At 43.4% G+C, this 57,671-nt stretch carries 57 protein-coding genes (1 of these 57 running past the window's edge); 54 read left to right on the top strand and 3 right to left on the bottom strand.

Going from position 1 to position 57,671, the window contains the following annotated elements:
• Positions 1-473: 473 nt before the first annotated feature.
• Complete coding sequence (locus OCV72_RS09235) at positions 474-2,261, bottom strand: aminopeptidase P family N-terminal domain-containing protein (RefSeq protein WP_055283387.1); 1,788 nt, start codon at positions 2,259-2,261, stop codon at positions 474-476.
• Between the two features lie 117 nt (positions 2,262-2,378).
• On the opposite strand from OCV72_RS09235, the gene OCV72_RS09240 reads away from it, so the two are divergent.
• The 9 genes from OCV72_RS09240 (at position 2,379) to OCV72_RS09280 (ending at position 10,933) form a co-directional block, all read left to right on the top strand.
• Positions 2,379-3,257 carry a metallophosphoesterase gene (locus tag OCV72_RS09240; protein ID WP_242859245.1) on the top strand — a complete coding sequence of 293 codons (879 nt, stop codon included), beginning with the start codon at positions 2,379-2,381 and terminating at the stop codon, positions 3,255-3,257.
• Between the two features lie 86 nt (positions 3,258-3,343).
• The gene (locus OCV72_RS09245; protein ID WP_055283391.1) at positions 3,344-4,096 is read left to right on the top strand and encodes a segregation and condensation protein A; all 753 of its coding nucleotides are present in this window, start codon (positions 3,344-3,346) and stop codon (positions 4,094-4,096) included.
• 10 nt (positions 4,097-4,106) lie between these two features.
• Positions 4,107-4,685: an SMC-Scp complex subunit ScpB gene (scpB, locus tag OCV72_RS09250; protein ID WP_028085817.1), complete on the top strand. Its 579-nt coding sequence runs from the start codon at positions 4,107-4,109 to the stop codon at positions 4,683-4,685.
• A gap of 118 nt (positions 4,686-4,803) precedes the next feature.
• Complete coding sequence (locus tag OCV72_RS09255) at positions 4,804-6,192, top strand: D-alanyl-D-alanine carboxypeptidase family protein (protein ID WP_242859246.1); 1,389 nt, start codon at positions 4,804-4,806, stop codon at positions 6,190-6,192.
• A 162-nt stretch (positions 6,193-6,354) separates the two neighbouring features.
• The gene (gene recA / locus OCV72_RS09260) at positions 6,355-7,413 is read left to right on the top strand and encodes a recombinase RecA (protein ID WP_055283393.1); all 1,059 of its coding nucleotides are present in this window, start codon (positions 6,355-6,357) and stop codon (positions 7,411-7,413) included.
• A gap of 6 nt (positions 7,414-7,419) precedes the next feature.
• Positions 7,420-8,025, top strand: a complete 606-nt coding sequence (locus OCV72_RS09265) for a regulatory protein RecX (RefSeq protein ID WP_055283519.1) — start codon at positions 7,420-7,422, stop codon at positions 8,023-8,025.
• Positions 8,026-8,123: 98 nt separating this feature from the next.
• Positions 8,124-9,671 (top strand): ribonuclease Y, encoded by a 1,548-nt coding sequence (gene rny, locus OCV72_RS09270; protein WP_055283522.1) that lies wholly within the window; start codon positions 8,124-8,126, stop codon positions 9,669-9,671.
• Between the two features lie 88 nt (positions 9,672-9,759).
• Positions 9,760-10,311: an NUDIX hydrolase gene (locus OCV72_RS09275; protein WP_055283395.1), complete on the top strand. Its 552-nt coding sequence runs from the start codon at positions 9,760-9,762 to the stop codon at positions 10,309-10,311.
• 82 nt (positions 10,312-10,393) lie between these two features.
• Entirely contained in the window at positions 10,394-10,933 is a 540-nt protein-coding gene (locus OCV72_RS09280) for a hypothetical protein (protein ID WP_055283397.1), read from the top strand.
• A gap of 87 nt (positions 10,934-11,020) precedes the next feature.
• On the opposite strand, the gene OCV72_RS09285 is transcribed toward OCV72_RS09280, so the two are convergent.
• Positions 11,021-12,355: a polysaccharide biosynthesis protein gene (locus OCV72_RS09285; RefSeq protein ID WP_055283399.1), complete on the bottom strand. Its 1,335-nt coding sequence runs from the start codon at positions 12,353-12,355 to the stop codon at positions 11,021-11,023.
• 136 nt (positions 12,356-12,491) lie between these two features.
• On the opposite strand from OCV72_RS09285, the gene OCV72_RS09290 reads away from it, so the two are divergent.
• The 17 genes from OCV72_RS09290 (at position 12,492) to ilvC (ending at position 29,632) form a co-directional block, all read left to right on the top strand.
• Complete coding sequence (locus tag OCV72_RS09290; RefSeq protein WP_044924177.1) at positions 12,492-12,956, top strand: RrF2 family transcriptional regulator; 465 nt, start codon at positions 12,492-12,494, stop codon at positions 12,954-12,956.
• Between the two features lie 56 nt (positions 12,957-13,012).
• Entirely contained in the window at positions 13,013-14,194 is a 1,182-nt protein-coding gene (gene nifS, locus OCV72_RS09295) for a cysteine desulfurase NifS (protein WP_028085809.1), read from the top strand.
• A gap of 52 nt (positions 14,195-14,246) precedes the next feature.
• Positions 14,247-14,690 carry a Fe-S cluster assembly scaffold protein NifU gene (gene nifU / locus OCV72_RS09300; RefSeq protein WP_055283401.1) on the top strand — a complete coding sequence of 148 codons (444 nt, stop codon included), beginning with the start codon at positions 14,247-14,249 and terminating at the stop codon, positions 14,688-14,690.
• A 15-nt stretch (positions 14,691-14,705) separates the two neighbouring features.
• Complete coding sequence (gene mnmA / locus OCV72_RS09305) at positions 14,706-15,791, top strand: tRNA 2-thiouridine(34) synthase MnmA (protein ID WP_055283403.1); 1,086 nt, start codon at positions 14,706-14,708, stop codon at positions 15,789-15,791.
• A 47-nt stretch (positions 15,792-15,838) separates the two neighbouring features.
• Positions 15,839-16,675 carry a histidinol-phosphatase HisJ family protein gene (locus OCV72_RS09310; RefSeq protein ID WP_055283406.1) on the top strand — a complete coding sequence of 279 codons (837 nt, stop codon included), beginning with the start codon at positions 15,839-15,841 and terminating at the stop codon, positions 16,673-16,675.
• A 150-nt stretch (positions 16,676-16,825) separates the two neighbouring features.
• Positions 16,826-17,839 (top strand): type I glyceraldehyde-3-phosphate dehydrogenase, encoded by a 1,014-nt coding sequence (gene gap / locus OCV72_RS09315; RefSeq protein WP_006427597.1) that lies wholly within the window; start codon positions 16,826-16,828, stop codon positions 17,837-17,839.
• Positions 17,840-17,931: 92 nt separating this feature from the next.
• The gene (locus OCV72_RS09320) at positions 17,932-19,125 is read left to right on the top strand and encodes a phosphoglycerate kinase (protein ID WP_055283408.1); all 1,194 of its coding nucleotides are present in this window, start codon (positions 17,932-17,934) and stop codon (positions 19,123-19,125) included.
• A gap of 19 nt (positions 19,126-19,144) precedes the next feature.
• The gene (gene tpiA, locus OCV72_RS09325; RefSeq protein ID WP_006427595.1) at positions 19,145-19,894 is read left to right on the top strand and encodes a triose-phosphate isomerase; all 750 of its coding nucleotides are present in this window, start codon (positions 19,145-19,147) and stop codon (positions 19,892-19,894) included.
• A 95-nt stretch (positions 19,895-19,989) separates the two neighbouring features.
• Positions 19,990-21,528: a 2,3-bisphosphoglycerate-independent phosphoglycerate mutase gene (gene gpmI, locus OCV72_RS09330; RefSeq protein WP_006427594.1), complete on the top strand. Its 1,539-nt coding sequence runs from the start codon at positions 19,990-19,992 to the stop codon at positions 21,526-21,528.
• Between the two features lie 128 nt (positions 21,529-21,656).
• A complete protein-coding gene (locus OCV72_RS09335) occupies positions 21,657-22,343 on the top strand; it encodes a response regulator transcription factor (RefSeq protein WP_055193756.1) in 687 nt (228 codons plus the stop codon).
• Positions 22,340-23,359: a sensor histidine kinase gene (locus OCV72_RS09340; protein ID WP_055283410.1), complete on the top strand. Its 1,020-nt coding sequence runs from the start codon at positions 22,340-22,342 to the stop codon at positions 23,357-23,359. The genes OCV72_RS09335 and OCV72_RS09340 overlap by 4 nt, the downstream gene beginning before the upstream one ends.
• Positions 23,360-23,455: 96 nt before the next feature.
• Positions 23,456-24,295: an ABC transporter ATP-binding protein gene (locus OCV72_RS09345; protein ID WP_022415546.1), complete on the top strand. Its 840-nt coding sequence runs from the start codon at positions 23,456-23,458 to the stop codon at positions 24,293-24,295.
• Positions 24,285-26,351: an ABC transporter permease gene (locus OCV72_RS09350; protein ID WP_055283412.1), complete on the top strand. Its 2,067-nt coding sequence runs from the start codon at positions 24,285-24,287 to the stop codon at positions 26,349-26,351. The genes OCV72_RS09345 and OCV72_RS09350 overlap by 11 nt, the downstream gene beginning before the upstream one ends.
• A 16-nt stretch (positions 26,352-26,367) precedes the next feature.
• On the top strand, positions 26,368-27,066 hold the full coding sequence (locus tag OCV72_RS09355; RefSeq protein WP_070099632.1) for a TraX family protein: 699 nt from the start codon (positions 26,368-26,370) through the stop codon (positions 27,064-27,066).
• Between the two features lie 93 nt (positions 27,067-27,159).
• Positions 27,160-27,831 (top strand): HAD family hydrolase, encoded by a 672-nt coding sequence (locus OCV72_RS09360; RefSeq protein ID WP_081021045.1) that lies wholly within the window; start codon positions 27,160-27,162, stop codon positions 27,829-27,831.
• Between the two features lie 131 nt (positions 27,832-27,962).
• Complete coding sequence (gene ilvN / locus OCV72_RS09365) at positions 27,963-28,484, top strand: acetolactate synthase small subunit (RefSeq protein WP_022415542.1); 522 nt, start codon at positions 27,963-27,965, stop codon at positions 28,482-28,484.
• A gap of 128 nt (positions 28,485-28,612) precedes the next feature.
• Positions 28,613-29,632, top strand: coding sequence for a ketol-acid reductoisomerase (gene ilvC / locus OCV72_RS09370; RefSeq protein WP_006427586.1), 1,020 nt, complete (start codon positions 28,613-28,615; stop codon positions 29,630-29,632).
• A gap of 155 nt (positions 29,633-29,787) precedes the next feature.
• Here the strand turns inward: ilvC and rpsT are convergent, their stop codons facing one another.
• Positions 29,788-30,051: a 30S ribosomal protein S20 gene (gene rpsT, locus OCV72_RS09375; RefSeq protein WP_028085796.1), complete on the bottom strand. Its 264-nt coding sequence runs from the start codon at positions 30,049-30,051 to the stop codon at positions 29,788-29,790.
• Positions 30,052-30,237: 186 nt separating this feature from the next.
• On the opposite strand from rpsT, the gene gpr reads away from it, so the two are divergent.
• The 28 genes from gpr to OCV72_RS09515 all read left to right on the top strand — a co-directional run.
• A complete protein-coding gene (gpr, locus tag OCV72_RS09380) occupies positions 30,238-31,257 on the top strand; it encodes a GPR endopeptidase (protein ID WP_028085795.1) in 1,020 nt (339 codons plus the stop codon).
• Positions 31,258-31,323: 66 nt separating this feature from the next.
• Entirely contained in the window at positions 31,324-32,544 is a 1,221-nt protein-coding gene (locus tag OCV72_RS09385) for a stage II sporulation protein P (protein ID WP_242859247.1), read from the top strand.
• A gap of 128 nt (positions 32,545-32,672) precedes the next feature.
• Positions 32,673-34,595: a DNA gyrase/topoisomerase IV subunit B gene (locus OCV72_RS09390; protein ID WP_028085793.1), complete on the top strand. Its 1,923-nt coding sequence runs from the start codon at positions 32,673-32,675 to the stop codon at positions 34,593-34,595.
• A 15-nt stretch (positions 34,596-34,610) separates the two neighbouring features.
• Positions 34,611-36,851, top strand: coding sequence for a DNA gyrase/topoisomerase IV subunit A (locus tag OCV72_RS09395; protein WP_028085792.1), 2,241 nt, complete (start codon positions 34,611-34,613; stop codon positions 36,849-36,851).
• 5 nt (positions 36,852-36,856) lie between these two features.
• On the top strand, positions 36,857-37,693 hold the full coding sequence (gene nudC / locus OCV72_RS09400; protein ID WP_055283417.1) for an NAD(+) diphosphatase: 837 nt from the start codon (positions 36,857-36,859) through the stop codon (positions 37,691-37,693).
• A 237-nt stretch (positions 37,694-37,930) separates the two neighbouring features.
• Positions 37,931-38,398 carry a ribosome maturation factor RimP gene (gene rimP / locus OCV72_RS09405; RefSeq protein WP_028085790.1) on the top strand — a complete coding sequence of 156 codons (468 nt, stop codon included), beginning with the start codon at positions 37,931-37,933 and terminating at the stop codon, positions 38,396-38,398.
• A gap of 29 nt (positions 38,399-38,427) precedes the next feature.
• Entirely contained in the window at positions 38,428-39,627 is a 1,200-nt protein-coding gene (gene nusA, locus OCV72_RS09410) for a transcription termination factor NusA (protein WP_055283420.1), read from the top strand.
• Between the two features lie 34 nt (positions 39,628-39,661).
• Positions 39,662-39,916, top strand: a complete 255-nt coding sequence (rnpM, locus tag OCV72_RS09415; RefSeq protein ID WP_055283529.1) for an RNase P modulator RnpM — start codon at positions 39,662-39,664, stop codon at positions 39,914-39,916.
• Positions 39,903-40,226, top strand: a complete 324-nt coding sequence (locus OCV72_RS09420) for a L7Ae/L30e/S12e/Gadd45 family ribosomal protein (RefSeq protein WP_055283422.1) — start codon at positions 39,903-39,905, stop codon at positions 40,224-40,226. Before rnpM ends, OCV72_RS09420 begins: the two co-directional genes overlap by 14 nt.
• 14 nt (positions 40,227-40,240) lie before the next feature.
• Positions 40,241-42,772 carry a translation initiation factor IF-2 gene (gene infB / locus OCV72_RS09425; protein WP_155515224.1) on the top strand — a complete coding sequence of 844 codons (2,532 nt, stop codon included), beginning with the start codon at positions 40,241-40,243 and terminating at the stop codon, positions 42,770-42,772.
• A gap of 14 nt (positions 42,773-42,786) precedes the next feature.
• Positions 42,787-43,173 carry a 30S ribosome-binding factor RbfA gene (gene rbfA / locus OCV72_RS09430; protein ID WP_028085786.1) on the top strand — a complete coding sequence of 129 codons (387 nt, stop codon included), beginning with the start codon at positions 42,787-42,789 and terminating at the stop codon, positions 43,171-43,173.
• Positions 43,163-44,134: a DHH family phosphoesterase gene (locus OCV72_RS09435; protein WP_055283424.1), complete on the top strand. Its 972-nt coding sequence runs from the start codon at positions 43,163-43,165 to the stop codon at positions 44,132-44,134. The genes rbfA and OCV72_RS09435 overlap by 11 nt, the downstream gene beginning before the upstream one ends.
• A 3-nt stretch (positions 44,135-44,137) precedes the next feature.
• Positions 44,138-45,043, top strand: a complete 906-nt coding sequence (gene truB, locus OCV72_RS09440; protein ID WP_055283427.1) for a tRNA pseudouridine(55) synthase TruB — start codon at positions 44,138-44,140, stop codon at positions 45,041-45,043.
• A 17-nt stretch (positions 45,044-45,060) separates the two neighbouring features.
• Entirely contained in the window at positions 45,061-45,984 is a 924-nt protein-coding gene (ribF, locus tag OCV72_RS09445; RefSeq protein WP_055283429.1) for a riboflavin biosynthesis protein RibF, read from the top strand.
• Between the two features lie 130 nt (positions 45,985-46,114).
• The gene (gene rpsO, locus OCV72_RS09450; protein ID WP_006427570.1) at positions 46,115-46,381 is read left to right on the top strand and encodes a 30S ribosomal protein S15; all 267 of its coding nucleotides are present in this window, start codon (positions 46,115-46,117) and stop codon (positions 46,379-46,381) included.
• A 267-nt stretch (positions 46,382-46,648) separates the two neighbouring features.
• A complete protein-coding gene (locus OCV72_RS09455) occupies positions 46,649-48,736 on the top strand; it encodes a polyribonucleotide nucleotidyltransferase (protein ID WP_055283431.1) in 2,088 nt (695 codons plus the stop codon).
• 203 nt (positions 48,737-48,939) lie between these two features.
• Positions 48,940-49,680, top strand: a complete 741-nt coding sequence (locus tag OCV72_RS09460; RefSeq protein ID WP_055283434.1) for a hypothetical protein — start codon at positions 48,940-48,942, stop codon at positions 49,678-49,680.
• Positions 49,681-49,913: 233 nt separating this feature from the next.
• A complete protein-coding gene (locus tag OCV72_RS09465) occupies positions 49,914-50,096 on the top strand; it encodes a hypothetical protein (protein ID WP_055283437.1) in 183 nt (60 codons plus the stop codon).
• A complete protein-coding gene (locus OCV72_RS09470) occupies positions 50,089-50,631 on the top strand; it encodes a hypothetical protein (RefSeq protein WP_055283439.1) in 543 nt (180 codons plus the stop codon). Before OCV72_RS09465 ends, OCV72_RS09470 begins: the two co-directional genes overlap by 8 nt.
• Positions 50,632-50,983: 352 nt before the next feature.
• A complete protein-coding gene (spoIIIAA, locus tag OCV72_RS09475; RefSeq protein WP_028085781.1) occupies positions 50,984-51,931 on the top strand; it encodes a stage III sporulation protein AA in 948 nt (315 codons plus the stop codon).
• Positions 51,928-52,446: a stage III sporulation protein AB gene (locus OCV72_RS09480; RefSeq protein ID WP_055283441.1), complete on the top strand. Its 519-nt coding sequence runs from the start codon at positions 51,928-51,930 to the stop codon at positions 52,444-52,446. The genes spoIIIAA and OCV72_RS09480 overlap by 4 nt, the downstream gene beginning before the upstream one ends.
• Positions 52,447-52,463: 17 nt before the next feature.
• Positions 52,464-52,658, top strand: coding sequence for a stage III sporulation protein AC (gene spoIIIAC / locus OCV72_RS09485; protein ID WP_028085779.1), 195 nt, complete (start codon positions 52,464-52,466; stop codon positions 52,656-52,658).
• A 51-nt stretch (positions 52,659-52,709) separates the two neighbouring features.
• Entirely contained in the window at positions 52,710-53,096 is a 387-nt protein-coding gene (locus OCV72_RS09490; protein WP_055283444.1) for a SpoIIIAC/SpoIIIAD family protein, read from the top strand.
• Positions 53,093-54,283, top strand: coding sequence for a stage III sporulation protein AE (locus OCV72_RS09495; protein WP_055283446.1), 1,191 nt, complete (start codon positions 53,093-53,095; stop codon positions 54,281-54,283). Before OCV72_RS09490 ends, OCV72_RS09495 begins: the two co-directional genes overlap by 4 nt.
• Positions 54,276-54,653, top strand: a complete 378-nt coding sequence (locus OCV72_RS09500; protein ID WP_044924172.1) for a stage III sporulation protein AF — start codon at positions 54,276-54,278, stop codon at positions 54,651-54,653. Before OCV72_RS09495 ends, OCV72_RS09500 begins: the two co-directional genes overlap by 8 nt.
• A complete protein-coding gene (locus OCV72_RS09505; protein ID WP_330376583.1) occupies positions 54,628-55,272 on the top strand; it encodes a hypothetical protein in 645 nt (214 codons plus the stop codon). The genes OCV72_RS09500 and OCV72_RS09505 overlap by 26 nt, the downstream gene beginning before the upstream one ends.
• Before the next feature lie 31 nt (positions 55,273-55,303).
• Entirely contained in the window at positions 55,304-55,969 is a 666-nt protein-coding gene (locus OCV72_RS09510; RefSeq protein WP_028085775.1) for a SpoIIIAH-like family protein, read from the top strand.
• A gap of 126 nt (positions 55,970-56,095) precedes the next feature.
• Positions 56,096-57,671: the 5' portion of a peptide chain release factor 3 gene (locus OCV72_RS09515; RefSeq protein ID WP_028085774.1), read on the top strand. The gene runs 29 nt beyond the window's last position; only the first 1,576 of its 1,605 coding nucleotides appear in the window; the start codon lies at positions 56,096-56,098; its stop codon lies beyond the right edge, outside the window.

Consider the following 57,671-nt stretch of genomic DNA (forward strand, 5'->3'; position numbering starts at 1 on the left):
CACATTCACCAGAACCACTTTATACTGTTTTCTTCAAGTCGTGACTGGCTGCGGATGTTAAGAAATGAAATACCCGGAACTATAACCTGGTGTAGTCCACTACGGTACACAATCTTGTCAAAAGCCTTGAAAATCCGCTAATGACAGCTGATTACTGTAACCTTCCGCTGTCACAACCGTTACGCAATTGCCATTTAATTGGTAAGGCATTCGACACCCACGGAATAAAAAGTAGAAAGCCGTTCCAGTGAATGTGAAGAAGGTGTTGGAAATAGTTAAGCGTCAAAATTATGCGTTGGGTTTTCGAAATTTGCCTGTTTGAGCCGAATGGCGAGTTGCAAATTCGGAAGCCCGTTTTTAGCATAATTTTGACGCTTTAGTATTTCCCACCGACGGAACCTGAACAGGAACGGCTTCCTACTTTTTATGCAGGTCCGGGTAGTCATGCCTTCTAAATTAAATCCCAACTAAATTTAAATAGCCCGGGTATACTCCTTCAACCACTCACGTTCCTCATCACTAAGATGCGGAGCAACAATCTCAAAAACTTTCTTATGATACTCATTTAACTGCTCGCGCTCCTGATCGGTTAACATTTCAGGAATGATTGCATCCAGATCGATCGGTACGTATGTGATAGGTTCAAAGTACAGGAACTGTCCATATTCATTCTTAGGACCTTTTCTTACCAGAAGTTCGTTCTCTGTACGGACTCCGTGGCTGCCTTCGATATAGATACCAGGTTCGTCTGTGATGACAAGTCCGTCCATCAGAGGAGCCTGCTCTTTTTCACGGATTGCGCAGCGGAATCCGCAGGAAGCTTCGTGGATGTTCATCAGATATCCGACATCATGTCCGGTACCGTGGTTAAAGTTGATGCCACGTCTCCATGCCGGCATTCTGGCCAGAACATCCAGGTTGTATCCGGTAGTTCCTTCAAGGAACACGGCATGTGCAAGATTGAAGTTACACTGTAATACAGTTGTGAAATCTTCTTTCATCTGCTGTGTGAGTTCACCAAATGCAAAAGTACGGCTGATATCGGTAGAACCTTCTAAGTATCCTCCGCCTGTATCGGTCAGGAATAATCCGTTCTGTGTCAGAGGAACATCTGTCTCCGGAGTCGGTTCATAGTGAACGATCGCAGCATGCTCGCCGGAAGCGCAGATTGGTTCAAAGCTCTGCCATAAGTAACCTTCCTGTTCTTTACGCAATGTTTCCAGTTTGGCAGCAGCACTGAGCTCTGTGATCTCGATCTTGCCGATATTTGTCTTCAGCCAGTACATCCATTTTGTCATGGCTACGGCATCTTTTTTATGAGCGTTGATGATGTTTCTGATCTCGACATCATTTTTCTTTGCCTTCATTGCAATCGTCGGGTTCACCTGCTGAACAACCTTTGTGCCGCCAGGAATGTTGTTGAACAATGCATAGTTCAGACGGTTCGGGTCTACCAGAACAGTAGATGCGGTGTCTAAGTTCTTGATGTCCTCATAGATTGCATTATACGGATGGATGGTGATGTTGTTCTTTGCAAGATCAGCTTTCATATCGTCATTTAATTTGCGTTCATCGATGTAAAGCTTCATTTCGTCCATTGTGATGACTGCATAAGAAAGTAATAATGGGAAGAAATCTACATCATCTCCACGTAAATTCGTGATCCAGCATACATCGTCAAGTGCAGCGATAACATGTACATCGGCACCTGCCTTTTTCATAGCCTCACGGACACGTGCAAGTTTGCTCTCTGTACTTTCACCTGTGTATTCTTCGCCGAGTGCGAAAGCCGGCTTTTCAGAAAGCGCAGGACGGTCTGTCCATACTTCTCCGACAAGATCTTCGGAATAGTTGATCTTGGCATCTTTAGAAGCAACGGCTTCTTCCAGTGCAGCTCCCTCTTCGATGGCAACGACACGTCCGTCGAATCCGAGTGTACCACCTTCCGGTAATGCAGAAGCAATAAATTCTTCTACTGTAGGAACGCCAGGCTCGCCCATCTTATAGAGCTTTACGCCTGTTCCAGCTAACTGCTGGTCAGCCTGAAGAAAATATCTTCCGTCAGTCCAGAGGCCTGCTTCATCCTTTGTGAAGACAGCAGTTCCGGCAGAACCTGTAAATCCTGTGATATATTCTCTTACTTTAAAATGATCGCCGACATATTCACTCTGATGAAAATCATCGGTTGGAACCATGTAGACGTCATATCCTCGTTCTTCCATTAATGCGCGAAGAGCGGAGATTCGTTCTGGTATATTCATAACAAAAACCTCCTTATAATGAATTGAATAACCTACAAGAATGAATTTTAGCACAATTAATTGAAAATGAACAGAAAGAATTATATAATAAATCAAGATGTAAAGGAGAAATTAAAATTGATAAAAATAATTCTGATAATTATGGCGGTTTTCATTTTATACTGTATGATAGAAACGGCAAGAGAACTGCGGGATTTCCGTCTGACGAAGTACCGGATTTGTTCGCCGAAGTTAAATGGAATCAGGGAGACAAAGAAGATTGTATTTCTGAGTGATCTGCACAACCGGATGTACGGAAAAGAAAATGAACGCTTACTGGAAAGCATCAAAAACCAACATCCGGATCTGATCCTGATCGGAGGGGATATGTTGGTCAGAAAGGATGGCAATTCATATGACAGGACGGTACGCTTCCTGGAAAAACTTCCGGCAATCTGCCCGGTCTACTGTGCGAATGGTAATCATGAACAGAAGCTGAAAGAACTGCCGGATAAGTATGAACAGTCTTATGAAGGATATAAGAAGGCACTGACAGCATGCGGAATCTATATGCTTGAAAATGCTTCGGAGACGGTAAGATTGGATGAAGCACCTGTAAGAATCTCAGGGCTGGAGATTCCGCTTGGGGCATATGCAAGATTGGGGAAGAAAGACCTTCCGTTAAAAGAAATCACAGACCGTATCGGAGAGCACGGCGAGGAATATCAGATCCTGCTTGCACATCATCCCGGATATATACAGGAATATCTGGAATACGGAGCAGACCTAATCCTGAGCGGACATTATCACGGGGGTGTGATGCAGCTTCCGGGGATTGGCGGGGTGATTTCACCGGATTTTACACTATTTCCAAAATATTCCGGAGGAATATACAGGGAAGGAACACAGACGGTGGTCGTAAGCCGCGGACTGGGAACACATTCTGTGCCGGTAAGATTGTGGAACTGGCCGGAACTGATCGTTCTTGAACTGTCCGGCACTTCGGAAGAAATGTAAATGAGAGAAGGTAAATAAAAGATAAAGACTTGAGTAATTTCCAGATGTCCTGTATAATAATTAAGTTATGACAATGGAGGATGTGTATGGGAATTCCGGTAAAATTACAGGTGTTTGAAGGTCCGTTAGACCTGCTGTTACATTTGATTGAAAAAAATAAAATAGATATCTACGATATTCCGATCGTTGAGATCACGAACCAGTATATGGAATACATCAAAGCCATGCAGAAAGAAGACCTGAATATCATGAGCGAATTTCTTGTGATGGCAGCGACGCTTCTGGATATCAAATGCAGGATGCTTCTTCCCAAAGAAGTGAACGAAGAGGGAGAAGAAGAGGATCCGAGACAGGAACTGGTAGAACAATTGCTGGAATACAAGATGTATAAATTCATGTCCTATGAGTTGAAAGACCGGGAGATGGACGGTGATCGGATCATGTATAAGACGGCGTCGATCCCGGATGAAGTGAAAGGATATGTTCCGCCGGTAGATCTGGATAAACTGCTGGGCGATCTGACGCTGGTGCAGCTCAACCGCATTTTCAAAGAGGTGATGAAACGGCAGGAAAGTAAGGTCGACCCGGTACGAAGTAAATTCGGCAAGATCGAGAAGGAAGAAGTAACACTTCCGGACAAGCTTGATTATGTGACGGAATATGCGAGATCTCACAGGAAATTCGGATTCCGTGCACTGTTAAAAAAGCAAAGTTCCAAGGTGCAGGTAGTCGTTACATTTCTTGCAATCCTGCAGTTGATGAAAGAAGGCGTGATTTTTATCGAACAGGATCAGCCGTTTGATGAGATTATGATCACATCGAAAGTGGAAGAAGTATAGGGAAGAGAACATGGCAAAGTTAAAAATAAAACAGATGGAAGGAATCATTGAAGCGATTCTTTTTACAATGGGGGATTCTGTAGAGGTCGGGAAGATTGCCCGGGCATTGGAACAGGATGAAGCAACGACCCGTAAGGTGATACATAAGCTGATGGATAAATATGCGGCCGAAGACAGAGGAATCCGCATTATAGAACTGGACGGTGCGTATCAGATGTGTACAAAGACAGAGATGTATGAATATCTGATCCGTGTGGCATCCCAGCCGAAAAAACACGTTCTTACCGATGTCCTTTTGGAGACATTGTCGATCATTGCATATAAGCAGCCGGTCACAAAGCTTGAGATCGAAAAGATCCGCGGGGTGAAATCAGACCATGCGGTGAATAAATTAGTGGAATATAATCTGGTGTGCGAAAGAGGACGTCTGGACGCTCCGGGAAAACCGATCCTTTTCGGAACAACGGAAGAATTCCTGCGCCGGTTCAGTATTCATTCGCTGGATGATCTGCCAAGTCCGAATCCGGAACAGGTAGAGTCGTTCAAGGAAGAAGCAGAAGAAGAAGTACAGTTAAAATTAGATATATAGAAGATGTGGCAGGAAATAACATGGAAAATCATTTCACGCGGCAGACAGCCGGTGGAGTGATTTTTTTGTTTTTTCGGGCATATATTTTCTTGACGGAATATACCCGGAGTGGAGAAATATGAAAAGACGGCCGCATAAAATCGTATCGGTGGTATTGCTGGTGGTATTGATTGCCGGCATGGGCATGGCATGCCGTATACAGAGTCTGGAATCAAGGAATAAAAGGTGGGCAGAGAATACGGAGACTGCCGGAAAGATTCTGACCGAATCGGGGAAAAAAGAGGCACAGAAGCAGACGGATGGAACGGAGAACGATGCTGCTGCACAGAATGCGAAGCGGGTGTTCGGGGATGAACCGGCAGAACTTTATGCCAGATCGGCGGTGCTGATGGATGCGGACAGCGGCCGGGTATTGTTCGGGAAGGATGCAGATGCGGTCCGTCCGATGGCAAGTACAACGAAGATCATGACGTGTATCCTTGCGTTGGAATACTTGCGGGAACATCCGGATCAGACGATAGAAGTATCGGATCAGGCTGCGTCCCAGCCGAAGGTACATCTTGGGATGCAGAAAGGGGAAGTGTTCTACATCAAAGACCTGTTGTATTCCCTGATGCTGGAATCGCATAATGACAGCGCTGTGGCTGTGGCAGAGGGCATTGCCGGAAGTGTAGAAGAATTTGCAAAAGAAATGAATGCAAAAGCTGCAGAGATCGGCTGCAAGAACACCCACTTCATTACGCCGAACGGACTGGATGCGGAAGATGAAGGCGGCGTACATTCTACAACGGCGGAAGACCTGGCGAAGATCATGCGGTACTGTATTATGACATCCGGGGAAAAGGAGACATTTCTTGAAGTGACCCGGACGAAGGAATATCAGTTTCAGGATGCTGACAGGAAGCGTACATTTTCGTGTCATAATCATAATGCATTTCTGGATATGATGGACGGGGCACTGAGCGGCAAGACGGGATTTACGGCAGAGGCGGGATATTGTTATGTGGGAAGCTTAAGACGGGATGAGCGTACCTTTATCGTGGCACTTCTGGCATGCGGATGGCCGGATAATAAAGGATATAAATGGAAAGATACCAGGAGGTTGATGGAGTATGGACTGGAACATTATCACTACCGGGAAGTGTACAGTAATACGGCACCGGATAAATTACTGGTAGTGGATGCATTTGATCCGGAAATTCCGTATCAGACCTCAGAAAAGATCTCGTTGAGAGTGAAGAACAGCGAGGAATCAAAAAAAATCCTGCTGCGGGAGGAAGAAGAGATCCGCATGGAAATAAAGACGGTAAAATGCAAAAAAGCACCGGTAAAAAAAGGAGAAAAAGCAGGAACCGTTTCATATTATCTTGCTGATGAAAAAATTGCAGAAAATGTGGTTGTAACGGAGCGTGCGGTTGAAAAAAGAACTTTGGAAAAATGCATGAAAATAGTAACAGCGAAATTCTTGACGCTGGAAAGCCTTGTGTGGTATGTTAAATATGTCTGAATCACAGATGGTTGTATTCTTTTACATTTCTGTAGAGTATTCCAGAATATACAAGAGAAAAATGGCGAGGGGAAAATTAAATATTGACATTCGGGATGAAGTATAATACTATATTAACCAGAAGACGAACACTCGTTCGATGAACGAAAAAGGAGAATTAACATGGCAAATGAAGATAAAAAGCGCGCATTGGATGCGGCGATCGCAAAATTAGAGAAAGATTTCGGTAAAGGAACAGTTATGCGTCTGGGAGATCCGTCAGCACAGGTAGCAGTAGAGACCATTCCTACCGGTTCATTAAGTCTGGATCTTGCACTGGGACTTGGCGGAGTACCGAAGGGACGTATTGTTGAGATCTATGGACCGGAGTCCAGCGGTAAGACGACGGTTGCATTACATATGATCGCAGAAGTACAGAAGAGAGGCGGTATTGCAGGATTTATCGATGCAGAGCATGCGCTGGATCCTGTTTATGCGAAGAATATCGGAGTAGATATTGATGAACTTTATATTTCACAGCCGGACAGTGGAGATCAGGCGTTGGAGATCACAGAGACAATGGTAAGATCAGGAGCAATGGATATTATCGTAGTCGATTCTGTTGCTGCACTTGTTCCGAAGCAGGAGATCGAAGGAGATATGGGAGACAGCCATGTCGGACTGCAGGCAAGACTGATGTCCCAGGCACTTCGTAAGCTGACACCGGTAATCAGCAAGTCTAACTGTGTAGTTATCTTTATCAATCAGCTGCGTGAGAAGGTGGGTGTAATGTTCGGTAATCCGGAGACTACAACCGGTGGACGTGCGCTGAAGTTCTATTCGTCTGTACGTATGGATGTCAGAAGAATTGAGACACTGAAGCAGAGCGGTGAGATGGTTGGTAACAGAACCCGTGTGAAGATCGTGAAGAATAAGATTGCACCTCCGTTTAAAGAGGCAGAATTCGATATTATGTTCGGTAAGGGAATTTCCAAAGAAGGAGATATCCTGGATCTTGCAGTGAAATGTGATCTGGTAAGCAAGAGCGGCGCATGGTTCGCATACAATGGTGACAAGATCGGTCAGGGAAGAGAGAATGCGAAGACATATCTTTCCGAACATCCGGAGATCATGGAAGAGCTGGAGCAGAACATCCGTGCACACTATCATATTGGAGCGGAAGGTGACATGGAAGAGACCGAAGAAGCTGCAGCAGAAGGAATCACAAAAGGGGAAGAATAATATATGATGACGGTTACGAAGATAGAACCGCTGTCAAAGACAAGATATAAAGTGTATTTAGACGGACAGTTTGCCTTTACTCTCTATAAGGGCGAACTGTCCCGTTATCATATAGCGGAAGAATCTGTGATCGAAGATGACATCTATGACAGCCTCCGTCTGATCGTTATCAAGAGGGCGAAGCTGCGGGCAATGCATCTGCTTTCTGATATGGGAAGAACAGAATCACAGCTTAGGACCAAGTTAAAACAGGGCGGCTATGCGGAAGATGCAGTGGAGGCGGCAATCCGGTATGTGAAGTCCTTCGGCTACATTAATGATATGGAATATGCAAGGAGCTTTATTGACAGCAGGAAAGATCGGAAAAGTAAAAAAGAACTTTATGCGGCACTTTTGCAAAAAGGGGTTCCGGCAGAAATTGTAGAACAGGTATTTGAAGAAGCGGACTACGGGGAGAAAGATTCCAGACAGGCGATCGAGGCACTGATGCGGAAGAGAAGTTATAATCCGGAAACAGCCGATGTGAAGGAAAAACAGAAAATGATGGGTTATCTGATGCGTAAAGGATTCAGTTATCAGGATGTCCGCAATGTGTTACAAGTTTGTGAGTGAAAGCTTGACATATTTGTGTAAAAAGTATAAAATTGTTTTGTTGTAATAATCGTACAATGAAAATTTAATAAGGAGGTGCTCCTGTGCCGATAGGAACAATGATTGTTGTAGCAATCGTACTTATCGTTGTGGCTGTTGCGGCCGCTGTGCTCAGTCATTTTTTGACAGTCTCCAACCTGAAGAACAATGCAGAATCCAAAATCGGAAATGCAGAGGCAAAGGCCAGAGAGATCATTGATGATGCAGTAAAGACGGCGGAGACCAAGAAGAAGGAGTCTCTTTTGGAGATCAAGGAAGAGTCTATCAGAAATAAGAACGAACTTGAAAAAGAGACGAAGGAACGCAGATCGGAATTGCAGCGTTACGAGAAGCGTGTACTTTCCAAAGAGGAAGCTCTTGATAAAAAATCAGAGGCCATTGAAAGACGAGAAGCAGGATTTACAGCGAAAGAAGAAGAACTGAAGCAGCGCGAAGCGAAAGTGGAAGAGCTGAGTCAGCAACGTGTACAGGAACTAGAAAGAATCTCAGGACTTACCTCCGAACAGGCAAAAGAATATTTGTTAAAAACTGTTGAAGAAGATGTAAAACATGACACTGCAAAGATGATCAAGGAATTAGAAGCGCAGGCAAAGGAAGAGGCAGACAAGAAGGCAAAAGAATATGTTGTTACTGCTATCCAGAGATGTGCGGCAGATCATGTTGCGGAAACTACAATTTCGGTTGTACAGCTTCCAAGTGATGAAATGAAAGGAAGAATTATCGGACGTGAAGGACGTAATATCCGTACTTTAGAAACGCTGACGGGTGTAGAACTCATTATTGATGATACGCCGGAAGCAGTGGTTCTTTCCGGATTTGATCCGATAAGAAGAGAAGTTGCAAGAATCGCGCTGGAGAAGCTGATTGTTGACGGACGTATTCATCCGGCAAGAATTGAGGAGATGGTTGAAAAAGCGCAGAAAGAAGTTGACACGATGATTCGTGAAGAGGGTGAATCAGCCGCACTGGAAGTTGGAGTGCATGGAATTCATCCGGAACTGCTCAAACTTCTCGGACGTATGAAGTTCAGAACAAGTTACGGACAGAATGCTTTAAAGCATTCCGTTGAAGTGGCTCAGTTGTCAGGACTTCTTGCAGGAGAGATCGGATTAGATGTCAGACTTGCAAAACGTGCAGGACTTCTTCATGACATCGGTAAATCGATCGATCATGACGTAGAAGGCTCTCATATTCAGATTGGTGTGGATCTTTGTAGAAAATACAAAGAATCTGCTACTGTGATCAATGCAGTAGAAGCACATCACGGAGATGTAGAACCGGAAACTCTGATTGCGTGTGTGGTACAGGCTGCAGACACGATTTCGGCAGCAAGGCCGGGCGCAAGAAGAGAAACATTAGAAACATACACAAACAGGTTAAAACAATTAGAAGATATCACCAACCAGTTCAAGGGTGTTGATAAATCTTTTGCAATTCAAGCAGGTAGAGAGATTCGTGTTATGGTAGTTCCAGAACAAGTATCTGATGCAGATATGGTATTGCTGGCTAGAGATATTGCGAAACAGATTGAATTTGAATTAGAATATCCAGGACAGATTAAAGTCAATGTAATCCGTGAGTCACGTGTTACAGACTATGCCAAGTAGAAGATAAATGAATGACAAAAACCGGTTGATCTATGTGTCAGCCGGTTTTTTGTTATCAAAACAAATAGCAGAATCGGGAGGAAAAGATATGAGTGAAGACGTAAAGCGTATGGAAAGAGAACTGGCATACCAGGGGACTGTTTTGAAAGTATATAAAGACCATATGAAGTTTTCCGATGGAAATACGGAAGACTGGGATTTTATCCATCATGACGGAGCTGCAGCAGTTATTCCGGTTATGGATGATGGTAAGATACTGATGGTAAAACAGTATCGGAATGCGTTGGAAAGAGATACATTGGAGATCCCGGCGGGCAAGCTGGATGATCCGGATGAAGAAGGGATTGTATGTGCATCTCGGGAACTGAAGGAAGAGACCGGGTACAGTTCCGATGATCTGGAATGGCTCCTTACAATCCGTACAACGGTTGCGTTCTGTGATGAAAGAATTGAAGTCTTTGTTGCAAGGAATCTGATTCCGGGGGAACAGCATCTGGATGAAGATGAATTTGTAGATGTGAAAGCTTACAAACTGGAAGAACTCAAGAAGATGATCTTTGAAGGAAAGATTCAGGATTCCAAGACGATGGCAGCAATCCTTGCATATGAGTCGAAGTATCTGCATGGACAGAATGCATAGAACAGATAAACTGCGATAAAAGCATATCCACGGGAATAGCACATATAATGAAGTATCCGGACGAAAAAAAGGAGAATGCTGTGTGAGGATACAAGGCGAACAAAAATATGTGCTTTTGGCAGGAATGACAGGTTTTCTGCTGGGGATATGCAGTGCAAATCTCTGGATGAAACAGTATGTGCTGGATATCGGAATACTGAACCAGTATTTTCTGGAACAATATAACCGGGCAGACATCGTATATGAAGCGTATTTGTGGTATCTGGTAAAAAGCAGAGGAACTCCGTTTGTGCTGCTTTTGGCTGCAGCAGGAACGCGCTACAGGAAAACGGCAGTTATGCTGACAGTGGTATGGCTTGGATTCTGTTTTGGTATGGTAATCTGTATGGCAATCATAAAATTAGGAAGCAAAGGGATCGTACTCATCGTTACCGCACTCGCACCACAGGGAATCTTTTATGCAATGGCAGGGATCGTGTTATTCCGCTATATGCTGGAATATCCAATGGTGAGATGGGATGCGGGAAGAAGTATCCGGCTTGGCCTGTTCCTGATGCTGGGGATCATTACAGAGTGTTATGTAAATCCGGTACTTACAGGCTTGTTTTTGAAGACACTGTAAATATACAAAAATGTAGAATAAAAGAACCGATACATGGAAAAATATGTTTTATATCATGTATCGGTTCTTTTTTATGCGGAAAATCAGTTAATATTTGCCGGCGTATACAGATAACCGGAGAATGCAGCAAAGAAACAGGAATATCTGGCTGATCAGCAGACCGTTCAGATATCCGCTGATTCCGGCGGCGGGGATGAAAAGAAAGACACCGGTGATCCGTATGCAGAGGCTGAAAAGGTTGAACAGAAAAGAACAGGTGGTCTTTCCCAGCCCGTTGATCATGCTGAGAAGTACAGTGTTCGTATACAGAAACGGACAGATCCATGCGAGTGTCAGAATAAAATTTCCGGCAAGCGGACTTTTGAACAGAAAAATTCCAATCCATTTCCCGAGTATCAGAAGAACACCACAACAAAAACATCCAAGCAAAATGCAGGAACAGGTGATTTTTAAAATTAAGGAACGAAGTTGCTGCCGGTCTTTCATTTCCTGAAGCCCGGCTACCGTCGGCAGAAGCATGGAAGAAACGGCATTGGTAACTGCGGATGGAAATAAAATACACGGAAGTGCCATCCCGGTAAGAACACCATAGGTCTGCAGGGATTGTGCAGCCGGCATTCCGTAATATTGGAGGCAGACAGGGATAGAGACAGCTTCCACACTTTGCAGGATATTTAAGAATACGCGGCTTGCGGTAAGTGGAAGAGCGTGTTCCAGAAGTCTCTGTAAATGCCGGCGGAATGCAGCAGGGGGAAGGAAAACACTTCTGCTTTTTTCTGAAATCGGCTTCCAGGACTGCCGGATGGAGTGCAGGCTGTAAAAAGAAGCGGCAATCTCTCCGAATGTGAGGCCGGCTACAGCGAATGCGATCGAGATGTTCTGCCCCTGTCTGGAACAGTACATACAGATGACAATGACGGACAAAATGCGGAATGCCTGCTCCAGAAGCTGGGATACAGCCGGAATCTTTGTCTGTTTCAGTCCCAGCGAGTATCCACAGATGCAGCTGTGAATGGATGCAAATGGAAATGTGTAAGATAATAAGAACAAAAGACTGCTGCATCTGGAATCGCGGAGAAAAGTCAGCGCAATGGTATCTGCATTCTGCCGGATGAAAAGAGAGATCATACAGGAAATGAAAAAAGTAAAGATCAGACTCGCTTTTAACAATTCCCGTGCTTTCTGCATTCTGCCGGCCGCTGCTTCCCTGGCAACGCATCGGGACAGGGCGAGTTCCATTCCTGCACAGGATAGAGAGATACCAAGTGCATAGACAGGAAAGACAAGCTGATACAGCCCTACATTTTCTTCCCCGAAGGTATGACTTAGAAACATGCGGTAGAAAAATCCCATAAACCGGGTGGACAGACTCGTGAATGTGAGAACTGCGGTTCCGCGTATAAGTGCTTGCTTTCTGGACATGAAAGACTCCTTTTTTATGACAGGATTGTATCTTTATAAGTTATTCCGGAATAGTGCTTGACAGAACCAAAAAGCAGTGATATTCTACAGAAGTAAAAATCCTAGTAAAATACTGGGGATTAAAAGAGGTGATAAGATGAAACTTTCCACGAAAGGGAAATATGGACTGCGTGCCATGATAGATCTTGCCAGATACAGTGAGAAAGAACCGGTGTCAATCGGCAGTGTGGCCGCAAGACAGGGAATTTCAGAACGATATCTGGAACAGCTTGTAGCACTTCTGAAAAAGGCGGGGCTGGTGAAAAGCATTCGTGGAGCCTCTGGCGGTTATGTATTGGAGAAAAAACCATCGGAAATCTCTGTCGGAGATATCTTAAGGGCACTGGAGGGAAGTCTGGAGCCGGTTAAGTGTGCGGCCTTTGATACCACAACAGGAGAAGGGTGCATGGCGTCAGACGGATGCGTGACAAAGTACGTATGGCAGAAGATTAATGACAGTATCAATGACACAGTGAACCAGATCATGCTGGATGAACTGATCAGAGAGAGCAAAAGCATCAATCCGGATGGCGAATGTGAGAATCCAAAATGCAGTCAGTAAGAAAGAAATCTGATAAAAGAAATATTACAGAATATACAAAAAATGGAGGAGATAAAATGAGTAAATTATTATATCTTGACAATGCGGCAACAACAAAGACAGCACCGGAAGTTGTAGAAGCGATGCTTCCGTATTTTACAGAAAAATTCGGAAATCCATCCAGTGTTTACAGTTTTGCGGCTGCAAATAAAGAAGTAATCAACCAGCAGAGAGATGCAATTGCTGAAATGATCGGTGCAAAGACGAATGAGATATATTTCACAGGCGGCGGATCCGAATCTGATAACTGGGCATTGAAATGTACAGCGGAAGCTTATGCCAACAAAGGAAATCACATTATCACAACAAAGATTGAGCACCACGCAATTCTTCATACAGCTGAATATCTTGAAAAAAGAGGATTCGAGATCACATATCTGGATGTAGATGAAGATGGTAAAGTAAAATTGGATGATTTAAAAGCGGCAATCCGTCCGACAACCATCCTGATCTCTGTTATGTTTGCAAATAATGAGATTGGTACGATTCAGCCGATCAAAGAGATCGGAGAAATCGCTCATGAGCATGGAATCCTGTTCCATACAGATGCGGTACAGGCTTTCGGACAGCTTCCAATTAATGTAGATGAATGTCATATTGATATGTTAAGTGCCAGCGGACACAAGTTTAACGGACCGAAGGGAATCGGAATCATGTACATCCGTACAGGAGTAAAAATCCGTTCATTTATTCATGGCGGAGCACAGGAGAGAAAACGCCGTGCAGGTACAGAGAATGTTCCGGGAATCGTAGGAATCGGAACTGCAGCAAAACGTGCAGCAGCGAATATGGAAGAAAGAACAGCGAAAGAAAGAGAAGTCAGAGATTATCTGATCGACAGAGTTCTGAATGAAATCCCATACTGCCGTCTGAACGGACACAGAACAGACCGCCTTCCGAACAATGCCAACTTCAGCTTCCAGTTTGTAGAAGGAGAATCGCTTCTGATCAAACTTGATATGAAAGGAATCTGTGCATCCAGCGGATCTGCATGTACATCCGGATCACTGGATCCGTCCCATGTATTGCTTGCGATTGGTCTGCCGCATGAAATTGCACACGGATCTCTGCGTCTGACGTTGAACGAAGAGATTGAGAAAGAAGACATTGATTATGTTGTAGACAATCTGAAAGAAATTGTTGCACATTTAAGAGAAATGTCTCCTCTGTATGAAGACTTTATCAAAAAACAGAAATAACAGAGACAGGAATAAAAATTCAGATAAAAGATATAAAAGGAGTAATTGAGATATGTATTCAGAAAAAGTAATGGATCATTTTGAACATCCAAGAAATGTAGGAGAAATTGAAAATGCCAGTGGCGTTGGAACCGTAGGAAATGCAAAATGTGGAGATATCATGAGAATTTACCTTGATATCGACGACAATCAGATCATCCGTGACGTAAAATTTAAAACGTTCGGATGTGGCGCAGCTGTTGCAACCAGCAGTATGGCAACAGAGATGGTAAAAGGAAAGACGATCCAGGAAGCAATGGAAGTTACAAATAAAGCAGTTATGGAAGCGCTTGACGGACTTCCGCCGGTAAAAGTACACTGCTCACTGCTTGCGGAGGAAGCAATCCACGCAGCTTTATGGGACTACGCAGAGAAGCATGATATTAAGATTGAAGGACTCGAGAAACCGAAGTCTGATATTCACGAAGGTGAAGAGGCAGAAGAGGAAGAATACTAAGCCGGAGAACTTTATATGGAAAAGAAAAAAGTTGTAGTCGGGATGTCCGGAGGGGTTGACTCCTCCGTGGCAGCCTGGCTTTTAAAAAATCAGGGATATGACGTAATAGGAGTTACGATGCAGATCTGGCAGGATGAAGAAGAAGCCGCGATGGAAGAACATGGCGGCTGTTGTGGTCTGAGCGCGGTGGATGATGCAAGAAGAGTGGCTGCAGCACTTGAAATCCCGTATTATGTCATGAATTTTAAGAAAGAATTTAAAGAAAATGTGATCGATTATTTTATCGATGACTATCTGCATGGCAGAACGCCGAACCCGTGTATCGCCTGTAACCGATATGTGAAATGGGAATCATTGTTAAAGCGAAGCCTTGATATTGGTGCGGAGTATATAGCAACGGGACATTATGCTAGGGTAGAGAAGCTGTCGAATGGAAGATATGCAATCCGTAATTCTGCGACTGCGGCAAAAGATCAGACATATGCACTTTATAACCTTACACAGGATCAGCTTTCGAAGACACTGATGCCGGTTGGAGAATATACAAAAGATCAGATCCGCGCAATGGCAGATGAAATAGGCCTTCTTGTTGCACATAAGCCGGACAGTCAGGATATATGCTTTGTGTCAGATGGAGATTATGCGTCTTATATCGAAGAAAATTCAGATGCAAAGATTACGCCGGGCAATTTCGTGCTTTCGGATGGAACGGTTGTCGGAAAACATAAAGGAATCATTCATTATACGGTGGGACAGAGAAAAGGTCTGGGACTGTCTCTCGGACATCCGGTGTTCGTATTGGAGATCCGCCCGGAAACCAATGAAGTTGTAGTGGGATCAAATGAGGAATCTATGTCCCGTTATGTGCGCGCAGATCAGGTGAATTTCATGACAGTAGAAGATCTGACAGAGCCGAAAAGAGTGTGGGCGAAGATTCGTTATAATCACAGAGGTGCATGGTGTACCGTTGAAAAGACGGGAGAAGATGAGATCCTCTGTACATTTGAAGAGCCGCAGAGAGCGATCACACCGGGACAGGCTGTTGTATTATATGACGGAGAATACGTACTTGGCGGCGGAACGATCATTGCGGATAAGTAGGAAACATAAAGAATATTGATAAAATACAAAATAAAGAGGAATAAGTTATGATACAGGCGGATATGCATATGCACACATGGTTTTCAACGGATTCCGAAGCCTGTCCATGCGATATGGCGGATGAGGCAGTCAGAAAAGGGTTGAAAACCATTTGCTTTACGGATCATTTTGACAAGGATGATCTGGAATGGGGAGAAGAAGGTATCTTTGATGTGGATGCTTATTTTGTGGAAATGCAGAAACTTCAGGAAGAATATGCAGGAAAACTGAATATCAGGATTGGAATAGAACTGGGACTTAGGACATATCTGAAAGATTATTATGAAGAACTGACGAAGAAATATCCGTTTGATTTCGTGATTGGATCGGTTCACAATGTTCCGTATAAGAAAGATGTGGAAGGGAACATATTATATACTGATCCTGCGGCAGAAAAGCTTTTTACAGACCGTACTGACAAAGAGGCGTACCGTCTGATGATGGAGACAACGCTGGAAAATGTGAGAACTTCGGATTGCTTTCAGACACTTGGTCATCTGGATTATGTTGTAAGATATGGAAAATCAAGGGAAAAAGAATATTCGTATACAGATTATGAGGATATTATAGACGAGATTTTGAAACTATTGATTGAGAAGGAAAAGGGTCTGGAAGTGAATTCGGCCGGATTGAAGTATGGCCTTCCGTTCGCACATCCACATCCGGATGTATTGAAGCGTTATCGTGAGCTTGGCGGTGAGATCATTACGATTGGAGCCGATGCACATAAACCGGAGCATATTGCGTATGATTTTGCAAAGGCAGAAGAAATTTTGAAGTCCTGCGGCTTTAAATATTATACAGAATTTTTTGAACAAAAGCCTGTTTTTAAGCAACTTATATAAAAATAGGAAAACCTCTTGAAATTTTGTATCAGATAAAGTACAATTATTAGCAGTTGAGAGGTCTTGATAGAGCTTCTAAAGGGCTTGAGAAAGATTTCACAATGTAGACTGCATAAGTAGTTAATAAACAAACTTTAGGAGGAATTAATCATGGCAGTAAAAGTAGCGATTAATGGATTTGGACGTATTGGACGTCTTGCATTCAGACAGATGTTCGGAGCAGAAGGATATGAAGTTGTAGCAATCAACGACTTAACATCTCCTAAGATGCTTGCACACCTGTTAAAATATGATTCTTCACAGGGAAAATACGCTTTAGCTGATACTGTAAAAGCAACAGATGATTCTATCATCGTTGATGGAAAAGAAATCAAAATCTATGCTAAAGCTAACGCTGAAGAACTTCCTTGGGGAGAGATCGGTGTAGACGTAGTTCTGGAGTGTACAGGATTCTATACATCTAAAGAAAAAGCATCTGCTCATATCAAAGCAGGAGCAAGAAAAGTTGTTATTTCCGCACCAGCTGGAAACGACCTGCCAACTATCGTATATAACGTAAACCACGAAACACTGAAACCAGAAGATACAGTAATTTCTGCAGCTTCTTGTACAACAAACTGCCTGGCTCCAATGGCAAAAGCTCTTAACGATCTTGCACCAATCGAGTCTGGTATCATGTGCACAATTCACGCTTACACAGGAGATCAGATGACTCTTGACGGACCACAGAGAAAAGGTGACCTCAGAAGATCTCGTGCAGCTGCAGTTAACATCGTACCTAACAGCACAGGTGCTGCAAAAGCAATCGGACTTGTTATCCCAGAACTGAACGGAAAGTTAATCGGATCTGCTCAGCGTGTACCAACACCTACAGGATCTACAACAATCCTTACAGCAGTTGTAAAAGGACATGTAACAGTTGATGAAATCAACGCAGCTATGAAAGCAGCTTCTACAGAGTCCTTCGGATACAACACAGATGAAATCGTATCTAGCGATATCGTTGGAATGAGATATGGTTCATTATTCGATGCTACTCAGACAATGGTACTTCCACTGGAAAACGGAACTACAGAAGTTCAGGTTGTTTCTTGGTATGACAATGAGAACTCATACACTAGCCAGATGGTAAGAACAATCAAATACTTCTCTGAATTAGCATAATTTAGAGCATGAATTAAGACTCACAAAGGGTCCGGTCTTATTGGGCCGGACCCTTTTTGCAGTTATAAAATATATAACCAGGAGGCAGTACTATGCTTAATAAAAAATCTGTAGATGACATTAACGTAAAAGGGAAAAAAGTACTTGTAAGATGTGACTTCAACGTTCCACTTATCGATGGAAAGATTACAGACGAGAATCGTCTTGTTGCAGCACTTCCTACAATCAAAAAATTAATCGCTGATGGCGGAAAGGTTATCCTTTGCTCTCATCTTGGAAAGCCAAAGGGACAGCCGGTTCCAGAATTATCTCTTGCTCCTGTAGCAGTTCGCCTTTCAGAACTCCTTGGACAGGAAGTAAAATTTGCAGCTGATCCGGAAGTTGTTGGACCAAATGCGAAAGCAGCAGTAGCTGAGATGAAAGATGGAGATGTTATCCTCCTTGAAAACACACGTTACAGAGCAGAAGAGACAAAGAATGAAGATGCATTCAGTAAAGATCTCGCTTCTCTTTGCGACGTATTTGTTAACGATGCATTCGGAACAGCACACCGTGCACACTGCTCTAACGTAGGAGTTACAAAATACGTAGATACAGCAGTTGTTGGATACCTTATGCAGAAAGAAATTGATTTCCTTGGAAATGCAGTCAACAATCCGGAAAGACCATTCGTAGCAATCCTTGGCGGAGCAAAAGTTTCAAGCAAGATTTCTGTAATTGAGAACCTTCTTGAAAAAGTAGATACTCTGATCATCGGTGGAGGAATGGCATATACATTCGCAAAAGCACAGGGCGGAACAGTCGGAAAATCCCTTCTGGAAGAAGATTACTGCCAGTATGCACTTGATATGATCGAAAAAGCAAAAGCCAAAGGTGTAAAACTTCTTCTTCCTGTAGATAACGTTATCGGAGATGATTTCTCTAATGATGCAAATACTCAGGTAGTAAAAGCTGGAGAGATCCCGGAAGGATGGGAGGGACTCGACATCGGACCAGAGACAGCTAAGATCTTCAGCGATGCAGTAAAAGATGCTAAGACAGTTGTATGGAACGGACCAATGGGATGTTTCGAGATGCCTAAATTTGCAAAAGGAACAGAAACAGTTGCAAAAGCACTTGCAGACACAGACGCTGTAACAATCATCGGCGGAGGAGATTCTGCAGCAGCAGTTAACCAGCTGGGATATGGAGATAAGATGACACACATTTCAACAGGTGGTGGAGCTTCTCTTGAATTCCTTGAAGGAAAAGAACTCCCGGGTGTAGCAGCAGCTAATGATAAATAGAATAAGGAGATTTGGAAAGATGGCAAGAAAGAAAATCGTAGCCGGAAACTGGAAAATGAACAAAACTCCAAGTGAAGCAGTAGCTTTAGTTGAAGAATTAAAACCATTAGTAGCGAATGAAGATGTAGACGTAGTATTCTGCGTACCTGCAATCGACATTATCCCTGTAGCAGAGGCTGTAAAGGGAACCAATATCCAGGTTGGTGCTGAGAATATGTATTTTGAAGAAAGCGGAGCATATACAGGAGAAATCTCTCCGGCTATGCTTACAGATGCAGGAGTAAAATACGTTGTTCTTGGACACTCTGAAAGAAGAGAATACTTTGCAGAGACAAACGAGACAGTAAATAAGAAAATGCTGAAAGCTTTCGAGCATGGTATTACACCAATCATGTGCTGCGGAGAGACTCTGGAGCAGAGAGAACAGGGTGTAACAATGGACTTCATCCGTCAGCAGGTGAAAGTTGGATTCCAGAATGTAACAGCTGATCAGGCTAAGACAGCAGTGATCGCTTACGAGCCAATCTGGGCTATCGGAACAGGTAAGACAGCTACTACAGAGCAGGCTGAAGAAGTTTGCGCTGGTATTCGTGCATGCATCGCTGAAGTATATGATGAAGCTACAGCAGAAGCTATCCGTATCCAGTACGGCGGATCTGTAAACGCTGGAAATGCAGCAGAGTTATTCGCTCAGGCTGATATCGACGGCGGACTTGTAGGTGGAGCATCTCTGAAAGCTGATTTCGGAAAGATCGTAAACTACAAATAAGATTTAGAAAATCAGCCGCAGGAGGCTTTCGTTTGACTGCTTCCTGCGGTTTTATGCTGTAAAAGTGATATTTAAGACGAAAGGTGATATTAAAAATGAGTAAGAAACCAACAGTACTTATGATCTTAGATGGTTATGGACTGAATGAAAAGACAGAAGGTAATGCAATTGCTATGGCAAAAACACCTGTTATGGATAAACTGATGTCAGAATATCCATGTGTAAAAGGAAATGCCAGCGGACTTGCAGTAGGACTTCCGGACGGACAGATGGGTAACTCAGAAGTTGGTCATATGAATATGGGTGCCGGACGTATCATTTATCAGGAACTGACAAAGATCACAAAGGCAATTGAAGATGGTGTATTCTTTGAGAATAAAGCACTTCTGGCTGCATGTGAGAATGCCAAGAAGAATGATTCTGCACTGCACCTGATGGGGCTGGTATCTGACGGTGGTGTTCACAGCCACATCGGACATATTTTCGGCCTTCTGGAACTGGCTAAGAGACAGGGACTTGAGAAAGTATACGTACACTGCTTCCTTGACGGTCGTGATACACCACCGGCTTCAGGAAAAGAGTATGTAGAGCAGTTAGAAGCTAAGATGAAAGAAATCGGCGTAGGAGAGGTTGCGAGCGTTTCCGGACGTTATTATGCAATGGATCGTGATAACCGCTGGGATCGTGTAGAAAAGGCTTACAAGGCACTTTCAGCAGGCGAAGGCGAGACAGCCGCTTCTGCAACAGAAGGAATCCAGGCTTCTTATGACGCAGATGTAACGGATGAGTTCGTAGTACCATTTGTAGTAACAAAGGACGGCGCACCGGTTGCAACGATCAAAGAAAATGATTCCGTAGTATTCTTCAACTTCCGCCCGGACAGAGCAAGAGAGCTCACAAGAACATTCTGTGACGACAGCTTTGACGGATTTGACAGAGGAGACAGAATCAAGACAACATTTGTATGCTTTACAGAATACGATGCTACAATCGAAAATAAACAGGTCGCATTTGTGAAAGAAGAAATCACTAATACATTTGGTGAGTTCCTTGCAAAGAACGGCAAGAAACAGGCACGTATCGCTGAGACAGAGAAGTATGCTCACGTAACATTCTTCTTCAATGGCGGTGTAGAGGAACCGAATGAAGGGGAAGACAGAATCCTTGTAAAATCTCCAAAGGTTGCTACTTATGATTTGAAGCCAGAGATGAGTGCATATGAAGTATGTGATAAGCTCGTTGCAGCAATCAAGTCTGATAAGTATGATGTTATCGTAATTAACTTTGCCAACCCTGACATGGTAGGTCATACTGGTGTGATCGAAGCTGCTGTAAAAGCCATTGAAGCAGTTGACGAGTGTGTAGGAAAGGCTTACGAAGCATTAAAAGAAGCTGACGGACAGATGTTCATCTGTGCAGATCACGGTAATGCGGAGTACATGATCGATGAAGAGACAAAAGAGCCATTTACAGCACATACAACCAATCCTGTACCATTCATCCTTGTAAACGCAGATCCTGCATACAAGTTGAAAGAAGACGGATGCCTGGCTGATATTGCTCCTACACTGATCGAACTGATGGGTATGGAACAGCCGGCTGAGATGACTGGAACATCACTGCTTGTGAAATAATACAAACATATTCAACGTATGTTATATGCTATAATGAACAGATTGTGGAAAATGCAAAAGCGTATTTTCTACAATCTGTTCTGTATTTATCAGTATAATTATAAAAGGAACATCATGAGGAGAACGACATGAAGATTGTTATTGTAGAAGATGATCCGGGTATCCGAAAGGAATTAAAACAGCTCCTGGAAAATGCTTTTTATGAAGCAGAGATAATCGAAGAATTTAAAGATACGGCAGAGCAGATATGCAGCATGATACCGGCACCGGATCTGGTACTCCTGGATTGGAATCTTCCGGGGGAAAGCGGCTTTGACATCTGTACGAAGCTGAAAGAACATTCAGATATTCCAATCATATTTCTGACCAGCCGGACAGATTCCATGGATGAACTGACCGGAATCTTGAAAGGGGCAGATGATTATATCACAAAACCGTTCAATCCACCGATTCTGCTGGCAAGAATAGGAGTAGTACTAAAAAGAACTACTGATAAAAATGCAGAGAAATCAAGGGGTAATGCCTTGAACATGGAATATAAAGGTGTAATCCTAAATGTTGTGGGAGGCTGCATAGAGCATGAAGGAAAAAAGACAGATCTTACGAAAAATGAGTTGAAGATCCTGCACCTTCTATATCAGAAAAAGGGTGAGATTGTTCCGAGACTGGATATGATCGAATATCTGTGGGACAATGAAGTCTTCATAGATGACAATACATTAAGTGTGAATGTTACAAGACTCAGAGGAAAACTGGCTGACATCGGAGTGACGGATTTCATTGAGACAAAACGGGGAATGGGGTACCGCATATGAGATTTTCGGAATATATAAAAGATAAGATTCTGATATGTCTGCTGCACCTCCTGTGTATGATATTACTGATGGGGTTCTTCTATATTACAGGGTATAACAGAAACGCAGCTGCACTGATTCTCATTTTCTGGTGGATCATCCTTGGGATATGGATTGTGACAGGATATTATCGCAGGAAGAAATATTTTGACAGGGCAGAACATATTCTGGAAAATGTAGATCAGAGATATCTGCTTGGAGAATTGCTGCCAGCTTCACCATATCTGGAAGATCGGATCTACCGGGAGTTGATCAGACGATCGAATAAATCTGTGATCGAACGGATCCGTATGCTTGAAGATGAACAGAATGATTATCGGGATTATATCGAAAGCTGGGTGCATGAGATCAAAGCACCGATTACCAGTATCCAGCTTGCGTGTGAGAATCATAAAGACGAAGTGACCAGACAGATCGGTCTTGAGAATCAACGGATTGAAAATGACGTAGATATGGTTCTGTATTATGCCAGAATGGAAAAGGTATACAAAGACTATATGATCGAAGAGACAGACCTTGGGAAGGCGGCTTCTGAAATTTTGATAAAAAATAAGTATTATCTAATTAGTAACGGAGTGCGCGGGGAAGTGGAGTGCCCTGATCTTGCGTATACCGATAAAAAGTGGATCCTTTTTATACTGAACCAACTCATGCTGAACAGTGTGAAATATAAAAGTGAGAATCCAAAGGTCCATCCGTATATTCATATTTACACGGAAAGGTACGGTCATGGTGTCCGGCTGATCGTAGAAGATAACGGAACCGGAATACGGGAAGAAGAGATGTCCAGAATTTTTGACAAAGGTTTTACCGGTTCCAATGGAAGAAATGGTAAGAAATCTACGGGGATGGGGCTTTATCTGTGCAGACGGCTGTGTGAAAAGCTTGGAATTGCCATCGAGGCGGAATCTGTCCGTGGTGAAGGCACGAAGATGATCCTTACATTTCCGGTCAGCAGTTATCTTTCAAAAATGTAAGATAACTGAAAGATACATCGATACATCTTTCTGGTCCGGACGGGTAAAGTAGAGATGAAAAAGAGTATTACAAAAAGACCGGAAAGGATGATATGGATGAGAAGAATAAGAAAGCATGGCAAGACAACAGAGAAAAAAACAGACAGAATCCTGGCAGGAGGCAGAATCCCGGATGGAGAGATCCGGGTATGTGATGTGGAAAAATATTACGGAAGTGATACGAACATCACCAAAGCGGTAGACAGGGTAAGCTTTTGCGTCCAAAAAGGAGAATTTGTGGGAATCATGGGAGCATCGGGTTCCGGAAAGACAACACTTTTGAATATGCTGTCTACGATTGACCGTGTGACTGCAGGGCATATATACTACGGAGAAACGGATATTACAGAGTTGAGTGATGAGGCACTGGCGGAATTTCGGAAAGACAATCTTGGATTCATATTTCAGGATTACAACTTGTTAGATACACTTACGATAGAAGAGAATATTGTGCTGGCAATGACGCTGCACAGCAAGAGTAAAAGAGAGATCCAAGAGAAATGTGATCACATATTGAAGCTGCTTGATATCGAAGAAATCCGGGATAAATTCCCCTATCAGGTATCCGGGGGCCAGAAGCAGCGTTGTGCCTGTGCCAGAGCGATGATTCATCGTCCGAAACTGATCCTCGCAGATGAGCCGACCGGTGCGCTGGATTCCAGAGCGGCACAGATGCTGCTCGAAACATTCCGCAAGATGAATCATGATATGCACTCTACGATCCTCATGGTTACACATGATGCGTTTTCAGCCAGCTACTGCAGCCGTATTCTTTTTCTGAAAGATGGAAAGATATTCCATGAACTGGTAAGAGGAGTGGAAGAAAGGCGGGAATTTCTGAATAAGATCCTGGATGTATTATCTCTGACAGGAGGTGAACTGTCAGATGTTCGGTAAGCTTGCACTACGCAATGTCAGGCGTTCCGCCAGAGATTATCTGGTGTATGTGCTGACGATGACATTTGTGGTATCATTGATGTTTGCATTTAACAGTATCATTTTTTCGAAGGATCTTCAGAAAATGTATGAAATGGCAGCGATAATGGCAGCGATGATCGGTATTGCCACATTCTTTATTGTACTGATCGTTGCATGGCTGATCAATTATATGGTACGGTTCATGCTGGAAAAAAGGAGCCGTGAATTCGGTATCTATCTGTTGATCGGAATGAATAAAAAGGAAGTGTCCGGGCTTTATATGAAAGAAAATCTGCTGCTCGGTGTGTGTTCCTTTGTGATAGGACTGGGCCTTGGAATGTTGCTTCAGCAGGTGCTGCTCGTTGTCCTTTATAGTGTCATACAGGTGGAACTAAGACCCCATCTGGAATTCAATGGATATTGTTTCCTTATGACTGTGTGCTGCTTTGCAGGATGTTATCTGCTGGCACTGTTCCGGTGCAGCCGGAAATTCCGCAAGATGAACATTCATGATCTGATGAGAGAAAATCAGAAGAATGAGGAATTAAAAGAAAAGAATGAAAAAATAAAGCGGTTATTACTGCCGTTTTCCATTCTGTTCATCTTTGCGTTCGGTGTCTGGATACTGAGCGGAAATATACAGTCGCCGGGAGGGGCAGCAGTATTTCTGACGGGTCTGTTTATTACAATGTATGTGTTTTATACAGGGCTTTCCGCATGGATCATCTGCTATGTGAAGAAAAAAGGAAATGCGGTCTACCGGGGGCAGAATCTGTTCCTGCTGCGTCAGTTTGCATCTAAATTGAAAACGATGCGGTTTACCATGGGAACACTTACGGTGCTTTTTATGGTCGCATTTCTGGGGTGCTCGGTTGCATTAATGTTTACGGACTGGCAGAATCAGGTTTTAGAGATGAAATTTCCATTTGATGTACAGGTGAACAGTCAGAATCCGGAATATGATTTTGCAAAGGAATTGGATATTGTCGGAGAAGAAGCTGGTGTAAAGGATTCGTGCGTGTACCGTATTTATGAAAATCATACGAACACAATGAATACATGGCTGTATACACATCTGCGGTATTTTGGAGATGAGTACCGCAGAGAAGACGGAACACCGGATGAGAAAAAGATACGTAAAGGTTCCGATGATGATGCATATTGCAGATATGATACATATATGGGGCTGAGTGATTACAATCATCTGAGAAAAATGCTGGGATATTCCACGGAAACGCTTGGAAAAAATGAATATATCCTTCAGATGAAGCAAAGAGTGTATAAGGAAACCGGAGATTTTACGGATGACGTGAAGCTTCAGGACCGAGGAGAGACACTGACCTGCAGGAAGATCTGCACCGAATCATTTTCGCAGGACGGACATAACGGCGGTGATTATATCATCGTTGTGCCGGATGAACGGATACAGCAGATGACACCATACTATTCGGAACTTGCGGTAAGTGTGAAGAAAAAAGTACCGGATAACCTGCAGAATAAGCTGGATGATCTGTCAGATAAACATGATTATGCCGGTCATACATACATGGAAGAAGACGATGATAATGTATGTTATGGTACGGATACCATTGTCACATATGCTGCGGTGAATCTTGTGCGGGAAAATGCATCGGCTGAGGTCAGATATATGATGAGTTGTATCACATTCCCATGTATGTATATAGGGCTGGTATTTTTGTGTATTGCATTGACGGTGTTGTCGGTACAGCAGCTGAGTGATTCGGCAAAATATAGATTCCGCTACCAGGTGCTTTCGAAAATCGGCCTTGGAAGACGCGAGATCCAACAGACCGTATTCCGTCAACTGTCCGGGTATTATCTGTGTCCGGCAATCCTTTCGGCAGTGATCAGCGGGATCATAGCGGTGTATATGGGTGCCGGATTTAACTTCTATACAGGAGTCAGTACACCGGTGTTACAGTATTTTGCAATTTCATTCGTCCTGTTCTTTGGCGTATATGTAGTTTATTTTGGAGCGACCTATGTCGGATTTATCAGAAATATCGAAGAATGAAAATGGAGAGGGAAGTATGAGTAGAAATGCAATAAAATATCTGGCAATGGCAGCTATGTTCTGTAATCATTTTGCCTATATATTTTTAAAAGAAGGCAGTACAGGGCAGGAAGTTATGGTTGATATCGGGTATTTTACAGCCATTACTATGTGCTATTTCCTTGTGGAAGGATATCATTACACAAGATCTGTAAAGAACTATGCACTGCGGCTGCTTGTATTCGGGATCCTTTCACAGATCCCCTTCATGCTGGCATTGAAACAGACGAACCTGAACATGATGTTCAGCCTTCTTCTATGTCTGGGAGTGGTGTGGGTTGCAGATCATGTAAAACATAAAGGGGAGAAAATGCTATGGCTGTGCGTGCTGGTAATCTGTTCGCTCTGGACGGACTGGGCACTTCTGGCACCGGTATTTACGATGCTGTTTGCAAATGCATATGGGGACAGGAAAAAAGTATCACTGGCATATGGAAAAGCAGTGGGACTCTTCTTTCTGTTGAATGTGTTGTCATACAGGGCGGACTACGGGCTGGAGAGTGCGCTCATACATTCTGCATGTGCCTGTATCGGGCCGGCAGCATCGGGAGTGGTTATACAGTGTATGTATAATAAAGCAGATAAAACAGCACACGGCTGGGAAAAATGGTTTTTCTACGGATTTTATCCGGTGCATCTTCTGCTTCTCTGGATGATACAGTTTGCAAAAGTATAGAGGGAACGGTTATAATAATACCGGGGTGTGACGGATGCAGAAAAAACGCAGAAGGACGGCTCCGGTATTTTTTGAAGCAGGCAGGTAGAGAATATGGAAAAAGAAAAGCTTGATAAAATGTATGATATCTGTTTCTTTGATCTAGATGGCACGATCATCGATTCTTCACCGGGAATTACGAATTCGGTGATGTATGCGCTGGAGAAATTCGGAATTGAAGAGACCGAACGGGAAAAATTATATAAATTCATCGGTCCGCCGCTTACTGATTCGTTCGCCAGATTCTATGGATTTGACGATGAGAAAAGCTGGAAGGCGGTGGAGTATTACAGGGAATATTATCAGGATACGGGAATTTTTGAGTGTTCGGTGTATCCCGGATTTGAAAAATCATTAAAGGCATTGAAGGCAGCAGGAAAAAGACTTTTTGTTGCGACGTCCAAACCGGAAGTATATGCGAGAAGGATCATTGAACATTTTGACCTGGATCAATATTTTGAATATGTGGCAGGTATGGAACTGGACGGAGGCAGAGGCAGTAAGGCAGAGGTGATCGGATATCTGATCGATACCTGCCAGATGCAGGATAAGAAGAGGATACTGATGATCGGTGACCGTGAACATGATGTGCTTGGGGCAAAGCAGGAAGGGCTTGACTGTATGGGGGTATTATACGGATTCGGCAACCGTGAAGAACTGGAAAAAGCAGGCGCAGTATACATTGCCGGGACGCCGGAAGACATTGCCGGGATCATCCTGAAATGATGCGGTAATCCTGCATTTTGTGAAAAATGTAAAAATATGGGTGCCAATACTTGACAAAAGAAGAAGTAGTTGTTATTATAAAAAAACAGAACGCACTCTGTTTTTTATAAATGATAGAAAAGAGGTGCAATATGCAAAGAGTATTTTCATTATTGGTAGACAATAATCCCGGTGTATTAAGCCGTGTATCCGGACTGTTCAGCAGACGAGGATACAGTATCGACAGTATAACTGCCGGAGTTACGGCAGATCCGAGATTTACCAGAATTACCATTGTGGCCAGCGGAGATGAGCTGATCTTATCGCAAATCGAAAAGCAGGTCAGAAAGCTGGAAGATGTCATTGAGATCAAAGTACTTCAGCCGGAAGATTCGGTATATCGTGAACTGATCATGGTGAAGGTTCGGGCGAATAAGACGGAGAGAACGGAGATCATATCTGTGGCGGATATATTCCGTGCGAAGATAGTTGATGTAGAAAAGGATTCCCTGATGGTGGAACTGACAGGAAATGGTTCAAAAGTAGATGCGTTTCTGGAACTTCTGGAAGGTTACGAGATTCTTGAACTTGCAAGAACAGGTATTACCGGATTACAGAGAGGAATCAAGGATGTAACAGTCATTGATCAGGAAGGAAACATCAACACATTATAATTGATATATTATAATGGACAAACAGTAACACATTTTAATCAGACATTAAACAGAGACGAGCCCGGTGGAAGGGCGACCCCTTGTTTAAGAAAATAAAAAATCATTTATTTTTTAGGAGGTATGCTATAATGGCAGCAAGAATTTTTTATCAGGAAGATTGTAATTTATCAGTATTAGAGGGACAGAAGATCGCTATCATCGGTTATGGTAGCCAGGGACATGCACATGCTCTGAACTTAAAAGAGTCCGGATGCGATGTTATCATCGGTCTTTACGAAGGAAGTAAATCATGGGCAAAAGCAGAAGCTCAGGGATTTAAAGTATACACAGCAGCAGAAGCAGCAAAACAGGCTGATATTATCATGATCCTGATCAACGATGAGTTACAGGCTGATATGTACAAGAAAGACGTTGAGCCGAACCTTGAAGAAGGTAATATGTTAATGTTCGCTCATGGTTTCAACATTCACTTTGGATGTATCAAACCACCAAAGAATGTAGATGTAACAATGATCGCTCCTAAGGCACCGGGACACACAGTAAGAAGTGAGTACCAGGCTGGAAAAGGAACACCTTGCCTTATCGCTGTAGAGCAGGATGCTACAGGAAAAGCATGGGATCGTGCACTTGCATATGGTCTTGCAATCGGTGGAGCAAGAGCTGGTCTTCTTGAGACAACATTCAGAACAGAGACAGAGACAGACCTCTTCGGTGAGCAGGCAGTACTTTGCGGTGGTGTATGTGCACTTATGCAGGCTGGTTTCGAGACACTTTGCGAAGCTGGATATGATCCAAGAAACGCTTACTTCGAGTGTATCCATGAGATGAAACTGATCGTAGACCTGATCTATCAGTCAGGATTCGCTGGAATGAGATACTCTATCTCTAACACAGCTGAATATGGTGACTATGTAACAGGACCTAAGATCGTTACAGCTGAGACAAAGAAAGCTATGAAACAGATCCTGACAGACATCCAGGACGGAACATTTGCAAAAGACTTCTTATTAGACATGTCTCCAGCAGGACGTCAGGTACACTTCAAAGCTATGAGAAAACTTGCTTCAGAACATCCATCAGAGAAAGTCGGAGCAGAGATCAGAAAGCTCTACAGCTGGAATGGAGAAGACAAACTGATCAACAACTAATCAGATCTGTAAGAATACGATACATACAAAAAGGATATGGCATCAGCCATATCCTTTTTATTATGGACTTTACGGTTGGATTTATAACAAAAAGCCCGGATCATTGACGGGATGATCCGGGCTCGAAATTTGCAACTCGAGTTTAATCTCTATTATTAAGCAATTCCGTTAACAGCTTTTGTCAGACGGGAAATCTTTCTAGAGCATGTGTTTTTGTGGTAAACACCCTTGCTTCCAGCTTTGTTGATTTCAACGATTGCAACTTTTAATGCTTCTGCAGCAGCAGCGGCATCTTTCTTAGCTACAGCTGTTTCAACTTTCTTTACGCAAGTTTTTACTTTAGACTTGATTGCTTTGTTTCTAGCAGCTTTTGTTTCGTTTACTAAAATTCTTTTCTTTGCAGATTTGATATTAGCCAATTTGTCCACCTCCGATATCAATGTATTTCGATTTTTATAATTCGATTTCCAGTTCGTTAGAGCCGGACACGGACGATCTAACGAAACATACGAATTTATTTTAGGACATGAATTAGATTCTGTCAATACATATTTCTGAAAATATTGGAAAAACTAGTATTAATTTAAGAAAGGATGGAGAAAACGATGGTGGAAAAGTATACGATCCGGACGGATCTTGCGATGGAGCAAAAAGAACGGTTTGAATCAGATCATGTAGAAGTGTCCGGCGTTGTACTGGAAGAAGAATACGATGAAGAGAGGGAGATTAAGATTACAACCGTCAGGATTGAAACGGAGAACGGGGCGAAGATGATGGGAAAACCGGTGGGAACATATCTTACATTGGAAGTCCCTGATATGGCATCGGCAGACGATGGATATCACAGAGAGATATCAGAAACTCTGGCAGGATTTTTGGAAAAATATGTGGAAAATGAGGAAACGAAAAAAGAGCATTCGAAAGAAAAGGGATGTTCGATATTGACAGTAGGGCTTGGTAACCGTGAAGTGACGCCGGATGCGTTGGGACCATATGTGGTAGATCAGTTGAATATCACCAGGCATATGGTACAGGAATATGGAAGATATGGCGTAGAAGAAGAAAGCCGGATCGTAAGTGCAATCGTTCCGGGAGTGATGGCGCAGACAGGGATGGAGACGGCAGAGATTGTGCAGGGAGTCGTAAAGGAGACAAAGCCGGATATGATCCTGGTGATTGATGCGCTGGCGGCAAGAAGCAGTAAAAGACTGAACCGGACCATACAGATCTCGGATGCCGGGATCCATCCCGGAGCGGGTGTGGGGAATCACAGAAGCGTGATCACGAAAGAGACGATGGGAATCCCGGTGATCGCGATCGGTGTTCCGACGGTAGTGGATGCCGCAACGATTGTAAATGACACGATGGAGAATTTTATTGCGGCACTGGAGACGTCGGAGAATTTGAAAGGGGTAGGTGTCGTATTGCAAGGATACAATTCTGCGGAAAAATACGAACTGGTAAAAGAACTGATCGCACCACATCTGAACGGAATGTTCGTAACACCGAAAGATATCGATGAGACGATAAGAAGGATCAGCTATACCGTCTCGGAGGCATTGAATCTGTTATTTTCAGGAAAAGCAGGGGAATCAGAAAAAAAGAAGAAACAGCATAGAAAGTGAGATGACTGCATACCTTACCTTTAGAAAGTAGAGCGTAAGATTAACAAAATATCGGGGTGTGCAGGTGTGAAAGAACAAGACATGCAGAGCAGATGCAAAAAATATATACAGCATGCGGTGAGGATCATTGCCGGATGTTTTCTGATCTGTATCATGAAAGAAACAGGTGTCGGAAACGGAATAATAAATGGAAGGGTTTTTGCAGAAAAAGGGAAACAGGAGATTGCGGACGGTGCTGTCAGAATGATGCTGCCGGCACTTGTCTATGCGGCAGAAAAGGATCAGACGGATACTCCGTCAAAGGATCTGGCATGGGCAGTGATGCGGTGGTTATGGCCTGCCGGTGCATTTATGACAGAACAAGGGAAGGAAGAGACGGCCGGCGAAGATTCCAGGACGTATGCCATGATACTGGAAAAACAGGAAAATGATGAGAACGCCGTAGATAAAAATGGCAAACTGATCACACAGAATCCGGATACAGAGGAGAAGGAGACATGGAAAACACCAGTGGTAAAAGCAGATATTTCCATGGAAAAGCTAAGAGATTATGAATATCTTATGAGTCATTTCTATACCGTGGACAGCAGTACTATGGCAGATGAGGGACTGATTAATGCAGATAAGCTGATGGGAAAAGATATGAAATTAAATCCGGATACAAAAGGGGCTAAAGTCCTGATCTACCACACGCATTCCCAGGAACAATTTGCAGATTCTGTTCCGGGAGATGCCGGTACATCAATTGTGGGAATGGGGACGTATCTGTCTGAACTTTTGAATCAAAAGTATGGAATATCCACATATCATCACGAAGGGGTATATGATCTGGTGAATGGAAAACTGGATCGGAGTAAGGCGTATCAGCTTGCAGAGCCGGATGTGCAGAAAATACTGAAAGAGAATCCGGCTATCGAAGTTGTGATCGATCTTCACCGGGATGGCGTGGCGGAAGGGACGCACCTGGTGACAGAGATAGACGGTAAGCCGACGGCGCAGATCATGTTCTTCAACGGGCTCAGCAGGACGCGGGCAAATGGAAATATCAGTTATCTGTCCAACCCATACCTGGAAGATAACCTGGCATTTTCCCTGCAGATGGAGATTGCAGCGGCAACATATTATCCGGGATTTGCCAGACACATTTTTCTACGTGCGTACCGTTATAATATGCATTTCAAGCCAAAGACACTTCTGATCGAAGCCGGAGCGCAGACCAATACAGTGGAAGAGATGCGCAATGCGATGGAGATTCTTGCAGAACTTCTGCATCAGGTGTTGTCTTGATTCAAAAATATTTTTATGATAAGATATTCAAAGTATGGAAAAATCTGTATGATCCTTATGAATAATATATGACAGAATAGCTTTCGGCATTTTTCATACGGATGAAACGGAGAAAGGATATAGAAAGAATGGCGAAAAAGAATACATATGATGCGGGCAGTATCGCGATCCTGGAAGGACTGGAAGCGGTAAGAAAAAGACCCGGAATGTATATAGGAAGTGTTTCTACCAAAGGCCTGAACCATCTGATCTATGAGATCGTGGATAATGCGGTGGATGAGCACCTGGCTGGATACTGCAACGAGATCCATGTGACACTGGAAAAAGATGGATCAGCAACGATCGCAGATAACGGACGTGGTGTGCCGGTAGACCTTCATGCGACCGGCGTATCGGCGGCACGTGTGGTATATACGACACTTCATGCGGGCGGAAAGTTCGACGATTCGGCATACAAGACCAGCGGGGGACTCCATGGTGTCGGTTCCTCTGTCGTAAATGCATTGTCAACTTATATGGATGTACAGATCAGCAGGGACGGATATATCCATCATGACAGGTATGAACAGGGAAAACCGGTGATCGAACTGGAAGACGGATTATTGCCGACGATCGGAAAGACAAGAAAGACCGGAACGAAGGTGAATTTCCTTCCGGATGATACCATATTTGAAAAGACAAAGTTCAAAGCAGAAGAGGTAAAAAGCAGGCTTCATGAGACAGCGTATCTGAACCCGGATCTTAAGATCGTGTTCGAAGATAAGAGGGGAGCGGAGCCGGAACAGGTCATTTATCATGAGCCGGATGGAATCCTTGGATTCATCCGCGAACTGAATCACAAAAAAGAAGTCGTGCATGATCCGGTGTATTTCAAAGGGGAAGCAGAAGGCATCGAAGTTGAGGTGGCTTTCCAGTATGTCAATGAGTTCCATGAAAATGTGCTTGGTTTCTGCAATAATATCTATAATGCAGAGGGAGGAACGCATCTGACCGGATTCAAGACGACGTTTACGACAGCAATCAACCAGTATGCAAGAGAACTTGGAGTTTTGAAAGAAAAGGATGCGAATTTTACCGGGGCGGATATCCGTAACGGTATGACTGCAATCGTATCCATCAAACATCCGGATCCGAGATTCGAAGGACAGACCAAGACAAAGCTTGATAACCCGGATGCGGCGAAAGCCTGTAGTAAGGTGACGAATGATGAGATCATCCGCTTTTTTGACCGGAATCTTGAGACCCTTAAGAAGGTGATCGGATGTGCAGAAAAGGCGGCAAAGATCCGTAAGACGGAAGAACGTGCGAAGACCAATCTGCTGACAAAGCAGAAATACTCATTTGACAGTAACGGAAAGCTTGCCAACTGTGAGAGCCGTGATGCGTCAAAATGTGAGATCTTCATTGTGGAGGGTGATTCTGCCGGAGGTTCTGCAAAGACGGCCAGAGACCGTATGTTCCAGGCAATCCTGCCAATCCGTGGTAAGATCCTGAATGTGGAAAAAGCAAGTATCGATAAAGTACTGGCAAACGCAGAGATCAAGACAATGATCAATGCATTTGGCTGTGGATTTTCCGAAGGATACGGAAATGACTTTGACATCAGCAAACTGCGTTATGATAAGATCATCATCATGGCTGATGCGGACGTGGATGGTGCCCATATCTCGACACTGCTCCTGACGTTGTTCTACCGCTTTATGCCGGAACTGATCTTTGAAGGACATGTCTATATTGCGATGCCGCCTCTTTACAAGGCGATGCCGAAGAAGGGCGAAGAAGAGTATCTGTATGATGACAAGGCACTGGAAAAATACAGAAAGACACATGACGGTCCATTTACCTTGCAGAGATACAAAGGTCTTGGAGAGATGGATGCGGAGCAGTTGTGGGAGACTACCCTGAATCCGGAGACTAGGATCCTGAAACTGGTAGAGATTGAAGATGCAAGAATGGCATCCGGTGTAACCGAGATGCTGATGGGATCGGAAGTACCGCCGAGACGTTCCTTTATCTATGAGAATGCGACGGAAGCGGAACTTGATATATAGAATAGGAGAGAGAAAATGCAGGATTCACAGATCGTCAGAACCGAATATTCGGATGTGATGAAAAAATCATATATTGATTATGCGATGAGTGTAATCATTGCCAGAGCCCTGCCGGATGTAAGAGACGGATTAAAACCGGTACAGAGACGTACACTTTATGACATGCATGAACTGGGAATACGGTATGATAAACCGTACCGTAAGTGTGCGCGTATCGTCGGAGATACCATGGGTAAATATCACCCGCATGGGGACAGCTCCATCTATGATGCACTGGTGGTCATGGCACAGGAATTTAAAAAAGGGATGGTCCTTGTAGACGGACACGGTAACTTTGGTTCGATCGAAGGAGACGGTGCAGCGGCAATGCGTTATACCGAAGCGAGGCTTGCGAAGATCACGCAGGAAGCATATCTGGCCGATCTGGACAAGGACATTGTAGACTTTGTGCCTAACTTTGACGAGACAGAGAAGGAACCGGCTGTACTTCCGGTACGTATTCCGAACCTTCTGGTCAACGGTGCGGAAGGTATTGCGGTCGGTATGGCAACTAGTATTCCGACACACAATCTAGGTGAGGTTGTGGACGGAGTGAAAGCCTACATGAAAAATGATGAGATCACGACCCGACAATTAATGAAATATATCAAAGGACCGGACTTCCCGACAGGAGGAATCGTGGTCAATAAGGACGACCTGCCACAGATATACGAGACAGGAACCGGAAAGATCAAGATCCGCGGAAAAGTTGAAGTGGAAGATGTGAAGGGCGGAAAGAAGCGTCTGGTTATCACAGAGATCCCGTATACGATGATCGGTGCGGGAATCGGAAAATTCTTAAATGATGTCTGCAATCTGGTGGAGACCAAGAAGACAACGGATATCGTAGACATTTCCAACCAGTCATCCAAAGAAGGCATCCGTATCGTCATCGACCTGAAAAAAGGTGCAGATGTAGAAAACCTGACCAATATGCTTTATAAGAAGACCAGACTGGAAGATACTTTCGGAGTAAATATGCTGGCAGTTGCAGACGGAAGACCGGAGACTATGGGCCTGAAACGTATTATTGAGGCACATGTAGACTTCCGGTTTGACATGGCAACGAGAAAATATAATACACTGCTGAAGAAAGAACAGGATAAAAAAGAAATCCAGGAAGGCCTGATCAAAGCGTGTGATGTAATCGACCTGATCATTGAGATCTTAAGAGGAAGCCAGAGCATAAAAGATGCAAAGGCATGTCTGGTGAACGGTGAGACGGAGAATATCAAATTCAAGTCTTCTATTTCAAAAAAAATGGCAGGAATGTTAAGGTTTACAGAGCGTCAGGCAACTGCGATCCTGGAAATGAGGCTCTATAAACTGATCGGTCTGGAGATTGAAGCACTTCAGAAAGAGCACGAGGAGACACTTGCGAAGATCGCAAGATATGAAGATATCCTGAACAATTATGATTCTATGGCAGCTGTCATCATGGAAGATCTGGACCGTATCAAGAAAGAATTCGCAAGAAAGAGACGTACGGTTGTAGAGAATGCAGAAGAGGCTGTGTTTGAAGAGAAGAAAGTGGAAGAGCAGGAGATCGTATTCCTGATGGATCGTTTCGGATATGCAAAGACGGTTGATGTCAGTACGTATGAGCGTAATAAAGAGGCAGCAGATAATGAAAATAAATACATCCTGCACTGCATGAATACCGGCAGGATCTGTATTTTTACAAAGGATGGGAAGATGCATCAGGTGAAAGTGATGGATCTTCCATATGGAAAATTCCGTGATAAAGGACAGCCGATCGACAATATCAGTAATTACGACAGTACACAGGAAGAAATTGTATATATCTGTGATTCCGAACAGATGCGGTATGCGAATCTGTTGTTTGCCACAAAGCAGGGCATGGTCAAGAAGGTTGGCGGAAGCGAATTCCAGGTAACAAAACGCACCATTGCGGCAACGAAACTTCAGCCGGAAGATGAAGTCGTGAATATCAGGGTGGTGACGGAGAACCAGCATATTGTACTGCAGACGGCAGATGGATTTTTCCTGCGTTTTCCGGCAGCAGAAGTTACGGAGAAGAAGAAAGGTGCGATCGGAGTGCGGGGTATCCGCTTGAAAAAAGACGATGCATTGACGAATGTATACCTGTTTGAAGAGGGGACTGAGTGTAAGATTTCATACCATGAAAAAGAAGTCACCCTGAACCGTCTGAAGCTTGCAAAACGAGATGGTACAGGAACAAAGTACAGAGGGTAAACGATATGATACAGAACATTGAACCACATGTATATAGAAATGAATATGTCCCGGAGCCGCCAAAGGAAGATAGCGTGATCTTGTATTATGAAGGAAGAAAGATTCTGGTGAAGCTGGAAGATCAGGAGATTTCTTTCCTGACATTCAAAGAGGCTGCAGTCTGTTATCCGGATATCTATGAAGATTATACGTATCTCTTCTCGATTGACGGACAGGGATACTATCTGACGGATGGAATCGACCCGGCAGACTTTCCGGGGTTTGAACTGAAGGATAATCAGTATTTCCGCAAGGCCAGACCAAAGTACAGACAATTTGCCGCAGTGACAGGATGGCAGCTTTACCGCTGGTATCAGTCACGGAAATTCTGCGGCCACTGCGGGCAGCCTATGGTACATGACGACAAAGAACGCATGATGCGTTGTCCGGATTGTGGAATGATGGAATTTCCGAAGATATGTCCGGCGGTGATCATAGCTGTCACACATGGAAATAAGATCCTGATGTCGAAGTATGCGGGAAGAGAATACAAAAAGTATGCACTGCTCGCAGGCTTTAATGAAACGGGTGAATCCATTGAGGAGACGGTAAGGCGTGAGGTCATGGAAGAAGTCGGACTGAAGGTAAAGAATCTGCGGTATTATAAGAGTCAGCCGTGGTCCTTTACCGATACACTGCTGATGGGATTCTTCTGTGAACTGGACGGGGAAGACGGTATCACGCTCGATACCGATGAACTTGCCATGGCAGAGTGGTTTGAAAGGGAGCAGATGCCGGTAGAGGCCGAAGATCTGAGCCTGACAAATGAGATGATGATGGCATTCAAACATGGAAAAATGTAAAAAATATGCAAAATCCCTTGATTTTGCAGAAAAACGGTGCTATAGTTAATTTAGTTACATAAATCAACCGGCAGAAGAGTGGACATATCGTTCACTCTTCTTTGTTGCATATCAAAGTATGCAGCAGAATCTGCCAGTGGCAGATCCTGCAGATAAGCAGGTGAAAAGCATAAATGAAAGAAGATCGGCTGATTGTATAACGTAGATAAATAAGGTCTGCATAAGGAGGATTTTAGATTGTCAAAAAGAGAAATGTATGAACAGAAAACAGAAGAGATCCTGCTTCCGATCGTGGAAGAGTATGGATTTGAACTGGTGGATGTCGAATATGTAAAAGAAGGAAGTAACTGGTATCTTCGTGCATATATTGATAAACCGGGCGGAATCGGAGTGAATGACTGTGAGGCTGTAAGCCGCAGACTTTCCGACATTTTGGATGAGAAAGATTATATCGAAGATTCCTATATCCTGGAAGTCAGTTCACCCGGACTTGGCAGACCGCTGAAGAAGGAAAAGGACTTCAGGAGAAGCCTTGGAGAAGAAGTCGAGATCAGAACCTACCGCATGATTGACAGACAGAAAGAATTCACCGGAATCTTAAAAGATTACGATGAGACAACGGTTACGATCGAGATGGAAGATGAGACCGAGAAAACATTTGAAAAGAGCGAGATCGCACTGATCCGATTAGCGTTTGATTTTTAAACGGCATGGATAAGCAAGGAGGAAAGACCATGAATACAGAATTATTAGAAGCGTTAAATATACTGGAGAAAGAGAAAGATATCAGCAAAGAAACACTGTTAGACGCCATTGAAAATTCACTGATGAATGCCTGTAAAAACCATTTCGGCAAAACAGATAATATCAAACTGATCATGAACAAAGAAACATGCGAGTATCAGTTATATGCTGAGAAAACAGTTGTGGAAGAAGTAGAAGACAAACTGGAACAGATCAGTCTGGAAGATGCAAAAGAGATTGACAGCAAGTTTGAACTTGGTGATATCGTGCATATTCCGATCGAGTCTAAATCATTCGGACGTATTGCAACACAGAATGCCAAGAACCTGATCTTGCAGAAGATCCGCGAAGAAGAGCGTAAGGTTGTATACGATCAGTATTTTGAAAAAGAAAAAGATATCGTAACAGGTATTGTGCAGCGTTATGTCGGAAAGAATGTCAGCATCAACCTTGGTAAGGCGGATGCTATGCTGACAGAGAACGAACAGGTAAAAGGCGAGGTATTCAAACCGACAGAACGTATCAAATTATATGTGGTAGAAGTAAAGAATACGACAAAGGGACCAAAGATCCTCGTGTCCCGTACACATCCGGAACTTGTAAAACGTCTGTTTGAATCAGAAGTTACAGAAGTGAAGGATGGTACCGTAGAGATCAAGAGCATTGCAAGAGAAGCGGGAAGCAGAACAAAAATTGCCGTATGGTCTAACGATCCTGATGTAGATCCGGTCGGAGCATGCGTCGGTATGAATGGAGCCAGAGTCAATGCGATCGTCAATGAGCTGCGTGGGGAGAAGATCGATATCATCAACTGGAGTGACAACCCGGCTATTCTGATCGAGAATGCATTAAGCCCGGCAAAGGTTATCTCTGTAATGGCTGATCCGGATGAAAAGACAGCCAGCGTTATCGTTCCGGATTATCAGTTATCTCTGGCAATCGGTAAAGAAGGACAGAATGCAAGACTTGCAGCAAGACTGACAGGATATAAGATCGACATCAAAAATGAAACGCAGGCAATCGAGTCCGGAGAACTTCCGGAAAACTACATGGAATTAAGCGAGGGCGTGTACGAAGAAGAGTATGATGACGATGCAGAAGAATTCGATGTAGAGAACACGGCAGATGCTGAATATGATGAAGACGACACAGAGATCACATTCGACGAAGTTGAGGACACAGAGGAATAGGTGATAATTCGTGGGAGTAAATAAAAAAGTTCCTATGCGCAAATGCGTAGGATGTCAGGAAATGAAGAGTAAAAAAGAGATGATTCGTGTTATCCGCACATCGGAGGGAGAATTTCTCCTGGATGCGACAGGAAGAAAGAACGGACGCGGTGCTTATCTCTGTCCGAATGGCGGCTGCCTTGCAAAAGCAGTGAAGAACAAAGGCCTGGAGAGATCCTTTAAGCAGGCTATTCCAAAAGAAGTGTATGAAGCACTGGAAAAGGAGATGGAAGTACTTGAGTCAGAATAAAGCATTATCTATGATTGGTCTGGCTACAAAAGCCGGCAAGGTTGCAAGTGGAGAGTTCTGTACGGAGAAAGAAGTAAAATCCGGAAGAGCATGTCTTGTGATCGTTGCAGACGATGCATCCGATAATACCAAGAAGAAATTTCAGAACATGTGTGACTTTTATCAGGTTCCGATCTATTTTTACAAAGACAAAGAGACATTGGGGCATGCAATGGGAAAAGAATTCCGCGCATCTTTGGTGATCCTTGATGAGGGATTCGCAAAAGGTATCCGGAAGCATATAGACACAGAGAATCAGACAATTGCGTAGAGGAGGCAGATCATATGTCAAATAAAGATATAGAAACAAATATAAACGAAAATACAGAAAAATCAGAAACACCAAAGAAAAAGAATATCGTGCATGTATTCCGTCCGCAGAATACACAGAACGGCGGTAATAAAGGAAGAAGATCCGGCGGAAACCGTCAGAATTCCGGACAGGGAAAACAGATGCAGGCAAATAACGGCCGTCCGGCAAAGCGCCCTGCGGCACAGAACACAGCAACAGGAGAGGCACAGGCTCCAAAGAGAACAGAGAGGCCGGCAGCAGAAAGAGCACAGGGCAGACGTCCGGAAAGAAACGAAAGACCGGACAGAAATGAAAGAACAGAAAGAACAGAAAGATCAAACAGAGACGACAACAGAAATAACCGCGGCAACGACAGACGTGGCGGTGGAAGAGACGGACGTAGTGATCGTCAGGAAGGAAGAGGCGGACAGAGATTCCAGAGAGGCGACCGTCCGCAGAATGGCCGTTCCGACAGAAATCAGGGAGACCGCGATAACAGATATGACAATAACCGTGGTGATGACAGACAGGGACGCAAATTCGGAGAAAAATCAGATAACAGAAGAAATGACAGAAGAAATAACACAAGCATTCCGGCTCCTGCAATCGAAGGACAGAAACCACAGAGAAAGAATGCCAAGGGAAAAGACGATCACAAGAAGAAAGATTATCGTCGTGATGATGAAGAAAGAATGCCAAAGGGTAAGAAGAAAAACGAGCCGAAGCAGCAGCTTCAGAAACCACAGCAGAAAGAGCAGAAGGTAGAAGAAGAGATCAAACAGATCACAATCCCGGAAGTTCTGACAATCAAAGAACTGGCAGACAAGATGAAGATCGTACCATCTGTGATCGTGAAAAAGCTGTTTATGCAGGGTAAGATTGCTACTGTAAACCAGGAAATTGATTATGAGACAGCAGAAGAGATCGCGCTGGAATTCGATGTCCTGTGTGAGAAGGAAGAAGTTGTAGATGTAATCGAAGAACTTCTGAAGGAAGACGAAGAGGACGAAAAGAAAATGAAGAAACGTCCGCCGGTAGTCTGTGTTATGGGTCACGTTGACCATGGTAAAACTTCTCTTCTGGATGCGATCCGTCATACCAATGTTATTGACCGTGAGGCCGGTGGTATCACACAGCACATTGGTGCGTATGTTGTAGAAATCAACGGAGAGAAGATCACATTCCTGGATACTCCGGGACATGAGGCGTTCACAGCAATGCGTATGCGTGGAGCAAGTTCTACAGATATCGCTGTTCTTGTAGTAGCAGCAGATGATGGTGTTATGCCGCAGACAGTAGAAGCGATCAACCATGCAAAGGCTGCGGGTGTAGAGATCATCGTTGCTGTTAATAAGATGGATAAACCTAGTGCCAACATCGACCGTGTAAAACAGGAACTGACAGAGTATGAACTGATTCCGGAAGACTGGGGCGGAAGCACGATCTTTGTTCCGGTATCTGCCAAGACAGGTGAAGGACTGGAAGATCTGATGGAAATGATCGCTCTGACAGCAGAAGTAATGGAATTAAAGGCAAATCCAAACCGTCGTGCCAGAGGTCTTGTCCTGGAAGCAAAACTGGATAAGGGAAGAGGTTCTGTTGCCAATATCCTGGTTCAGAAGGGAACACTTCGCGTCGGAGATCCAATCGCTGCCGGTTCTGCGTTTGGTAAAGTAAGAGCCATGATGGATGATAAGGGAAGAAGAGTCAAAGAAGCAGGCCCGTCTACACCGGTAGAGATCCTGGGACTGAATGATGTACCGAATGCCGGAGAGGTTATCGTTGGATGCGGAAATGAAAAAGAAGCAAGAAACTTCGCAGAGACATTTATCTCACAGAGCAAAGTAAAACTTCTGGAAGAGACAAAATCCAAACTTTCTCTGGATGATCTGTTTACACAGATCCAGGAGGGTAACTTAAAAGAACTTGGAATCGTCGTAAAAGCAGATGTACAGGGATCTGTAGAAGCAATCAAACAGAGCCTGCTGAAACTCTCGAACGATGAAGTGGTCGTTAAGATCATCCACGGTGGTGTTGGTGCGATCAATGAATCGGATGTAAGTCTTGCTTCTGCATCAAATGCTATTATCATCGGATTCAATGTACGTCCTGATGCAACTGCAAAAGAAACGGCAGACCGTGAAGGTGTAGACATTCGTCTGTACCGTGTCATCTACAATGCGATCGAAGACGTAGAAGCGGCCATGAAAGGTATGCTGGATCCTGTATTTGAGGAGAAAGTACTCGGACACGCAGAAGTACGTCAGACATTCAAGGCTTCGGGAGTCGGAACAATTGCCGGATCTTATGTCCTTGATGGTCTGTTCAAGAGAGACTGTTCTGTCCGCCTGACACGTGACGGTATTGTAATATTTGAAGGACCTCTGGCATCACTGAAGAGATTCAAAGACGATGTAAAAGAAGTAAAAGCAGGTTACGAATGCGGATTCGTATTTGCAAACTTCAATGACATCAAAGAAGGTGACCTCGTAGAGGCATTTGAGATGGTAGAGATTCCACGCTAGGAGTTGATATAAAAATGAGAAAAAGAAGTATTAAGAATACAAGAGTAAATACAGAGGTGCAGCACGAGTTATCGAACATCATCCGCGGGGGCTTAAAAGACCCGCGTGTTGCACCGTGGACTTCGGTTGTAGCCGCAGAAGTTGCGCCGGACCTTAAGACATGTAAGGCATATATCAGTGTGCTCGGAGATGCTTATGAGCAGGAACAGACGATCAAGGGTCTGCAGAGTGCGGAAGGATATATCCGCCGGGAACTGGCAAGAACATTGAATCTCCGTAATACACCGGAGATCAGGTTCGTGCTGGATCAGTCCATTGAATATGGTGTCAATATGTCAAAGAAGATCGATGAAGTAACCAAAGACCTGAAAACGGAAGGTGTTGAGGAAGATGCTGAATAAAGTATTGGAAAATGTGTCGACGATCGCGATCGGCGGACATATACGCCCGGACGGAGACTGTGTGGGTTCCTGTGTGGGACTTGGACAGTATATCCGCGAGAATTACAATGATAAAACCGTAGACATTTATCTGAAAGACATCCCGGAATCTTTTCATTTCTTAAACGGAACAGAGACAATTCTGGAGTCTGTGGATAATGAAGAAAAAATATATGATCTCTTTATTTCCCTGGATTGCGGGGATACAGACAGACTGGAATATTCCAAACCATTGTTTGTAAAAGCAAAGCATACATTCTGTGTAGATCATCATATCAGCAACATTGGCTTTGCAGAGGTCAATCATATCGTTCCGGAAGCAAGTTCAACATCAGAGCTGGTATACGGACTGCTGGATGAAGAGAAGATTTCTAAAAATGTAGCGGAAGCACTATATCTTGGAATCGTGCATGATACGGGAGTATTCCAGTATTCCTGTGCCGGACCGGAGACATTCCGGGTGGCTGCGAAACTTCTGGAAAAAGGAATTGACGCACCAAAGATCATAGAAGAGACATTCTATGCGAAATCCTACGCACAGAATCTTGTAATGGGGCGTGCATTGATGGAAAGTATCCTGTTTCTGAATGGAACCGGTATTGCATCTTTTATCCGAAAAGATGTGATGGAGTTTTACGGGGTAGGGCCGAAAGATCTGGAAGGAATTGTAAGCCAGCTCCGTATAACGGAAGGGGTAGAAGTTGCCGTGTTTATGTATGAACTGAGGCAGAATGAATTCAAAGTAAGCCTCCGTTCAAAAGAGAAGGTCGATGTCAGCAGGATTGCACAGTATTTTGGCGGCGGTGGTCATAAGAAGGCAGCTGGATTTACAATGACAGGAACACCGTTTGATGTGCTGAACAATCTGTCAAAACAGATCGAAGTGCAGATGGAAAAACTGGAAAAGACACAGGAGCAGTAAACTATGATACACGGAATCATTAATGTGTATAAAGAAAAAGGGTTCACTTCCCACGATGTAGTAGCAAAACTCCGTGGGATCGTGGGACAGAAAAAAATCGGACACACCGGAACACTTGATCCGGATGCGACAGGTGTTCTTCCGGTTTGCTTGGGAAAAGCAACTAAGCTTTGTGATCTTCTGACGGATAAGGATAAGACTTATGAGGCAGTTATGCTTCTCGGTATGACAACTGACACACAGGATATCACGGGCAGGATTCTGGAAGAAAAAAGTACGGAAACACTTACAGCAGATAAAGTAAGAGAAGTAATCGAAAGCTTTATCGGAGACTATGATCAGATTCCACCGATGTATTCGGCACTTAAGGTAAACGGGAAAAAATTATATGAGCTTGCCAGAGAAGGAAAGGTTGTAGAAAGAAAAGCCCGTCCGGTGAAAATCCGGGATATCCGGATCATAGAAATGGATCTTCCGCGGGTCCGTATGGAGGTGTCGTGTTCCAAAGGGACCTATATCAGGACTCTTTGCCACGATATCGGCGAACAGCTTGGATGTGGCGGATGTATGGAATCACTGATCCGTACAAGAGTATCGGCGTTTCAGATAAAGGATGCAAAGACACTGGAAGAAATCGGAGCATTAAAGCAGGAAGGAATGCTTGAGGAGATTCTGGTGCCGATTGATGAAATGTTCCCGTTATATCCAAAGATCACAGTGAAGGATGACTGGAAAGCATTTGCAAAAAACGGGAATCCGCTGGATGAGAAGATGCTGAAAGACGCAGGCAGTCAGGAGGAAGACAGACAGGTGCGTCTGTATGAGGAATCAGGTAAATTCATTGCTATTTATCAATGGAAAGAAAAAGAAAAAAAATATCACATCGTCAAGATGTTTTTTAACGAGTAAACGAGGAAGAAAAGACTATGCAGTATATCAGGGAGCTTGCGGAATATAACGGAAGCGGCAGGGTAGCGGTGACTTTTGGAAAGTTTGATGGATTACACAGAGGCCATCAGGTGCTTGTGACAAAAGTTCGTGAATTAGGAGAACAGGAGAATATTAACAGCATCGTATGTTCGTTTGACATGAGACCGCTATGGAAGGAAAGAGGGATTACTCCGGAACTTCTGATGGTCGGGGAAGAACGGCAGGAAAGGGTGAAAGACGAAGTCGATTACCTGATCGAATGCCCGTTTACTGAATCTTTCCGTCAGAAAAGTGCGGAGGATTTTATACAGGAGATCATTCATGATCTTTTTCATGCCAAATATGTTGTGGTAGGAACAGACTTTACATTCGGATGTGAGAAACGCGGGGATGTGCATATGCTGGCGGAATATGCAGATCAATATGACTATCAGCTGATCGTCATAGAAAAAGAACGTTATCATGACCGGATCATCAGCAGTACTTATGTAAAAGAAGTGGTAAAAGCTGGAGATGTGGGACTGGCAGAAAAGCTGCTTGGTTATCCATTTGAAGTAGAGGGGATGGTCGAACATGGCAGACAGCTTGGCCGTACGCTCGGATTTCCGACACTGAATGTTGCATGGCCTGACGGGAAGATTGTGCCGGCACACGGAGTCTATTTCTGTAAGATTGATGTACAGGACAAGACCTATCCGGGGATTGCAAATGTCGGTATTAAGCCCACTGTAACGGAAGAGAAGAAGCTGTTGATCGAAGCGTTTCTTTTTGGATATTCGGGAAATGCATACGGAGAAAAAGTCCGGATCAGTCTGATGGAATTCCGGAGACCGGAACAAAAATTCAATGGAATCGGAGCACTGAAAGAACAGATTGATAAGGATATTGCAAAGGGAATGGAATATTTTGGAATTGTATAAATTTCTCTTTACACAGGGAAGTTCATATGATATACTAAGCAACGTTGAAGCCGGTGTTCGGTAACTGGAAACTCCAACCGTTACTTAATATCAGGCGTTTTAATTTAAGAGAATACAGGAGGAAACAAACATGATTTCTAAAGAACAGAAAGAACAGATCGTAGCACAGTATGGCAGAACAGCAGGAGATACAGGATCACCGGAAGTACAGATCGCTATCCTGACAGCAAGAATCAATGACCTTACAGATCATTTCAAAGCTAATCCAAAGGATCACCACTCAAGAAGAGGACTTCTTAAGATGGTAGGACAGAGAAGAGGACTTCTTGCATACCTGAAGAAGACAGACATCGAAAGATATCGTGCATTGATCGAGAAACTTGGATTAAGAAAATAATTCATGATTTTATGGGACATTCGGAAGGATGTCCCTTTTCTATTATCGGAATAAGCAATAAAAGTCATCAGTTAGTCATCAGTGGCAGAGCATGTGAACGATTTTAGGTATAGCTTTTTGTGAAAGTGTATGCTATAATAAATAGGATTGTGGATTGGGAAAACTTCACCGAGACCACTGAAAAGTATATTTGATATAAAAATGTGTTTTTCAGTAGTTTCGGGGTGATCTTGAACCACAAAAGAAAAAATAAAGGAGAACACATTTATGTATAAAACATTTGAGATGGAACTCGCCGGAAGAACCTTAAGAGTTGATGTCGGCAGAGTTGCAAAACAGGCAAATGGTGCTGTGTTAATGCATTATGGTGATACAACTGTACTGTGTACAGCAACAGCTTCAGAGAAGCCAAGAGACGGAATTGATTTCTTCCCACTGAGCGTTGAATACAATGAAAGAATGTATGCGGTAGGAAAGATTCCAGGAGGATTTAATAAGAGAGAAGGGAAAGCATCTGAGAATGCTATCCTTACATGCCGTGTGATCGACCGTCCGATGAGACCACTGTTCCCGAAGGATTACCGTAACGATGTCACACTGGAGAACCTTGTATTATCTGTCGATCAGGACTGTTCACCGGAGCTTACAGCTATGCTTGGTGCAGCAATCGCAACAACAATCTCCGATATCCCGTTTGACGGCCCGATCTCTACTACACAGGTAGGTCTGGTTGACGGAGAATTCGTATTCAACCCTACAGCAGCTCAGAAGGCAGTATCTGACATGGCTTTAACGGTTGCTTCTACAAGAGAGAAAGTCATTATGATCGAAGCCGGAGCAAACGAAGTTCCAGAGCAGCAGATGATCGATGCAATCTTTGCAGCACATGAATTAAACCAGAAAGTAATCGCATTCATTGACACAATCGTGGCAGAATGCGGAAAACCAAAACACGAATATGAAAGCTGTGCAGTTCCGGAAGAACTCTTTGCAGCAATCAAGGAGATTGTTACTCCGGAAGAGATGGAAGTAGCAGTATTCTCCGATGATAAACAGACAAGAGAAGAGAATATCCGTGCCGTAACAGAAAAATTAGAGGAAGCATTTGCTGAAAATGAAGAGTGGCTTGCAGTTCTTCCGGAAGCTGTATACCAGTATCAGAAGAAGACGGTACGTAAGATGATCTTAAAAGACCACAAACGTCCGGACGGAAGAGAGATCGACCAGATCAGACCACTTGCGGCAGAAGTTGACCTGATCCCTAGAGTACATGGTTCAGCAATGTTCACTCGTGGACAGACACAGATCTGCAACATCTGTACTTTAGCACCTCTTTCTGAAGCTCAGAAACTGGATGGTCTGGATGAAGCAGAGACAGTCAAGAGATATATGCATCATTACAACTTCCCATCATACTCTGTAGGTGAGACAAAGCCATCCAGAGGACCGGGACGCCGCGAGATCGGACATGGAGCACTGGCAGAGCGTGCGTTGCTTCCGGTACTTCCAAGCGAAGCAGAATTCCCGTATGCGATCCGTACTGTATCTGAGACATTCGAATCTAACGGTTCTACATCTCAGGCAAGTGTATGTGCATCTTCTATGTCACTGATGTCAGCAGGTGTACCAATCAAGGCTGCAGTAGCAGGTATCTCATGTGGACTTGTTACCGGTGATACAGACGATGATTATCTGGTGCTTACAGATATCCAGGGACTGGAAGACTTCTTCGGAGACATGGACTTCAAGGTAGCCGGTACACATAAAGGTATCACAGCGATCCAGATGGATATCAAGATCCACGGACTGACAAGACCGATCATTGAAGAAGCTATTGCTAAGACAAGAAAAGCAAGACTTTACATCATTGATGAAGTTATGAATAAAGCAATCGATGCTCCAAGAGCAGAGGTTGGAGAATTCGCTCCGAAGATCATTCAGATGCAGATCGATCCACAGAAGATCGGTGATGTTGTTGGACAGCGTGGAAAGACAATCAATGCGATCATCGAGCAGACAGGTGTGAAGATCGACATTACAGATGATGGTGCCGTATCTATCTGCGGAACAGATGCCAAAGGTATGGAAGAAGCACAGAAGATGATCCACATCATCGTCACAGATTTTGAGGCCGGACAGGTTCTGGAAGGAAAAGTTGTCAGCATCAAAGACTTCGGTGCATTCCTTGAGTTCGCACCTGGAAAAGAAGGAATGGTACACATTTCCAAGCTTTCCAAAGAAAGAGTGAATCGTGTAGAAGACGTTCTCACACTTGGCGATGTTGTTAAGGTTGTATGCCTTGGCAAGGACAAGATGGGAAGAATCTCATTCTCTATGAAGGATGTAGCGGAATAAGATTATAATTTAATATCAGATGTTATGTGAATGCCTCGGGGTTCCGGTAGTGGAAGCCTGGGGTGTTTTTTATTACTAAAGTATAGAAAAAGGATGGGAAAACAAGCAAATTGAGCCAGACGTGAAGAAGACTTGCCTGATATCCCTAAGTTATAGTAATATACAATTAGATGAAAGTATATTAGATGAATGAGGAACTATAGATGAAAGAAAAAAAGAAAGTTAGAATAGAAGAATTCGTGTATATGCTGATTGTAATTTGTGTAGTAGTTTTTCTTTTTTACAGTGATTGTATGGATAAATATCTTTATACATTGGATGCTGTGAAGATAGTAAAAAATTGTTTATATATTTTTTTAGGTGGAGGAACTGTAATTTGTTCATTCAGGTTTTGCTGGTTTAGATGCGAACAGGGAATTGTAAAAAAGAGTATATTTTTTATAGGGAAGATAATTGTGGTGATTTGGGCATGGAGATTGATATTACTATATTTTTGCGTGTATTGTATATATAGAGGACTTGAAAACAAAGATACAGTGAAGTGTTATGGGAATTTTGTAGAATTTATAATAGCAAATGCAATTGAATTAACTGTGTTTTGGGCAACGTTTTTTCTTATCAATGGAAGAACAAGTACTCGTAGGGCGAAAGAAAGTCAATGTCGTGTGCGCTCGTATTTGATTTCTAATCTTTGTCCGGAAGTAATGCTTACGGGATTGATTCTGGTTTTTACAAAAGAACAGAATTTGGATATGATAGCTTCAGAAATAGATGTAAGAAGTGATTTTTTAATAATTCCCTTTTTGATTGCTGGATGGATATATATAGTGAAGAAGATTGTAAGGATATGTATTTGGTGTTATGATTGGGAACAAATGTATGGAGAAGAATTAAAAGAAAAAGGAATTGCACCGAATATTGAAACGGTGCCGTTTCCGGATTAAGAAAATTGGTATGGCAGGAATATTTGAAGTAAGGGAAAGAGGGGCGGATGATGAGGACATGGAATAGCAGCTTTTTTAATACAGGAGATTGATGAAAGGTCAGTCTCTTGGTGTTTTAGTTTTTAAAGTTAATCTTGCAATAGAGAAAAATATATGATACATTTAAAATAGATAGGGATAAAAAGCTTTGTGTGAGGGAAAAGGATAGAAAAAGAGAAAGAAGGTGTGAGTGTATGAATTATGCTATAAGAACAGATTATCCTTTTAGAACAACGAAAAAAGTAATAATGAAAACGAAGTTGTCACCAGAAGCAAAAGCTATCAGAGATTTTTATAATACACACAATGTTTCAGTGGTTGTTGATTCTGTTACTGATGAAGCGGAGTTGATTGTAACCGAGGTGAAAGATGAATAGAAAATTAAATGTTGTTCAATATAATGCCAGTTTGCAAAAACTGGCATCATCTTTCCATTCTGGAAACTGGTATTTAGATCAATTTTTAAGACAAAATATTGCTTTAGATGAAAATTATGGAAAAACGTATGTTTTGTTATCACAAAACAATAAATGTATTATCGGATATTACAATTTAAGTACAGGGTACTTAGAAAGTGTAGAAGAAAATCAAGTGAGAAAAATAGGTGGAGCAGTACATATTAATTGTTTTGCTTTGACAGAGCAGTATCAAGGAATCTTACAGGAATTGAGTTCTGAAGGAATGAAAATAAAGTTTTCTGATTATTTTTTTGTAGAATGCTTAAATAGAATAAGAGAAATACAGAAAGAAAAAGTTGGATTTTCATTTATAACTTTATGTTCAACTATGGAAGGATATCATTTGTATTATAGAAACGGATTTAATGAATTGGATTCGGACATGCACTTTTCTGTAGAAGAAGCAGAGATAAAATGTATTCCGATGTATATGGCAATGGATTTAGAAGAATAATTCAAAAGCCAATATTGGGGAATGCTTAAACAAAAAATGTATTAAACCAGGATTTTGAGAAGATAGCAAAGAAGAATCTAGAAAATGTTAAATTATCTGAACTTCATCGAACGGAAGATATCCTGAAAGCAGCTACAGACAAGGCGTATCAGAAAAAATTGTTTGAAGAATTCGGACTATAGAATATTTGTATAGAGAACCTGCCACTGGCAGATTCTCTTACATACTTTGGTATTAAAAGGTGATATGAAATAAAAACCCAAATTTCATATCATCTTTTTGCGTTCCTAGAAAAATACCAGTCATAATCTCTATTCATCCACATATACATGGGTGTAAAGAGGTGATGAACATGAAAGAAGATACAATCTTAAAAGTCCTGCCATGGGATGTCAGAAGTATTATACAAAAGGAAAAGCTGGAGTTCGAATACTTACAGGAAATCCGTCTCCGGGAGGGAAAGCCGCTGATCTTCCTGTATCATGACACAGAAGTTATCCCCGGAGCGAAAGCCAGACGGCCATACCTGGTGACGAAAGATAATATCCGCGAAATGCTGGAATACATCAGTAATTATTCCCTATATGCGTGCGAGCAGGAGATGCGGCAGGGATTTATCACAATCGAAGGAGGACACAGAGTGGGATTGTCGGGACAGGCTATTATGGAAAATGGGAAGGTAAAGAATCTGAAATACATTTCTTCGGTGAATATCCGTGTAGCACATGAGATGATCGGATGCGCCGATGCGGTATTTCCCTATATTGTATGTAACCGGTTGTTATGTCATACATTGATCGTATCGCCGCCGGGATGTGGTAAGACGACACTGTTAAGAGATCTGATCCGTCAGATATCGGAAGGAAATTCCTGGCTTCCGGGACTTGCGGTAGGTGTGGTGGATGAACGTTCGGAGATTGGCGGCTGCTATATGGGTGTGGCGCAGAATCATCTTGGAATCCGTACGGATATTCTGGATGGGTGCCCGAAAGCAGAAGGGATGATCATGCTGATCCGTTCAATGGGACCGCAGGTGATCGCTGTGGATGAGATTGGAACACCGGAAGATGTACATGCCATAGAATATGCCATGCACTGTGGATGTAAGATGCTGGCAACCGTACATGCAGAGTCAATGGAAGAACTTAGGAAAAAACCACTGTTCAACCGGATGATCGGAGAAGGAAGGTTCGAACGGTATATTTTACTTGGAAATGACGCACACGTGGGACAGATCGAAGGAATCTTTGATAACAGGGGAAGCCTTCTATACAAAGAAATGATGGAAATGGCGAAATGATAAAAGGAATCGGGGCAGTCATGGTCATTCTTGCAGGCGGGGGCTGGGGAATGTTGCAGGCTGCAAAAATAGAAGAGTGTTACAGACAGATGCGATATCTGAGAAAACTGATTTTTCGGATCAGAAGTGAGATTCGTTATTCCAGACAGGTGCTTCCGGAAGCGTTTCTGCATGTAGGGAGCGAAGCACAGGAACCGTATAAGATGTGGCTGCTTTCTTTGTGCGAGAGGCTGACGAAAAGACAGGGTACAAGTCTGGCGGGAATATGGGAAGAAGAGACGAGGAAATATCTTGCGGAAACCGGAATCCCACAGGATATGATGGAGAGTCTGATACGCCTGGGCAGTGAATTGGGAACGATCGATATCGAGATGCAGGTGAAGACATTGGATCTGTACCTGGAACAAATGGAACAGAAAATGGAGGACATGAGAACGGAGCAGAAGGAGAGAATCCGTCTGTACCAATGTGTCGGAGTGACCGGAGGCATATTTCTGGCAATTATCCTCCTGTAAAAAATAGGAGGCAGTATATGAGTGTGAATCTGATATTTAAAATTGCGGCGGTAGGGATTCTTGTATCCATACTTTGTCAGGTGTTAAAGCACAGCGGAAGAGAAGAACAGGCATTCTTGACCAGTCTGGCAGGACTTTTACTGGTTTTATTCTGGATCGTGCCATATATCTATGATCTGTTTGAATCTATCCAGGATCTGTTTTCGTTATAAAATGTGTGATGTCTGAGAAGTATGTGCTATATGGGATGGGAGGCGGAACATATGAGTATGCTGCAGATCGGAATACTGGGAGTAGCAGGAGTTCTTCTGGCTTTGCAGTTCAAAAGTGGTAAATCCGAATATGGCATCTATATCAGTATTGTTCTTGGTCTTTTGATCTTTGCCACTTTGCTTGGGAAGATCAGCCTGATCAAAGATGTGTTGAATGAGATCAACAGCGTTGCCGGGCCTGGCAATGATTATTGGAAAACATTGTGGAAGATTCTTGGGATCACATATGCGGCCGAATTTTCTTCGGCAATATGTAAAGATGCGGGGTATCAGACGATTGCATTACAGATCGAAGTGTTCGCCAAGATTACGATCCTGGTGTTAAGTCTTCCGGTGTTAAGTGCGCTTTTGCAGACGATACGGGGATTTCTGGTATGAGATGTAGTGCGGGATATAAAAAAATAACGGGTATTTATATCGGGTGCGTCTTAATATTTTTGCTATTGTTTCCGGCGTTGGAACATATTGGAGTTACATATTGTTATGCAGCGGATCCAGAACAGGAACAACAGAAAATAAAAGAAAGCATCCTCTCAGAATTTGAATACGGCAAAATTGACGATTCCTTACAGTCTCTGTTCCCTGAAAAACGGATCATATTTAAAGAAGTAATATCGGAAATCTTAACCGGAAATCTGAAGGCATCTGCAAAGCTTCTTTCAGAATTCGTCAGGGAGCAGATGTTTTATCTGCTTCAGACGGGCAAAAAGAATTTGATACATATTTTGCTGATTGCAATGATTGCAGCATTCATGAATCAGTTTGCAGGTACCCTTCAGAACCGACAGGTGGCAAGTGTCGGATTCTATATGATTTACATGTTATTGGCGGCACTGACGGTCGCTGCTTTTGATGTGGTTCTTAAGTGGGTGGAATCCGGGATACGGAATATCACTGCTTTTATGGGAGTATTCTATCCGGTTTATTTTCTGGCGGTTGCGGTGGCGAAGGGAAGTGTGACAGGGGTGGCATTTTACAATCTTGTTCTGTTTTTAATCTATGCGGTTGAGATCATAATCGGAAATGTACTGCTGCCGATGGTGAGGGTATATATGATCATCCGTATCCTGAATTTTCTGGGACCGGAAGATATGTTGGAGAAATTATCGGAATTCCTGGAAATTGTCATCCGCTGGACGCTTAAGACAGCACTTGCGTGTGTCATCGGTGCGAACCTGATCCAGGGAATGATCAGTCCTGCGATCGATACGGTGAAAAGAAGCACCGTACTGAAAGGTGCAGAGGCAATCCCGGGAATAGGCAATCTCCTGGGCGGAATGACGGAGGTGGCGCTTGGAACGGCAGTACTGGTAAAGAATGGAATCGGGATGGCAGGAGCGGTGATCTGTATTGCCCTGTGTGTCATACCGTTAGTCCAGACTGCGGGAACAGCTCTTCTTTATAAGCTTGCGGCTGCCATGATCCAGCCGGTGTCGGATGAACGTGTCACGGGCTGCGTAGAAGCGGTAGGAGAAGGATGTCAGATACTGCTGCAGATTGTATTTACTGTGGGAGTGTTATTTCTGCTGACGATCGCAATCGTGGCGGCGGTGACGAATGCATGACCAAAAAGGAGCGGGACAGATGGAGTTTATCTATAACTGGATCTTAAAGTTATCATTTTTTGCAGTGCTTGGAAGCATGATCTTACAGATGCTGCCGGATCATGGGTTTCAAAAATATGTCCGTTTCGTTCTGGGACTGATTCTGACAGCAATGTTGGTTGTTCCGGTATTGGAATTATTGGATAAGAGAACCGCATTTGAAGAAATTTATCATAACAGTGTATATAAGATTCAGGTCAGTGAACTAGAAGAAAAAAGTCAGAAAGTTCAGGAAGAGATTCTCAGGATAGACGGACAGAATGATGAAAATACAAGCCAGAACAGAAGAATCGAGGTGGAGCAGATTGAAATCGGCAAAGAATCTGAGTGAATTGTTTCCGAACAAACTTACAAACTGGAAAAAGTTTTCGTTTAAAAATCTAAAAAAAGATCAGCTCCTGATTCTGCTTCTTGCAGGAATTCTTCTGATGGTGATCGCAGTTCCGGCAGGAAAGACGAAAGAACATGCTTCGTCCGCATCAGACGGCAATACAGGAAAAACTGTAAGGGGGACATCTGATGGGACAGACGAAGAAGCGTATACTACCTATCTGGAAGACCGCCTGAGCCGGATCTTATCGCAGATTGAAGGAACCGGAGAAGTAAAGGTGATGATCACACTGAAATCTTCAGCAGAAAAGGTGCTGGATAAGGATACAGAATCGGATCAGGAAACGGTGATGGAAGAAGACAGCCAGGGAGGAACCAGACAGTCGTCAAAGGCATCCAAAAAAGAAAATACGGTATATGCAAGTGACAGTGACAGCACTACTCAGGGTAGCGGATCTCCATATGTAAGCAAAGAATTAAGTCCCGAAATCGAAGGTGTGGTCGTGATCGCAGATGGCGGCGGGAATGCAGTGGTGAAAGAAAATATCAGCAGTGCGGTCCAGGCATTATTTGATATCGAACCGCATAAGATTAGAATAATGAAAAAGCAGATGAATTAAAGCAGTGTAAAACGGACAGGAGGGCATAACATTGAAAAAGATTGCAAAGAAGAATCAGATTGTGATCGCAACACTGGCAGTGATGATCGCAGCCGCAGGGTATATGAATTACTCGGGCAAATTATTTCCGAACAAGACGAAGACACAGGAGACCAATTCTGAACTCGCGAACAAGGAATTGCTGGATATTTCCGATGAAGATGCATCGGTGTCATCCGGAGATATGAAAAGTCAGGAGGGGGATTCCGGCAGCGGCGCAGACAGCAATGCCGGAAGCACAGATGACGGAAGTGTAGACGGAACACCCGGAGAAGCAGTCCTTACAAATGGATCGGTAAGTTCGGTTGTGTCGCAGGCAAAGGTGAGCAGGGAACAGGTGCGCTCTAAGAATAAAGAAACATTACAGAATATTATCGATAATAAGAATCTCAGCGCCGAAGAAAAAGAAAAAGCCGTGAACCAGATGGTACAGATGACGGAGACTGCAGAAAAAGAATCGGCTGCAGAGTCACTCCTGGCAGCCAAAGGATTTCATAATTCCGTTGTGAGCATCACGGATGATCAGGCAGATGTGATCGTAGGAGCTTCCGAGTTAAGTGATGCAAACCGTGCGCAGATCGAAGATATTGTGACCAGAAAGACGGGGGTGGCAGCACAGAATATTGTGATCAATCCGGTGAATGCGGATTCGAAGTAAGCTGCAGAAAACAAGGGAAAACCTTGAAAATACAGGAAAAATATGTTTGAGCATTTTAAAGACATATGTTATACTGATTAATAGTGCCTATAAACGGATATACTATAAATTAGGAGTGTATAATATATGTCACAGATTACGAATGAAGTAAAGAATCAGATAAAGAAAAGAAGAACATTTGCAATTATCTCACATCCCGATGCAGGTAAGACGACACTGACAGAGAAGTTCCTTCTCTACGGAGGTGCCATCAATCAGGCGGGAAGCGTAAAAGGAAAGGCAACTGCAAAACATGCGGTTTCTGACTGGATGGAGATTGAGAAAGAAAGAGGTATCTCGGTTACTTCTTCTGTATTGCAGTTTAATTATGACGGATACTGTATCAATATCCTGGACACACCGGGACATCAGGACTTTTCGGAGGATACCTACCGTACCCTGATGGCAGCAGATTCTGCGGTTATGGTTATTGATGCATCCAAGGGTGTCGAGGCACAGACGAGAAAACTGTTTAAAGTATGTACGATGCGCCATATCCCGATCTTTACATTCATCAATAAGATGGACCGTGAAGCAATGGATACATTTGAACTTCTGGATGATATTGAAAATGAACTTGGAATCGCAACATGCCCGATCAACTGGCCGATCGGTTCAGGTAAAGAGTTCAGAGGTGTATATGACAGAGCAAGTAAAAAGGTGGAAATCTTCTCGGATACAAAAAAGGGAACGACGCAGGGAGAAGTAAAGAAGGTAGATATCAATGATCCGGAGATCTCGTGGCTGATCACAGATGATCAGAGAGTGCAGCTGGAAGAAGAGATTGAACTTCAGGATGGTGCCGGAGCAGAATTCGACCAGGAACTGGTAAGCAAGGGAGAACTTTCACCGGTCTTCTTTGGATCCGCGCTTACCAACTTTGGAGTGGAGACATTCCTCCAGCATTTCCTTCAGATGACGACATCACCGCTTCCGAGAACATCTGACAGAGGTCCGATCGATCCGATGGAAGAAGGAGATTTCTCGGCATTTGTATTTAAGATCCAGGCGAATATGAATAAAGCGCACCGGGACAGGATTGCATTTATGCGTATCTGCTCCGGAGAATTCGAAGCCGGTATGGATGTATATCATATGCAGGGCGGAAAGAAAGTACGTCTTTCCCAGCCGCAGCAGATGATGGCAAGCGAGCGTAAGATGATCAGTAAAGCTTACGGCGGAGATATCATCGGTGTATTTGATCCGGGAATCTTTTCAATCGGAGATACACTGACGACCGCACAGGATAAATTCACATATGAAGGGATCCCGACATTTGCGCCGGAGCATTTTGCACGTGTGCGCCAGGTTGATACTATGAAGAGAAAGCAGTTCATTAAGGGAATCAACCAGATTGCCCAGGAAGGTGCAATACAGATATTCCAGGAATACAATACCGGTATGGAAGAGATCATTGTCGGTGTTGTCGGAGTGCTTCAGTTTGATGTGTTAAAATACCGTCTGGAGAACGAATATAACGTGGAGATCCGTCTGGAAAATCTGCCATATGAGTACATCCGCTGGATTGAAAATGAAGAAATTGATCTGGATAAACTGACCGGAACTTCGGATATGAAAAAAGTAAAAGATCTGAAGGGACGTCCGCTTCTGTTATTTGTCAATGAATGGAGCATCCGTATGACGGTAGACAGAAATGAAGGAC

The organism is Dorea amylophila (assembly GCF_025567265.1).
Lineage (GTDB): Bacteria > Bacillota > Clostridia > Lachnospirales > Lachnospiraceae > Dorea_A > Dorea_A amylophila.

Excerpts from the sequence above, each read along its gene's own strand:
- OCV72_RS09235 (WP_055283387.1), bottom strand. The coding sequence starts at position 2,261 with ATGAATATACCAGAACGAATCTCCGCTCTTCGCGCATTAATGGAAGAA.
- OCV72_RS09245 (WP_055283391.1), top strand. The coding sequence starts at position 3,344 with ATGGGAATTCCGGTAAAATTACAGGTGTTTGAAGGTCCGTTAGACCTG.
- scpB (WP_028085817.1), top strand. The coding sequence starts at position 4,107 with ATGGCAAAGTTAAAAATAAAACAGATGGAAGGAATCATTGAAGCGATT.
- OCV72_RS09255 (WP_242859246.1), top strand. The coding sequence starts at position 4,804 with ATGAAAAGACGGCCGCATAAAATCGTATCGGTGGTATTGCTGGTGGTA.
- recA (WP_055283393.1), top strand. The coding sequence starts at position 6,355 with ATGGCAAATGAAGATAAAAAGCGCGCATTGGATGCGGCGATCGCAAAA.
- OCV72_RS09265 (WP_055283519.1), top strand. The coding sequence starts at position 7,420 with ATGACGGTTACGAAGATAGAACCGCTGTCAAAGACAAGATATAAAGTG.
- rny (WP_055283522.1), top strand. The coding sequence starts at position 8,124 with ATGATTGTTGTAGCAATCGTACTTATCGTTGTGGCTGTTGCGGCCGCT.
- OCV72_RS09275 (WP_055283395.1), top strand. The coding sequence starts at position 9,760 with ATGAGTGAAGACGTAAAGCGTATGGAAAGAGAACTGGCATACCAGGGG.
- OCV72_RS09285 (WP_055283399.1), bottom strand. The coding sequence starts at position 12,355 with ATGTCCAGAAAGCAAGCACTTATACGCGGAACCGCAGTTCTCACATTC.
- OCV72_RS09290 (WP_044924177.1), top strand. The coding sequence starts at position 12,492 with ATGAAACTTTCCACGAAAGGGAAATATGGACTGCGTGCCATGATAGAT.
- nifS (WP_028085809.1), top strand. The coding sequence starts at position 13,013 with ATGAGTAAATTATTATATCTTGACAATGCGGCAACAACAAAGACAGCA.
- nifU (WP_055283401.1), top strand. The coding sequence starts at position 14,247 with ATGTATTCAGAAAAAGTAATGGATCATTTTGAACATCCAAGAAATGTA.
- mnmA (WP_055283403.1), top strand. The coding sequence starts at position 14,706 with ATGGAAAAGAAAAAAGTTGTAGTCGGGATGTCCGGAGGGGTTGACTCC.
- OCV72_RS09310 (WP_055283406.1), top strand. The coding sequence starts at position 15,839 with ATGATACAGGCGGATATGCATATGCACACATGGTTTTCAACGGATTCC.
- gap (WP_006427597.1), top strand. The coding sequence starts at position 16,826 with ATGGCAGTAAAAGTAGCGATTAATGGATTTGGACGTATTGGACGTCTT.
- OCV72_RS09320 (WP_055283408.1), top strand. The coding sequence starts at position 17,932 with ATGCTTAATAAAAAATCTGTAGATGACATTAACGTAAAAGGGAAAAAA.
- tpiA (WP_006427595.1), top strand. The coding sequence starts at position 19,145 with ATGGCAAGAAAGAAAATCGTAGCCGGAAACTGGAAAATGAACAAAACT.
- gpmI (WP_006427594.1), top strand. The coding sequence starts at position 19,990 with ATGAGTAAGAAACCAACAGTACTTATGATCTTAGATGGTTATGGACTG.
- OCV72_RS09335 (WP_055193756.1), top strand. The coding sequence starts at position 21,657 with ATGAAGATTGTTATTGTAGAAGATGATCCGGGTATCCGAAAGGAATTA.
- OCV72_RS09340 (WP_055283410.1), top strand. The coding sequence starts at position 22,340 with ATGAGATTTTCGGAATATATAAAAGATAAGATTCTGATATGTCTGCTG.
- OCV72_RS09345 (WP_022415546.1), top strand. The coding sequence starts at position 23,456 with ATGAGAAGAATAAGAAAGCATGGCAAGACAACAGAGAAAAAAACAGAC.
- OCV72_RS09350 (WP_055283412.1), top strand. The coding sequence starts at position 24,285 with ATGTTCGGTAAGCTTGCACTACGCAATGTCAGGCGTTCCGCCAGAGAT.
- OCV72_RS09355 (WP_070099632.1), top strand. The coding sequence starts at position 26,368 with ATGAGTAGAAATGCAATAAAATATCTGGCAATGGCAGCTATGTTCTGT.
- OCV72_RS09360 (WP_081021045.1), top strand. The coding sequence starts at position 27,160 with ATGGAAAAAGAAAAGCTTGATAAAATGTATGATATCTGTTTCTTTGAT.
- ilvN (WP_022415542.1), top strand. The coding sequence starts at position 27,963 with ATGCAAAGAGTATTTTCATTATTGGTAGACAATAATCCCGGTGTATTA.
- ilvC (WP_006427586.1), top strand. The coding sequence starts at position 28,613 with ATGGCAGCAAGAATTTTTTATCAGGAAGATTGTAATTTATCAGTATTA.
- gpr (WP_028085795.1), top strand. The coding sequence starts at position 30,238 with ATGGTGGAAAAGTATACGATCCGGACGGATCTTGCGATGGAGCAAAAA.
- OCV72_RS09390 (WP_028085793.1), top strand. The coding sequence starts at position 32,673 with ATGGCGAAAAAGAATACATATGATGCGGGCAGTATCGCGATCCTGGAA.
- OCV72_RS09395 (WP_028085792.1), top strand. The coding sequence starts at position 34,611 with ATGCAGGATTCACAGATCGTCAGAACCGAATATTCGGATGTGATGAAA.
- nudC (WP_055283417.1), top strand. The coding sequence starts at position 36,857 with ATGATACAGAACATTGAACCACATGTATATAGAAATGAATATGTCCCG.
- nusA (WP_055283420.1), top strand. The coding sequence starts at position 38,428 with ATGAATACAGAATTATTAGAAGCGTTAAATATACTGGAGAAAGAGAAA.
- rnpM (WP_055283529.1), top strand. The coding sequence starts at position 39,662 with ATGCGCAAATGCGTAGGATGTCAGGAAATGAAGAGTAAAAAAGAGATG.
- infB (WP_155515224.1), top strand. The coding sequence starts at position 40,241 with ATGTCAAATAAAGATATAGAAACAAATATAAACGAAAATACAGAAAAA.
- rbfA (WP_028085786.1), top strand. The coding sequence starts at position 42,787 with ATGAGAAAAAGAAGTATTAAGAATACAAGAGTAAATACAGAGGTGCAG.
- OCV72_RS09435 (WP_055283424.1), top strand. The coding sequence starts at position 43,163 with ATGCTGAATAAAGTATTGGAAAATGTGTCGACGATCGCGATCGGCGGA.
- truB (WP_055283427.1), top strand. The coding sequence starts at position 44,138 with ATGATACACGGAATCATTAATGTGTATAAAGAAAAAGGGTTCACTTCC.
- ribF (WP_055283429.1), top strand. The coding sequence starts at position 45,061 with ATGCAGTATATCAGGGAGCTTGCGGAATATAACGGAAGCGGCAGGGTA.
- rpsO (WP_006427570.1), top strand. The coding sequence starts at position 46,115 with ATGATTTCTAAAGAACAGAAAGAACAGATCGTAGCACAGTATGGCAGA.
- OCV72_RS09455 (WP_055283431.1), top strand. The coding sequence starts at position 46,649 with ATGTATAAAACATTTGAGATGGAACTCGCCGGAAGAACCTTAAGAGTT.
- OCV72_RS09460 (WP_055283434.1), top strand. The coding sequence starts at position 48,940 with ATGAAAGAAAAAAAGAAAGTTAGAATAGAAGAATTCGTGTATATGCTG.
- OCV72_RS09465 (WP_055283437.1), top strand. The coding sequence starts at position 49,914 with ATGAATTATGCTATAAGAACAGATTATCCTTTTAGAACAACGAAAAAA.
- OCV72_RS09470 (WP_055283439.1), top strand. The coding sequence starts at position 50,089 with ATGAATAGAAAATTAAATGTTGTTCAATATAATGCCAGTTTGCAAAAA.
- spoIIIAA (WP_028085781.1), top strand. The coding sequence starts at position 50,984 with ATGAAAGAAGATACAATCTTAAAAGTCCTGCCATGGGATGTCAGAAGT.
- OCV72_RS09480 (WP_055283441.1), top strand. The coding sequence starts at position 51,928 with ATGATAAAAGGAATCGGGGCAGTCATGGTCATTCTTGCAGGCGGGGGC.
- spoIIIAC (WP_028085779.1), top strand. The coding sequence starts at position 52,464 with ATGAGTGTGAATCTGATATTTAAAATTGCGGCGGTAGGGATTCTTGTA.
- OCV72_RS09490 (WP_055283444.1), top strand. The coding sequence starts at position 52,710 with ATGAGTATGCTGCAGATCGGAATACTGGGAGTAGCAGGAGTTCTTCTG.
- OCV72_RS09495 (WP_055283446.1), top strand. The coding sequence starts at position 53,093 with ATGAGATGTAGTGCGGGATATAAAAAAATAACGGGTATTTATATCGGG.
- OCV72_RS09500 (WP_044924172.1), top strand. The coding sequence starts at position 54,276 with ATGCATGACCAAAAAGGAGCGGGACAGATGGAGTTTATCTATAACTGG.